Origin of the sequence: Paenibacillus sp. 1182 (assembly GCF_017833915.1) — a bacterium.
GTDB lineage: Bacteria > Bacillota > Bacilli > Paenibacillales > Paenibacillaceae > Paenibacillus > Paenibacillus polymyxa_D.
In genome coordinates this window covers 57,672-109,564 of record NZ_JAFICR010000019.1, presented here as the reverse complement: position 1 = coordinate 109,564, position 51,893 = coordinate 57,672, and the positions used below count along the sequence as shown (strand labels likewise).

Below are 51,893 nucleotides of genomic sequence, written 5' to 3'. Positions count from 1 at the left end.
GACGGCAACATTGAATATTTGGGCCGGATCGACCATCAGGTGAAAATCCGGGGTTACCGGATCGAGCTGGGCGAAGTCGAGGCACAAATTTTGAAAGTGGAGGATGTACAAGAGGTCATCGTACTGGCCCAGGCGGACGAACAGGGGCAAAACCAATTGGTGGCGTACTATGTTGCTGAAAGGGAAGTGAGCGCTGGTGAGCTGCGCAGCTTACTGGGCGAGGAGCTTCCAAACTACATGGTGCCTTCGTATTTGGTACAGCTGGAGCAGATGCCGTTGACACCGAACGGTAAAATCGACCGCAAGGCTCTACCAGCACCAGAAGACAGCCTGCAAAGCGTAGCCGACTATGTCGCACCGCGGACGTGGGTGGAAGTGAAGTTGGCGCAAATCTGGCAGGATGTGCTGGGCCTGGCGCAGGTCGGCGTGAAGGAAAACTTCTTCGAGATTGGTGGACATTCACTGCGGGCGACGACGCTCGCCTCGAGGATTCACAAGGAGCTGAACAAGCCGCTTCCATTGCGCAGTATTTTTGAAGCACCAACGATTGAGCAATTGGCAGTCGTACTGGAATATCTGGATCAAGTAACATATGCGTCCATTCCAGTAACGGAAGAACGCAACTTCTACCCGTTATCGTCGGCGCAAAAACGACTGTATGTGCTGCATCAGTTCGACCCGTATGATGTGAACTACAACATGCCGTCGGTGCTGCAAGTGAGCGGACCCCTGGATGTGAAGCGGGTAGAAAACGCGTTCCATCAATTAATCGCCCGTCATGCGACCTTGCGTACCCGCTTTGCACTAGTGGACAGTGAGCCAATGCAATGGATTGAGGACACTGTGCCGTTTGAATTGGAATATACAAAGGTACAGGCAGAAGCTGCGACTATGGGTACAGACCAGGACACAACCACGGATGCGGACACGATGGTCAGCCAGGAAGTACAAGAACGGGTGCGGCAGTTTGTACGACCGTTCGATCTGCAAGCTGCTCCGCTGCTGCGAGTAGGCTTGGTAGATTTGGGCGTACAAGGAACCGAGCAGGAACCGCAGCATTTACTCATGCTCGATATGCACCACATCGTTTCGGATGGCGTGTCCATGGGTGTACTGACCGATGAATTTGTCCGCTTGTACGACGGTGAAGAGCTATTACCATTGCGGATACAATACAAGGATTATGCGGTATGGCAGCAAAGCGAAGCCCATCAAGAGTGGATGCAACGTCAGGAAGCGTACTGGCTGGGCACCTTCCAGGGTGAGCTGCCAGTGCTGGATGTACCTACGGACTTTGCCCGTCCGGCGGTGCGAAGTACGGCAGGCGATACGGTGGTGTTCGGATTGGAACGTGAAGTCAGCGAACGGCTGAAAGAACTGGCGGCGTACACAGGCTCCACGCTGTATATGGTGCTGCTGGCAGCGTACACTGCACTCCTACACCAATACAGCGGGCAAGAAGATATCGTAGTCGGCACACCAATTGCCGGACGACCGCATGCCGATCTGGAGCCGATGATTGGGATGTTCGTCGGAACGCTGGCATTGCGGAACTATCCGACGTCAGAGCAAAGCTTCCGAAGCTATGTGGAGGATGTGAAGACGCGTGCCCTGCAAGCTTACGAGCACCAGGACTATCCGTTTGAGGAGCTAGTGGAAAAGCTGAACGTGAAGCGGGATATGAGCCGCCATCCGCTGTTCGATACGATGTTTACGCTGCAAACGACTGAGGAAGGCGAACTGCAACTGGCAAACCTGAGCTTCCGTCCATACGGCCTGGAACAAACGCCAGTCAAGTTTGATTTGATGATGGAAGCTAGAGAGGAAGAGGCAGGCATCCAGTTTGGATTGCAGTATGCAACTGCGTTGTACGAGCGCGAAACGGTAGAACGGATGACGCGTCACTTTGTTCGCTTGGTCGAAGCCGTGGCGGCGAATCCGGATGCGAAGCTGGGAGAGCTGGAGTTGATTACGGCGGAAGAAACCGAGCAGATTCTGAAGGTGTTCAATGATCCGAATGCACATAGCGTGCGTTGTGCTGAACACAGACAGGTGCAAGGCCATTCGCTCAGCGAACGCTTTGAAGAGCAAGCTGAGCGCAACCCTGAGCGGATAGCCGTTGTGTCTGGGGCCACCGCGCTGACCTACACTGAGCTAAATGAGCGTGCGAACCAATTGGCTCGTGTGTTACGAGCGGAAGGGGTCGAAGCAGATCAACCGGTGGGCGTATTGCTGGAACGTTCTGCGGATATTCTGGTGAGCATTCTGGGGGTACTGAAGGCCGGAGGCGCGTATGTGCCGATGGATACGATGTATCCACAGGAGCGCATCGACTACATGCTCCAAAACAGTGGGGCCAAGGTCGTGATTACAAGTAGAGTTGCCAACCTGTCGCTCAGCTTGCCATCCACAGTTCGAGCTGTAGTCTTGGATGACGAGGACGCTCAAGCTCAACTGGGAGCACAGGATGCGAGCAACCTGATCCCTATCGCCGGCCCGCATAACCTGGCCTATATGATTTATACGTCAGGCACCACCGGTCAGCCGAAAGGGGTCATGATTGAGCAGAGCAGTGTTAGCAATCTGGTAGATGCTTTATGGAAACGAGTATACAGTCGTTACGAACAGCCGCTTCATGTCGCATGGCTGTCAGCATTTGTATTTGACGCTTCGGTGAAGCAAATCTTTGCCAGCTTGCTGTTAGGCCACACCCTGCATGTGGTGTCCCGTGACGTCAGTCTGAGCGGAGAGCATTTGATCGCCTACTACCGCACACACCGGATTGATTTGTCGGACGGCACACCTGCGCATCTGCATATTTTGAATGAAAGTGTCAGTGTGACGGAAGCACCGGAAGTGAAGCATTACCTGATCGGTGGCGAAGCATTATCCGTGCAGCTGGTACATGTGTTCCTACACAAATGGGCCGGGTATCGTCCGGTGATTACGAACGTGTACGGTCCGACCGAAACGACGGTAGATGCGACCGCTTATACGATTGAAGATATGGAGTCCCTGAACGCACTGCTGGAAAAAGGGGAGCATACGGTATCTATCGGAACGCCGATCGCGAACCAGTCGGTGTACATCCTGAACAGCCAGCAACAGCTGGTACCGATCGGTATCGCAGGTGAACTCTATATCGGGGGTGCAGGTGTCGGACGAGGATACCTGAATCTGCCAGAGCTGACGGCAGAGAAGTTTGTCCTGAATCCGTTCGCTGTTGCGGCAGCAACCGATCAAGCGGACAGCACTTACGCACACCGAATGTACCGAACGGGCGACCTGGCCCGGTGGTTGCCAGACGGCAGCATTGAGTATTTGGGCCGGATTGACCACCAAGTGAAAATCCGGGGGTACCGGATCGAGCTGGGTGAGGTGGAAGCGCAGCTGCTGACCGTGGACGGCATTCAGAAAGCCATCGTCACAGCATGGGAAAACGAAGATGGACACAAGGATCTGTGTGCCTATATCATAGCTTCAGCGTCCCTGAGTTTGCCGGAGCTACGGAATGCGCTGCAGCCGAAGCTGCCCGATTACATGATCCCGACGTATGTGGTACAACTGGATCGTTTCCCGCTGACACCGAACGGGAAAATCGACCGCAAGGCGCTGCCGGCGCCGGAAGCACGCCTCGAAGGAGGCCTGGAGTACGTTGCACCGCGGACGCCGCTGGAAGCCAAGCTAGCCCAAATCTGGCAGGATGTCTTGAAGCTGTCCAGCGTAGGAGTCACCGACTCATTCTTTGACGTGGGTGGGCACTCCCTGCGGGCAACGACGCTGGTGGCCAAAATCCATCAGGAACTGGACAGCCGGATTACGCTGCGTGAGGTGTTCCAACACTTTACGATTGAGCAGCAAGCCCAGCTCATCGCAACGCACGGCACAGACACCTATACGGTGATTCCTGCGGCGGCGCAACAGGCGTACTACCCGGTTTCCTCGGCTCAAAAAAGACTGTACATTTTGAGCCATCTGGAAGGTGGGGATCTCAGCTACAATATGCCGGGTGTATTAACCGTGGAGGGGCCGCTTCAGGTCGATCGGCTGGAGGATGCGTTCCGTCAGTTAATAGCCCGCCATGAAACGCTGCGGACTTCTTTTGAAATGGTGGAAGGCGAGGTCGTTCAGCGGGTGTACGATCAAGTGGAGTTTGCAGTAGAGCACCTGCAGGCCAGGGAGTCCGAAGCCGATGCCTATATCGAGTCCTTTGTGCGCAGCTTTGACCTTCGTCAGGCACCACTGCTGCGTGTCCGTCTTCTTCAAACCGGACCAGAGCGCCATCTCCTGATGTACGATATGCACCATATTATTTCAGACGGTGTATCGTCGAACAATATCGTGCAGGAGCTGGTACAACTGTACGAAGGGCAGGAATTAGAGCCGCTGCAAATTCAGTACAAGGACTACGCCGTGTGGCAGCAGCAGGAGATGCAGCGTGAATCATACCAACGCCGGGAACACTTCTGGCTGGAGCATTTAGCCGGAGAATTGCCGGTACTGGATTTGCCAATTGCTTATCCTAGACCTGCTGTTCGCAGCTTCGAGGGTGCGATGTATGAATTTACAGTGGACGCGAATGTATCCGAGCAACTGCACCGAATTGCGGCACAGACCGGAAGTACACTGTACATGGTACTGTTGAGCGCCTACACCGTTCTGCTGTCCAAATACAGCGGTCAGGACGATTTGATCATCGGTACGCCGGTAGCAGGCCGCTTGTTGCCTGAGCTGGAGCCACTGATCGGAATGTTCGTCAATACGCTAGCCATCCGGCATCAGCCGAAGGGCAACCAAACGTTCCACAGCTACTTGCAGGAAGCCAGAGATCGTACGCTGCAAGCCTTCGAGCATCAGGATTATCCACTGGAAGAGTTGGTGGAAAAGCTGGATGTAACACGGGATGCAAGCCGTAACCCGTTATTCGACACCATGTTTGTACTGGAAAACACAGAGTCGCCGGAAGCGAAGCTTGAAACACTGTCCTTCAGCCCGTATGTTCGGGAGCATCGTATTTCCAAATTCGATTTGACTTTGTCTATGAGTGATGAAGATGGGGAGATGAAGGGTTCCTTTGAATATTGCACGAAGCTATTTGGGGCTGACGCTATTGAGAGATTAACCAGAGATTTGATAGCGATCCTGTCCCAGATTGGAATCGATCCAGATTTGCTGTTAAGCGATATTCAGGTGAACTCGGACGAGCAGCCGGAAGGCTTCTCACCGGATTCCATCGACTTTGTTTTCTAAATCCGTTTTCTAAAATGCAATGATTTCACTTTGCGTGTGCAGAGGGTGGCGGCTTGTCCGACTGCCTTGCCTGCAAAGTATTCTTTTTCCGACACAACGCTCATGTACTAACATTAAAAAAAATACAATTCCCTTTGAAAATTTAAGTATTATAAACAATTCGTCGAGTTTAGGTTGATTATGCACATTATATATTAGGGGAAGAGTATAAGATGGATTAGCTCCATTTTATATTCCGAATTGTTTAGATTATATAAAAGGTACCACTTTGAGTAAGCTCAATGAACTCTAACAAAAGAAGACCCGCGTTTCAATAACGCGGGTCTTCTTTTGTTAGAAATTGCTGGTTTGATTTATATGCAGTTTAAAGATCAATTTGATTAAACCATCATTTTAATTACGATAATTCCAATCAATGCAAGAATTAAGCCGAATATCTCTTGACGACTCATTTTTTCTTTTAGATAGAATTGAGACACGTTCTAAAAGTGTCCCTTTATTTTTTTGATTTTTTGTTTTGCTTCATTAAAAATTACATCTGTTGAAGAAGGAACTTGTCTAATCTTAATTACAAAGCCTATAAAACAAGATGGCCAGTATGCCCCATTGCCAGTCTTGATACTGTCCTACTTGCAGATCTCGCTTGTATCTAACAACGATAAGAGAGAGGATAATGATACAGAATCCGACTAGCTGCACTAAAACGGCGTCTCTTCCCAAAGCAAAGGAGCTAGCAGGATAACAAGCGCAGGCGTTAGTCCCGAAAAAAATGCTATGACTGAAGCTCGACCAAGACAAACTTAAGATCGAAACAAAGAGATATGAGCATCAAGCTTCAGTCTCTTTTATCTTTCTCATGATTTGGTGATGTAGCAGAGTGTGTTAATATGCGGTCAAGTATTTTTTTAGTAAATGGCATAAAGTAATTGAGTATTAGCCCCCCTAAACAAACGGTTAACAAGGTTCCAATGCCAATGGGTCCGTTTAAAAGGACTGCTATGATCAAGAATATAAGGTAGATGAATGTTCTCGAAAAAAATAGATTTGTTTTAGTTAATTCCTTTATGATTAATGTTAATCGATCAACTGGAATGGGTGCAAAATTTGTCTGTAAATATGTTGCAGTTCCTAATCCTACAACAACTAAACCAATTCCAAAACAAACAACTTTGCTGTACCATAGTTCAGGTGTTATCAAATTGTGCAGTAAAAAAAGCCACATATCAATACCAATACCCGTTATAAATGCTGTTAACAACCCCAAAACTTCTGGTGTTTGTCTTTTTAAAAGCGAATTACAACCTATCAATATTATAGCTATTATGATTTCCCAACTTCCCACAGTAAGCCCCACATTTATAGACAGTCCTACTAAAAGTGCATCAAAAGGTGAAGCCCCAAGGTCTGATTGTATAGTGAACGAAATTCCAAGGGATAATATAAAAATTCCTAATACGAAAAAAATATATTTCAATTTACTCGACCTCTTTAATATAATTTTTTGTTGCAAATGCAATAAAAATAAGGTAAATTCAATATATATCATTTTTATTGCATTTGCAACAAAACAGGGGTAAAGGAGTTCATTATGAAGGAAGTACTTCGTGAAATTGGAATGATCGCAAGAGCATTAGATTCTATAAGCAATATCGAATTTAAAGAATATGACCTTACAAAAGGACAATATTTATACCTTGTACGAATATGTGAAAACCCAGGAATCATTCAAGAAAAGTTAGCCGAGATGATAAAAGTAGATCGAACAACCGCATCTCGTGCTATAAAAAAACTTGTTATTAACGGATTTATTGAAAAGGAAGAGGATCAGCATAACAAAAAAATTAATAAACTCTTTCCAACAGAAAAAGGGAATAAAGTCTATCCTTTTATAAAAAGAGAACATGATTATTCGGATAATGTTGCATTAGCGGGATTTTCGGAAAGTGAAGTAAACACCATTTTTAATCTTCTTCAAAGAGTAAGAAAAAATATAGGTGATGAATGGGAATTTGTAAAAAAAGGGAACAAGAGAAATTATTGATTTACATGAAGGAGCGATAATTTAAAGTGACTGTAAAAATAATAAAGTGCAGCCGTGAAGATCTACAAATACTCCAAGAAATAAGTATTGAAACATTCAACGATACTTTTAAGGATCTGAATTCACCTGAAAATATGAAGGCCTATCTGGAAAGAGCATTTAACTTTAAACAGTTGGAGAAGGAATTGTCCAACGTCTCTTCAGAATTCTTTTTCATCTATTTCAATGAAGAACTTGCTGGATATTTAAAGGTAAATATAAATGAGGCCCAATCCGAAAAAATGGGTGGTGAGTCGCTCGAAATAGAGAGGATTTATATAAAAAACAAATCTCAAAAACAGGGGCTTGGTAAATATCTACTAAATAAATCTATGGAAATTGCGATGAAACATAATAAAAAGAAAATCTGGCTCGGTGTATGGGAAAAAAATGAAAACGCCATTGCTTTTTATAAGAAAATGGGGTTTGTTCAAACTGGCGCACACTCTTTTTATATGGGTGATGAAGAACAAATTGATTTCATAATGACCAAAACAATGATATAAGTTTAGGGAGATATACGAATTTTTATTGATTTTATATTGTGTTTTATTCACTAATATGTATAATGTTAACTATAAAATTGAATTCAAAAATGTTTTCTAGGGTTCCGCGATAATATCGGCTGGTCCGAGAGAAAACTCACAGTCGTCGTACTGTGCCACGGAGGGATAAAAGCCTGGGAGAAAAACTGCTGTATGCAGTATTCTCTCAGGCTTTTTTTTATTGCTGCTATAAATTCATACTACATTTGCAGCATTATCTAAAAGGAGGAAGCACAGAATGAACAAGACATGGTTATCTGTTGTAGTTGCGGCATTATTCGAAGTTGGATGGGTCATCGGCCTGAAACATGCCAGCGGCTGGTTAGAGTGGGGGGGCACTTTAGTTGCCATTTTAGTAAGTTTCATACTCATGATTATGACTTCCCGTACGCTTCCGGTAGGTACGGTGTATGCAGTATTTGTCGGATTGGGAACGGCCGGCACTGTATTAGCAGAAATTTTGTTGTTTGGTGCTGAGGTAAAGGGATCTAAATTGTTGCTAATCGGGGTGCTTCTGCTCGGAGTTGTAGGACTCAAAATACAGAGTAAAGAGAAGAAACAAGGAAAAGAGGTGCACTGACGTATGAACTGGGTATTTCTTATTTTGGCAGGCGTATTTGAGATGATGGGAGTTCTCATGATTAATAAGCTCCATAAAGACCGGAATTTCCTGTCTGCTTTTTACTTGCTTGCAGGCTTTGGATTGAGCTTTTTGTTTCTATCCCTGGCCATGGAAACACTACCAATGGGAACGGCCTACGCTGTCTGGACCGGTATTGGAGCTTCTGGCGGAGCCATATTGGGCATGATCTTCTACAGTGAACCGCGTAATACCGCGAGGATTCTGTTCATCGCGATGGTACTCGGTTCAGCAGTTGGCCTAAAGCTGGTAAGCTGAATAATGATGGAATTAGAAAAACTGCTGCTCATCTTAGAACAGCAGCGAACTATCTGAATGCTTATGGTAGCTAGAAAAGACCAGCGTGCAGACAAAGTATCGATAAGAAATTTTGTCTGCATGTTTTTTTGCATACTCTTAGCCTTCTATCTCTGATCTTCAGGATCGCCGCGTTGTGTTTTCAGTTTTAGAAAATGAAGAGTCATTTGAAGCTTCAGGCGAATATCACCATCGCTTAGATCAACCTCGAAAAGCTCACGTATCCTGTTGATTCGATAGAACAAAGTATTTCTATGAATAAAAAGTGTTTTAGCAGCAAGATTTGGAGTGTCCACATATTGAAGATAGGCTTCAAGGGTGGGCAGTAAACTTGTTTTGTGGCCATTGTCATAAGCAATTAACTTTTGGATAACTGGATGGCAGAAGTCAGCGAGATCGTTCTGTTCCGATATGATCTTTCCAATATGCTCGAAGAGATAGTCCTCATACATATACACTGACTTGTTTGAATTAAGTTGGAAACCAATCTCGACGGCGGTTAGGCATTGCTTATAATATTTTCGCAAAAAAGTTAAATGACTAAAGCAGTCACTCAGCGAAGCAGTTAGATCGTTTACTTGGAGAAATTCCAGAAATCGTTTGTCTTCAGCAATGATTTTACAGGATGAATCAACGAGGGAAATGAGAAATACAATGCGTCCCTGATATACGATCCAGCGGCTATCCGGTAGCAATTGGATCATATGCTGTGCAACTAACTGAACTTTCCCGTCAAAAAAGCTGTTCTTCAGGTCTGTCAAGGTCATCACTCTTAGGTAGGTGTAAGCGTCCAGTCCAGATGAGCCAGTCGCATTGCGATGACATTAGCATCATTGAGCTCGCCTGTGAGCAGTTCGGAAAGCAAAAAGCTATGCATCATTCCTTGACTACAATTATAAAAGTCGTTCTTTTGCAATTCTACCGAAACCAGCTCACAAAGAAATTGCACTCAGTTCAAAATCAATATCTGTAAATTTACGATCCAGTTCCATAACACTGACCTGCGCGAATTCTATACCATGTACGTACACCAAAGCTGTTATCCAACAGTCGTTGGTCTCGGGATCGCGTGAATAATAAACTGCATTTCACCGAAGGTCAGCGCGTTACTGTTCCAACAGGGGTTTCCTTATTTCCCAAGGAGCTGCCCACGCCTCCCCGAAGCTGGGTAGAACACGTCTATAATATTACGTACTGGGAGAAAGCGAATAAAGGCGGTCATTTCGCCGCTATGGAAAATCCTAAATTGTTTGCCGACCATCTAAATCATTTTTTTCATTCATTAAGCGTCTGATAGCCTCTATCCTTCGGGGAGCAATGCAGGGGGGATAAACAACAACGGAATGGACAAGAGAGCAGGGTACGTGCTCACGCTTTATCAGTTCTAGGGGCGGGATAACCGCTAATACTTGATGGTTGTTGGTCATTAAATATACGGAAGAATTTACGCACATAGAAGCTGTCGTTGGGGCATCTTGGTTCACTCCCATCCGTTAAAAATTTAGTTCAGAGCAATATCCTGACTCTCTCTCTTAGATATACTTTTTAATTGGAAGCAACCTTAGCACAGTGCAATACCGAACTGAGGTTGCTTCAGTTATCTAAGACATACTACCGTTTACTTCAGATAGGTTCCCGTTTCTCCAATTCCACCTCTACCATTCAATACATATACCCTTGCATTTCCTTTGCCGGAGCATGTCAGGGTAATCTTGCCATCAGTAACGGTTTTGGAATCACCGGTCACCGCATCCACATAGGTTCCGTTCGGAATTCCGGTAAACGTGGCGTTTCCTGAAATCGTGACCAATGCAAAGCTGTCAATGCCTTTGGCACTGTCGGTATATCTTCTCTTAAACGCCAGATTGCCCGACACATTCTCTGTGGAATACTGGCCTTTTTGCAAGGCGGGAACAGCTCTTCTGATTAAATTAAGCTGTCTGATATGTTTCGCCAGAGGATGGTTGAGCGATTCCGCAAGCGTGCCAGTAGCATTTGTGTATTTGCCGTAATCTTGTACCGTAACATTGCCTTCCACGTGATCGCCGAAATATGCTCGTCCCGTTTTGCTTAGCGGTGCGTTTGGACCTGTATCAATAGTTGCCCCTTTTTGAAACTCGATTTCGGAGCCGTAGAAGATAGCGGGTATTCCGCGGAAGGTGAACATCAGATCGAGATTCTCAGCCCAAGTGTCCTGTGTGCCCGCGAATCTTTGATTTTCCGGAGCCTGGTCAGGAGCATAGTCATGCGAGTCGACATAGGTTACATTCCACGTAGCATCATTATAGTATTGGTCGCCACTTCTCATATTGAATGCTTCATGCGCGGTCTTGAATGCCCAATGCATTGGAAAATCAATCACATCCATGCCCGATTTCATCGAATAGTCAGGCGTATGATAGGTATTTCCGTTTAAGAGAGCATTGTTCGAGGTTGGCTGTCCTGCTGTAGTAGAGTTGTCCGTCCACTCTTGTTCAACTGACGCTTTATTGGAGGCGTAGTCATTCTTTCCATCGCCTGGATACGATTTCGAGCTTTTCCAAGTATAGAATGGCGTCGAGATCGCCGGAATTCCACTGTTCCAAACATCTCTGTAACGTGTGGCTACTTCTCCAAAAATATAGAAATCCGAGCCGCCTCTTGTTTTCCAGGCAGGAATATAGTATTTATTGAAAATATACCGGCTCACATGCTTCACCGTATCGACACGGAAAGCGTCAACACCCATGTCAATATAGTGATTGTAGGTATCAATTAAATATTTGTTAACTGCAGGGTTTTCCGTGTTCAAATCCACGCAATCTCCCGCTATCTGACCAGTCTGAACCGTATAGGATTCCCAGGAAAGACTTTTCTCTGTATGGTAAATGTTATTGTTCGTTCCCTCGTTCTTCATTAAGGCGAGCCTTGCCTGATACTGCTGATCGGGTGTCATAGTATCATAGTTTGGTGGCAGCTTATCCGTAGTTTTCACCAAGTTGTTAGCAGTATCCGGTTTAGCCGGATCTTTCTTGAACATGGGGTACAGATTCTCTTCACCGAAATTACCCGTATGATTGACGACGATGTCCTGAATAACCTTCAGCCCTTTGGCATGGGCTGCATTGATCAAATCCTGATAAGAAGCTCCCGCCGATTCATACCGTGGGTCTACTTTGGCAAAATTTAAAGCATGGTAACCATGGTAATCATAACCGCTGGCATTTTGCACAACAGGTGTAATCCAGATGGCGCTGAATCCGAGGGCTTTGATATAATCGAGCTTTTGAATCAGCCCCTTAAAGTCTCCTCTCCAAGCCGGGTCCGAATCTGGATTGCGCGCCTTTCCATCATCCCATGCGTGCACGTTGTTGCTCGGATCACCGTCATAGAACCGAGAAGTAATCACGAAATAGATGGTGTCTTCCCGAAAATCCTTCTTATTTCCAATATTATAAACAAAGCTCTGCTTGGTTTGATTACCAGCGCCGTCTATAACGAGAAATTTTAATGTCGTAGTCTTGGAGATAAGAATAGACGGTCCAGTCAATCCGGTCAGCGCGTTGCCGAGAATATAGACTTTTGAGCTTGTGGTTGGTTCTGTACCATCCTCCGTATAGTATGCCTTGGTCGTTGCCGCCTTGTTATCTTTCAGGTTAAAGGATACAGTCACCGAGGAATCAGAATGCCCGGCAGGCAAATTCGCTGTGATTGTCGGAGCTTGCAGATCTGCATTCAGGTCAATTACATAATCAAAAGAGGATGCATTTCCAGTTTGCCCGATTGAGTTGATACCGAAGGCCTTAATGGTCAAAGAGGAAGCAACTTGGATTGGAGAGGTATACAAGGTCGAGGATGTCGTAGGTGTCGAACCATCTATCGTATAGTAAATCTTATCATCACTGTTGGTGCTGGAAAGCGTCACCGTTTGGGACGAATCATATGTTTTGGGTACAGGAGAGGCGGAAATCGCCGGAATTTTAGGCATTTCCGGGCTGACATCATACCATGTGTTATCTGTGTAATACCAGCCCTCTTTCACACTGCGGGACAAGTCGGCCGTTTGTTTGCCGCTACTGTCATTGAAAATGAGGCTTGAGCCTGTGGCATCGGCAATGGTGTAGCTGTACCAGTCATTTCCATCCGACTTCATCAGGATTCCTGGCCACGCCCCGCTTATCGGAACGCTTGCCGGATTCAGGTTCCAGTAATGGATTCGAATCGCTGAATTCCAGCTTGAAGGTTTCTTAAAGTGAACCGTTAACCCAGTTTGAGTTGATTTAGTTGTTGTGGTAGGTGTATACGTTGCGGTAACGGTAGACGTGATCGAAGCGGTTGTCGATGGAAGAGCAGTCGCTGTGGAATTCGTGTAGGTGGCTGTATAATCGTTGTTACTCGAAGCTACGCCGGGTAAGCCGAAGAAGTTGAAGCAAAGCGATAAAATAATCAACCAAGAAATAAAACTCCCAGTTTTTTTTCTTAGCAAGTTAACAACCTCCTGATAATATTTAGTGGAATGGATTTTGCAACCGGTTGCATTAAAAGTAAAAAAAAGAAAGGCATTTATTTGGATAAAATAGATTCATTGATCGCCTCCTCCATGGTATGTAGGGAAATAAATCATTGTACGCGCTTACAAAAGAAAATATGAAAAAAACATCCACAGGGCACTATGCCAATGATTTTTCCTTTTATGATTATATCAACCATACTTTTACTAGTCAATGCAATTGCAGGGACATTATTCAAATCTAAGAAAACCAGTTCGTAATTGAAGTCAACGTCCAAAAAGTCTTGAAGGCACAGTGAATAATAATGAGGGGGAAAAAAGGCCGTTGGAAATTTATCTTTAATATAAGCATTGACAAATTGTCAAATAAATGAAATCATGTCGTTGAGCTCAATTATGTGCAAACGATTGCCCTTTTTGGAAGCGTATACATGTTGTTTTGCCCTCTTTTATTTACTCCTAATCTCTCAAGAGAGGTTGGTTGTAAAATAAAATTTAAAAGGAGAGTTTAGTATGAGGAGGAAGACAAGCCCCATCTTGAGGCGTACCTGGAGTATCGTTCTCTTTGTCGTATTGTTGTTGCAAACGAATGGCTTTACTCCCGAAGCACAGGCGAATGCCGATGTTCGGCAGTTAGGAGGTTCGGATGCGAAGCTATCGGCTGTCGCAAACTACGAACTCCCGGAAAGAACGAAGGATGGTCTTATTTTTCATGCGTGGAACTGGTCTTTTGACAACATCACCAGGAACCTTCCGGAACTGGCTCAGGCGGGATTTAAAGCGGTGCAAACTTCGCCAATCCAAGCCAGCAAGGAAGGGTTGACAGAAGGCAGCAAGTGGTGGATTTTGTACCAGCCCATCAACTTTAAAATCGGCAACTCTCAATTGGGAAGCAGGGATGATTTCAGACAGCTTTGCCAGGAAGCGGATAAATACGGCATAAGTATCATTGTTGATGTTGTCGCCAATCATACGGGGAATGCGGGCGGTGGAAATCAGCAGTATCAGCCGGCGCATAATGTTGATTCGGCAATCAAGAATAACAGCTATTTCTGGCATGAGGCCAGAGGTGTGGAAAACTGGAATGACCGTTGGCAAGTCACACAGTGGGGAATTGGTCTGCCCGACCTCAACACGTCTAACCAGGAATTGCAAGATATCATTATCGGCTTCCTGAATGACGCCATTTCCTTGGGCGCCGACGGCTTCAGATTCGACGCCGCCAAGCATATTGAGTTGCCCAACGATCCGGGGGGCTCCAACTTCTGGCCCCGGGTACTGGGTTCGTTAAACAATAAAGATAGACTGTTTAATTACGGAGAAGTGCTTCAAGGTGGAGCTGACAACTTTGCCGGCTATGCCAATTACCTCAGCTTGGCCGCCTCCAGCTATGGGGACAGTGTCAGAAGCGCCGTTGGTTATCACGGTGGCATCAATGTTGATGCGGCCAAATCTTTTAACGCTAATAATGTAAGCCCCTCCAAATTAGTTACCTGGGTCGAATCGCATGACACTTATGCCAACGACAACAGCGAATCGACGGGGTTGAACGATTGGCAAATCAAAATGGGCTGGGCAATCATCGCCTCCCGGGCGGAGACGACCTCTCTGTTCTTCAACAGACCGACAGGAGGTGGGAAATTTGCGAATCGGCTCGGCGATGCGGGGAATACGCTCTGGAAGGACCCGGACGTCGTTGCCATTAACAAGTTCCACAATGCCATGGTAGGTCAAGACGAATACATTAGGACGCAAGGGAATCAAATTATGCAGGTTGAACGCGGTACCAAAGGCATGACGATTGTGAATCTTGGAGGCAATGCTCAAATCAACTCCCCTACCAGACTGGAGGACGGCGTTTACCAGAACAAGGCCAATGGCGGTGGATCGTTTACGGTGTCGAACGGCAGAATTACCGGCCATCTGGACGGAGGCAGGATCGCCGTACTGTATAGCGCAGCGCAACAAACTCCGTCAGTATCCGTCGATCCTGGGGAAGGAGCCTTTTTCACAGATTCTGTTAACGTGAGAATGAACTATTCCAATGCAGACTCGGCAACGTACACTTTGAACGGGGGGCCGGTGACTCCGTTCAGTTCGGGAGATATGGTCAGCATTGGCGCTGGAACTCCAATCGGATCGACGTTTGTTCTGAAAATAGTCGCCGCGAATTTGTCTGGTCAAACAGAGAAGATGTTCAGATATACGAAGGAGGAACCGAGCTCGGGCATGACCGTTCATTTCTACAAGCCTTCCGGCTGGGGAGTACCGAACATCTACTACTACGATGATTCCGTGACTCCGCTCAGGGAAGGCTCAGCTTGGCCGGGCGTGGCCATGCAGAATGAAGGCAACGGCTGGTATGTGTATAGAGCCCCGGACTGGACGCAGGCGAAGGTCATATTCAACTCAAATGGAAATCAGATACCCGGATCGCAAATGCCTGGATATGCCGTAAGTGGCGAGAGATGGATCAAGGAAGGACGGATTACTCCGCAAAATCCCGATGGGACAAAACCGACGGTTACGATCGATAAACCGGAAGGAACATTCCAAGGGGATAGTCAGGAAATCACGCTCAATTACACCGATGTCGACAGTGGTACTTAGAGACTGAACGGCGGTTTTTTACTACCGACCACAAACTAACGATAGGCACGGGTGATCTGCCCGGTGCCCGCTATACGCTGGAAGTGACAGCTAGCAACGCTATAGGGAAAACGAACAATAGCTATACTTTCGCCAAAGCACAAAGCCCAAGCGAGAAGATGTTGACTTCCAAGAAAGAAAATACAGCTGGGTCGGGAGGTCCAGGGGAGCGGCTTGTATGAATGGCTTTTGGGAAACCTATCTCATTGCATGAATTCTTTTACCCGCTAATGCAAGGTTGCGGCTCGGTCGTTTTGCAATGCAATATTGAGCTTGGCGGTTCAGATCAGCATTTGTCGAGGGACAAGAACATAGTCCTATTAAAAGTCGCTATTTTGGCGGCTTTTTTTGTTGTATAGGCTTTTCAAAAAAACTGAAACTTATTTAAGTTCGCACTTAGCCAGCTTTAGAAAGTTTTTTATATTATTTTGCTGCTATCCTTCCACTGAGAAAGCTAGTATAGAATCAGGATTTTGAGGCTTCTTTAAGGATGTTATTACATAAGAACGGATCTTAATACAATCTTAATGCTGTAGGCAAATTCGTAATACGGTACTGATTTTGCCCATGATATACTAAGGATTGAGAGATATATAATAGAGGGTGGGCACAGGATGGCAGCAAAACAGAACGATGCCGAGTCCATATTTGATCAAATTACTGACTTGCCGGTAAGGAAAAGAAGAGGAAGATTGAAGGTTTATGTTGGATATGCACCAGGTGTTGGGAAGACCTGTGCGATGCTTAGCGACGCCCACGAAGAGCAAAAAGAGGGTATAGATATCGTAGTTGGATATATTGAACATTATGCCCGGCCATACACTGCGGCGCTGTTGGAAGGACTTGAACTTCTTCCTTACATCAAAATTTCAAATAAAGAATCCTCAACTAAGGAATTTGATCTGGACCAAGCGCTCCAGAGAAGCCCTGACCTTATATTATTGGACGATTTGGCCCATACCAACGCGGCAGGATGCCGACATAAAAAAAGATATCAAGATGTGGAGGAGCTTCTTCGCGAAGGAATTCATGTATATACGACGATGAATGTTCAACAGCTCGAAAGCCTAACGGATATTGTTTACTCCATTACTGGCATTTCCGTTGACGAACGCATACCGGACAGTGTATTTGACAGTGCTGATCAGGTGGAATTAGTCGATATTGAACCGGATGATTTAATAGGACGTTTGAATAGGGGAAAGATTTATCCTGAGGAGGAGAATACACAGGCTCATTTATTTACCAAGGAGAAGCTGACGGCTCTACGTGAAATTGCTTTGCGTAATACAGCAAGTCAGTTAAACCGAATTGCGGAGCAAATCAGTGAGCAGGCGATAACAAATGAATCTGATACGAAAGAACATATTCTGGTCTGCCTGTCTTCGGCTGCTTCCAATAAGAAAGTGATCCGAACAGCAGCAAGAATGGCGGCAGCTTTTCATGGTCATTTCACCGCGTTGTTTGTGGAAACACCAGAAGCGAGAGAATTGACATCAAAAAATAAAGCGGAGTTAAGGGAAAACCTTAGGCTGGCTGAGCAAATGGGTGCACAAATCGCAACGATGTATGGAGACGATATTCCAGGACAGATTTCCGAATATGTCAAAACAAGCCATGTATCGAAAATTGTCCTAGGACGCTCCCCTTACAAGAGAAGAGGGCTTGCAAAATCCAATGTAATGGATAAACTAACGGCCTTGCTTCCTAATATTGAAATCTATATTATCCCCTATACTCAGTCCTCCTTATATAAAAGATTGCCTTTTTACGAAAAATACCCAATGCTGTCGTTGGCAGATACTATCAAGACCATTGTTATCTTGACTGTGTGCACAATTATTGGCTTGTGGTTTAAGTATTTGGAATTCCGAGAAGCTAACATTATCACCGTGTACATTCTAGGGGTTTTGTTAAATGCAATTGTGACCAAGGGCAGAATGTATAGCGCCATTTCTTCGGTTATGAGTGTACTTGTGTTTAATTATTTCTTTACCGAGCCTTATTATTCTTTACAGGCTTATGATTCAGGCTATCCGGTCACCTTTCTGGTCATGCTGGCTGCTTCTTTCATGACGAGTACACTAACTATGCGAGTTAGAGAGCAGGCTCGGCAGTCCGCGCAAAAAGCTTACCGTACCGAGGTGCTTCTGGAAACAAGCCGGAAATTGCAACAGGCCAAAGACTCTCCGGCTATTATTAATGAAATGGCGCATCAAATGGTGAAGTTGTTGGACAGAATGGTCATTTTCTATTCAGTTGACCAAGGGGAACTGTCGGCGCCGCAGTTTTTTCCAAAGAAAGAATCTGCAGTTGATCCAGGGGTCTACACAGGAGGCAACGAACGTGCAGTTGCAGAGTGGGTATATAAAAACAACAAGCGTGCAGGAGCTACGACGGATACTTTTTTTGGCGCTAAGTGTCTATATCATGCGGTGCGTGGAGGAGATCAGGTTCTTGCGGTGGCAGCTATTGTAATGGATGAGGAAGAACCTTTAGAAGTTTTTGAAAATAGCCTAATGCTTGCCATGCTGGGAGAATGCGCGCTGGCGCTGGAGAAAGAAAAACTGAACGAAAGACAACAAGAGATCTCCATGCAAATCCAGCAGGAGCAACTCCGTGCCAGTCTGCTTCGGTCCATTTCTCATGATTTACGCACTCCTCTTACCAGCATCTCAGGCAATGCGGGGATTCTTCTTGGAAACTCAGAGGTACTAAACGAGGAACAAAAAAAAGGTCTATATACGGATATATATGACGATTCCATGTGGCTGATCAATTTAGTAGAAAATTTGCTGTCCATTAGTCGAATCGAAGGTGGTACTCTAAATCTTAATTTTCAGGCAGAATTAATGGAGGAAGTCATTTCGGAGGCTCTGCTTCATGTGAATCGCAACAGTGTGAAGCATGTCATTCAGACGGAATTGGATGATGAATTGATGATGGCTCGAATGGACTCCCGACTTATTGTTCAGGTATTGATCAATATGATTGATAATGCAATCAAGTATACCCAAGATGGCTCTCACATCACGATTTCCGCAAGACACGAAAGACATATAGTCGTTGTAGAAATCTCAGATGATGGCCCCGGTATTTCTTCAGAAGAAGTCAAGGTCAGACTGTTTGAGATGTTTTATACGGCAGACAACATTCATGGGGACGGACGCCGTGGATTAGGGCTGGGGCTTTCTCTGTGCAAATCAATTGTGAATGCTCATGGAGGTACTATTGGTGTTAAGGACAATGTCCCTAAAGGGACGATTTTTTATTTTACCCTGCAAGCTGAGGAAGTGAATGTTCATGAATAAACCTTTTATCCTTGTTGTGGAGGACGATAAACCCATCCGCAAGCTGATTACGACAACCCTGGAGACACAGGGTTATAAATACCATACGGCTGAAACAGGGGAAGCATCGATTTTAGAAGCAGTATCCAAGCAGCCGGACCTAATGATTCTGGATTTGGGGCTGCCGGATATGGACGGTGTAGATATCATAAAAAAGCTTCGTGCATGGTCGAATATGCCTATTATCGTGGTCAGCGCACGCAGCGAAGATCGGGATAAAATAGATGCGCTGGATGCTGGAGCGGACGATTATCTAACAAAGCCCTTCAGTGTAGAAGAACTGCTGGCCAGACTTCGAGTCAGTTTACGAAGAATTCGAAATGACAGTGATAAGCTCCTGAAGGATGCTTCCAGCTTTATTAATGGAAATTTGAGAATTGATTATGCAGCAGGATGCGTATGGATTGGTGAAGAAGAAATTCACCTGACCCCAAGCGAATATAAACTGCTTTGCCTGCTGGCAAAACATGTAGGCAAAGTACTGACCCATAATTTTATTCTGCATGAAATCTGGGGCAGCCACAGCTATGACATTCCTGCCCTGCGTGTGTTTATGGCAACGCTGAGAAAAAAAATAGAAAAAACATCATCACAAACTAAGTTTATTCAAACACATATCGGAGTTGGTTATCGTATGCTTCAGGTTGGAGATGATGGCTAGGTAATCATATTATAATGATGTAATTAGAGATCATGCTCTTTTGGAGCATGGTCTCTTTATTTTTCATCTGTCATCTAAATCTTAAGGTGATCTTTATACCTATATGAAAACCCTAATCCTAAACTAATGGTGAAAATGTTACGCTGAATTCGGAAGTAGAGAGGATAAGGAGGTTTGGCATGTGAGATGGGCACTCCCATGTTCGTCTGTTTCATCGGCTAAGCTGTCAACTGAGTGGAAAGGGAAAGAGGTATGGGGAATGAATGAAATTTTAACAATTGCGGGTCTGATCTCAATTGTGCTGGCGGTGCTGTATTTCGTTAAAAAAATATATGATTTTATCGATTTGCAGAAGTTGACACGGAAGGATATCTATGAGAACTATGATATCTATAAAGCAGCTCAGAAGTTTGCTCTCGGTACACCCGTCGATGAGATCAGAGAAATCCTGACAAACAGCTATGAGTTAGACGATAACCAGGTTGAAGAGACAATGCTTTTGGCTCTTCCTCATCGGCACGATACCGATGGTGGTTATCTTGCCTTTATCAAGGCTGTAAATCGGGTGCTGGAACAAGAGGTTTACAGTTAAACGTTAGTAAGGAGGAAAAATATGAATTGTTAGGCCGAGTTACTGGTGTTTGCTCCCAATTTGGCCAGAGAACAATTTCTACAAGTGCTGAGTGAAGGAGAGAAATTATTTGTTGCTTTGGCATCCAATCCTGATCAACAACAACATTTGTAAGAATTAGGAGTAGAAAATGTTATTGAAAGCTTAGAAGGCTTATTCCACTTGTTGAAGACGGAGTGAGTCTTTTTTACATGCTAAAAATTCAACTACAATAAGCAATTAAAAACGGCAAGTCGATGTATGCAAAGAGGAAGAGAGAATAAGTTCTATGAATTCCATGAAAGCGTTTGACATATTTGAATATCAATCTATAATTATGAACAGAATTGGACCTCACCGAGATGGAGGTATCCTGATTTTTTCAATCTGAATCGGATTAAGATGTCGCCAATTTTCAAATAGGTCGCTGCCTATGAGGAAGACGATAATTGATAGAGCTGTTATTCATAAACAGCAAGCTCATAACCTGGGGCTTGCTCTTTCATTTACCTAAGGAGAATGGGTCGGAATGACACTTAAAAAAAGAATCTTTTTATTGTTTTTTCTCAGCGCATTTATTCCCTTTATCAGTATATTTGCAATTTCTTACTATACCATTGATTCCATTTTTGCGAATAAAATCAATGATGGAATTAGGAGCAATCTACAGCAGGTAACTTCATCACTGGAAAATTCAATTACCAACCTGAATCATGTTACTCAGCAATTATCCTATAGTGGTACATTAGGCAAAAAACTGGATGAAGTCTTGAAGCCTTCCTCCAATATATTTGAATTGATTGAGGCTAGAGATGAATTAAAGAATGAGTTAAATGTCGTAACGTTTACTAATCCGAATATAGGTCTGACCTTATACTATTTCCAGAAAGAAGGCACTACACAGTTCGCTAACTTTCCCATCAAAGATCGTTTTTCTCCCGAGTCTTTGCCTGTGCTTTCCAAATCATATGGCATTGCGTACTATGGTCCCCATATGAGTATGAACCGATTTGATGATCAGCTTGTTTTATCTGCTATGCGAAAGGTACAGCTGCCTCAAAGGGACGATGTATATATTTACATCGAATCCGGCTTTCGTCTTACACAGGATATACTGGGTTACAATCAATACAAAGGAGCTTTATCGCATTTAATCCTGAATGGTGAGGGCAACATTGTTTACAGTGAAATTCCAGAAGCGATGAAGGTCGGAGAGAATTTTTCCAGCATATCGAAAGGTACTGCAAAAGATGGAATATCCCGTGATTACCATTGGTTTAAGGAGGACTCCACTCAGAACTGGAGCGTCATATCGGTAATTTCGCAGGCTAAGTATCAACAGGAGAAAAACCAGTGGTTGCTTCAAATATTACTGGTCGCTTTATTCTTTCTCGGCTTTACCGTATTTCTGGCTTGGCTTCTGTGGAAGATGGTTTACAAACCATTAGGTCTGTTCCATTCGGAAATTAACGGAATGTCTCAGAATCCACAAAAGGCAGGCAGCCAGACCCGCACTCAAATTCCCGAGTTTGATTTTCTATTGGGGGAATTCTCAAATATGCAGCATCAAATCGGCGACCTGTTCAAGGAAGTGCAGCAGAAAGAGAAGATTCGTGCAGATTTGGAAGTGGAAAAATTGTTATATCAGATCAATCCTCACTTTCTGATGAATACGCTGGATACTGTGCACTGGCTGGCCGTCATGAACGGACAAGGGGAGATTGACAAGTTGGTGCAATCCTTAAACAAGCTGTTGTATTACAATTTGGGTAAATTAGGGCAAGTATCCACGATGGAAGAGGAAATTGATGCGCTAAGACAGTACCTAATCCTGCAGCAAATTCGATATGACTTTGAATTTGACGTACGTATTTCAGCGGATGATCAAGTGCTTCAAATACCTGTGCCTCGTTTTATTTTGCAACCGTTGGTTGAAAATTCACTTTATCATGGACTGAGTGACGAAGGTTTTATTCAAATTGAAGTTACACTTGCTAAAACGCTGAATATTTTAATACAGGATAATGGAGCAGGCATGACCGAGGAAGCGATTCAAAGACTTCTGAATAATCGTATAACTGAACATAAAAAAGTAGGGATGGGCATTGGACTCAATTATGTCCACCGCATGTTGAGGGCACAGTACGGAGATCAAGCACAACTGGTGATCGAAAGTGAATTGGGTACAGGGACAAGTATACTGCTCATACTTCCTATCAAAGGAGAAGATGTCTGAGGATGATTAAGGTATTGATAGTGGATGACGATAAATTAGTACGAAAAGGAATAAGCTCTGCGATGCCGTGGAACGAGTTCAATATGGAGGTTGTAGGAGAAGCAAGTAACGGGTTGAAAGCACTGGATTTTCTGAAAGCCCAACCGGTCGATCTGATGTTGACCGATCTCGCGATGCCGGTGATGTCAGGTATTGAACTGATGCGAGCTGCAAGGCAGCTCTATCCAGAACTACATATTGTCGTATTAACACTGCATCAAGATTTCGATTATATCCAAGAAGCGCTCAGACTTGGAGCCATCGACTATATAGCCAAAGTTCAGCTCGAGAAGGAGCAATTCGAACACGTGCTGCATCGAATACATGCTCGGATTGACGAACTGGCGAATACAAGACGAAAGCTGCCTCTGCTAAGTGAGACCAATGTCCATTATCGCCATGTGTATGCACTTGTTTCACTGGATCGCAAGTCAGGACAGAGCTGGCCGATTGAACTGACATCCAATGTAGACGAGATCCGATGGGAGGTTGAACGGAACTGTTGGATGTGGACGGCACCCATGGACGTAGAGGATCAGCTGTTCCATAAACTGAAGGAATCCCTGAATCAAGTTCCCCAAGGCGCCTTGCTGGTTATATCCGATGTACAAGACCGAACATGGTCGCAAATCCAAAACTGGATTATGAATTATACAGAAACGTCCTTATTCTATGCATACAACCCTTATGATCCTGTCATTGCCGTTTCGATGGATGTGGAGGACTCTTTTCCAATAGAACCGAAGGATGAAGACATGGATCGTATTAAGCAAAGTTGGTTCCTATCACCATGGACCCACAACGATAGTTACTACAACCAACTGATTGAACAGCTCAAATCACTAAGACTGCATAAAGGCCAGCTGATGGGATTGCTATACTCTATAGTTATGGAATGGAATCACCTTTTTGCCCAGACTACGCTGGGTAGAATCTCAATGATCCATTCTTTTCAATCCTGGTACGAGGTAGAAGAGTGGATCAAGCAGACCTCTGAGGGCATTCGTAAGTCAGATGAACAGACTTCGTATTCACAGGAAATTGTAGACGCCGTGAAAAAAGCGATTATGATCATGCACAATGATTTGGACCAAGCTTTTACAGCTTCAGGTCTGTCCCAGCAACTGAACATCAGCCGAAGCTATTTCAGTCAATGCTTCAAGGATCTGATGGGGAAAACCTTTAATGAGTACTCCCGATTTATACGAATAGAGAAGTCTAAAGAGTATTTATTGAATACAAACAACACGATTTTCTGGATTGCGGAGCGAGTGGGTTATACGGATGAAAAATATTTCAGCCGAATTTTTCGCGAATTGACAGGTCTGCTACCAAGCGAATATCGACACCTCGGCAGAGGGGATAAATAGCGTACTCTCCCAGATGACCAATAAACCGGGCGAAAGAGGGGAAAGCGATGATTAAGAAGATGGCTGCATGTGTTCTTGTCGTCAGCTTAATTGCAGTGACCGTATATTTCAGCAAACCATACTTCCGGGAATCGCCAATGGGACCAACGAAAACAATCTCGGACACTGCCGCTGCCGATCCATTTGGGAAATATGAACATCCCGTTTCCATCCGACTGGGATATGCGGTAGACCCAACAGGCGCGGATCTCTCTGGAGGAGAAACACTTGAGAAGAATATATGGAAAACGGTGATTAAACAAAACCTTAACATTGATGTCCAGGTATTATGGCAGGTATCGAAGGAAAATCTGAGTCAGAAAATCGACCTGGCTATCGCCAGCAATGATCTGCCGGATGCCATGATTGTAAATCAGCTGCAGCTGAACGAGATGATCAAGGCTGGTGAAATTGAAGATCTAACCGAGGCATACAATAGCAGCGCATCACCGGAAATAAAAAAAATTATTGATAGCACAAACGGATTGGCTATGGAACAAGTGACCTTCGCTGGCAAGATAATGGCTGTTCCTTCTGTGACAGCGGAAGACTTCAGCATGCTCTGGATTCGACAGGATTGGCTGGACCGTCTTGGACTGAAGCCGCCGAAAACGGTAGATGATCTGGAAGCTATCGCCAAGGCCTTTGTGGAGAATGACCCAGATGGAGACAGTAAGCGGGATACGATTGGCCTTGCTTCAAGCACTGGACTGTATAACGATTTCAACAACAGTGCTTTTTCTTTTGATCTAACGCCAATCTTCGCAGCATATGGATCTTTTCCGGGATATTGGCTGAGCAAAGATGGAAAACCTGTATACGGTTCGGTTCTACCGGAAACGAAGGACGCCTTGGTCAAACTGCGTGAAATGTACGCCAAAGGCCTTCTCGATCCAGAACTGGGTCTCCGCAAAGAAGCGGAAGAAACAGTTATTAACGGTCAGGCGGGGATGTTCTTTCAAGGTTTCTATGCTGGGTACTGGCCCCTTCCGAGCGCTTGGCAGAACGAGCCGGAGGCGAACTGGCAAGCATACGCACTCCCACTGGATGCAAACGGTGCATACCATGTAAAGGTGGATAATCCGTCAAGTTCATTCTTGGTGGTACGAAAAGGATATGCTCATCCCGAAGCGATCATAAAAATTAACAATCTGTACCTTCGTGATGAGTTCAAGTACGGTACGCGTTTTATGCTGGGCCGCAATTTCTTAGCTCCGGCAGATGAAGCACGATTTGAATCAAAGGCTGCGCAGGATATTCTGATGGGAACCAAAACACCCGCCGATTTCAAGGACAAGTCTGAATACAAATTGCTGGAAAATTTGGTTTCGACAATAAAACAAACCAAATTGAAGCCTTATGATCAATATGGTATTTCCTATTGGAATGAACACAGCAACAGCTTTATGCGGGGTTATTCGCTTCTAGTAGGCGGAAGAAATTTTTTCGATCCAAACATCCATAAAGTTCGAAGCCTTACCTATATACGAACTCCAACGATGGAGAAGACTTGGGGTGAACTATCAAAACTGGAACATGATACATTTTTAAAAATTATTTTAGGCGCTGAACCGACCGATTCATTTGATCAATTTGTCGAGGAATGGAAGGAACAAGGGGGCGATCAAGTGACTGTGGAGGTGACTGCACTCCATAACCATCGCTGAAGACCATCATGAATGTGATACGATAAATTCTATAAGACACTTTTATAATTCCATTAATCAAGCCGACGATTCCTATTTCAGGAGCTGCCGGTTTTTTTTGTTCTTCACTTTGATTAGTAAGTAAGGATAGACAAATGTATGTCGGTAGGTAGGATAAATGCTTACAAGCCAACTTTGGCTTTTTGATCCCGAATGAAACCGCATACATTTCTCTATCCAAACAGACGTTCAATCCCTATCTCGATTTGTCTTCTCCGAGCTTTATAATGAAAGCGCAAACAACAATGATAGAGAAATATTCAGAACGAAGGGGAATCGAATGTGATGAGAACTAAATGGTTCATAAAAAGCAAATTGTTGACGAGACGTCTGGCTGCGCTGTCGATGTCTGCCCTGGTGATTTCAACCCTTGCAGCCTGTGGGGGCTCTTCCAACCCTCCCACTGCGGAGGAAGCGGGCAAGTATGAGGCAACACCGGGAGACCCATTCAGTGCCTATAAAGACGAAATAACCGTAACGATGGGGCGTGTGACTACAGCCAACCCGAAACTGCCGGCTGGAGATACGTATGAGAACAACGCGTATACTCGGCTGGTCAAAGAAACGTTTAACGCTAAGATTAAAGACCAATTTGAAGCCAACGGAGAAGATTACAGCCGTCAGGTTTCTCTCGCCATCGCCTCTGGAGAACTGCCTGACATGATGCGTGTTGATTCCAAGGATGAACTCAAAGAACTGGTTGATAATGATCTGATTGAAGATATGACGGAAATTTACAAGCAGTATGCCACAGATAACATCAAGAACATATACGACTCTTATGAGGGCCGTGCATTGGACAGTGCGACGATAGATGGACGTTTAATGGGACTTCCGGCTACTTCCCTAGATTCCGCGCCAACCATGGTCTGGGTTCGTCAGGATTGGCTGGATCTACTGGGAATCCAACTTGACGCAGACGGAGACGGGGCCATCAAACTGGATGATGTGGAGAAAACGGCCGAGGAATTCTTGAAAAGAGATCCTGGCCAATCCGGGAAACCGGTAGGTATTCCCTTTGTGAACACCCTGAATACAAGTGACTATAATGGTTCTGCCTATACCATGCTCGGAGTTGCCTCCACCAAGGGTGCATTCCCTCAATACTGGTTGAAGGGGAAGGACGGCAGCATTGTTTATGGCTCGACAACTAAGGAAACCAAGCAGATGTTAGGCGTCATGGCAGATTGGTTCAAGAGAGGCCTCATCGACCCGCAATTTGGAACACGCACATTTGATGATATTACGGCACTGTACACCAACGGTCAAAGCGGCATTGCTTTTGGACCATGGCATATTCCTGACTGGGGTCTCAGCAGCGTGAAGCAGATGGATAAGAATGCGAAATTCACGGCTTACACTTTGGAGGATGCAGACGGAAAGGTAAACGTGGCACACGCCAATCCAGCCAATCAGTTTATCGTTGTGAGAAAAGGATATGAACACCCGGAACTCGCCGTTAAAATAGTAAACCTTTTCTACGATAAATTGGCAAATGATAAAAATGTGGAAACATCTATGCCAGAAGCCGCCAAGTATCAAGAGAACGGCGTAGACGGTTCTACCAGACCTTTTAATATTGAAGTCAACTCGGCTACCTCGCTGCTGGATGATTACTCTGACATTGTTCGCGGGATTAAAGGGGAGATTAGTTTGGATCAGGTCCGGACGACAGAATCAAAGAACAATATTAAAAGTATTCAAACCTACTTGAGCGATATGGATACGGATAACGTAACAGCCTGGGCGAAATATCACTCGCGTATCAACGGAGTGGGACTCATCGACAAACTGACACGGGAAAACAAATTCGTTTGGATGACACCCGCCTTCTCTGGCACTACACCAAGCATGAAACAGACATGGGCTAATCTGACCAAGATGGAGCAAGAATCTTTCATCAAAATCGTGACTGGTGCAGAATCTCTGGATTACTTCGATACTTTCGTTAGCAATTGGAAGAAACAAGGTGGTGACCAGGTAATTCAGGAAATTGAAGACGAAGCTGCATCCGAAAAATAAACAATCATGAACTGCTAGAAGGGCTGCGATAAGCAGCCTTTCTTCAGGAAAGGGGTCCATCCATGAAACAGGGAAATGATAGAGCAAAAGGTCGGTTGGGCACGGGTGCCATGTATCATTTGATGATGCTTCCGGGGATTTTATTTTTACTGGTATTCAGCTATGTTCCGATGGTCGGTGTCATTACGGCGTTTCAGGATTATATACCAGCCAAGGGGATGTTTGGCTCCAAATTTGTAGGGCTGAAGCATTTTATTTATATGTTTAAGCTGCCGGACATCGCACAGGTTTTTAGTAATACGTTGGTGATTGCCATTGCCAAGATTCTATTGGGAACAATGATGGCTATCATTTTTTCCATCTTGTTAAATGAGATCCGCATCAAATTCGTTAAAAAATCCGTACAGACAATTGTTTATTTGCCACACTTTTTATCCTGGGTAGTTCTAGCATCCGTGGTTGTTAACATGTTCAGTTTGGATGGAATTGTGAATCAAATTTTGGCTTTTTTCGGTCTGGAGAATATTAATTTTCTCGGCAGCAACACCTGGTTCCAGCCGCTGATTATTGGGACAGACGTGTGGAAGGAGTTCGGTTACAGTTCCATCGTCTATTTGGCTGCAATTACTTCGATTGATCCGGGTCTGTATGAAGCGGCAGGAATGGATGGAGCCAGCTGGTGGAGAAAAGTATGGCATATTACATTGCCAGGTATGCTGCCTATTATCCTGCTCATGGGAGTGATGAGTCTGACCAATATTTTGAGTGCCGGCTTCGATCAAATTTATAATCTGTATAATCCGGTTGTCTATGAGTCGGGAGATATTCTGGATACTTATGTATATCGGATTGGACTCGTTGGGCGACAGTATAGCTTCGGTACGGCTGTTGGCCTGTTCAAGTCAGTGATCGGTATTGTTTTGCTATTGTCCGCCAACCATTTGGCCAAGAAATACACCGACCGGAAAATATTCTAAGGAGGCAAAGCCTATGTCATATTCTGTAAGCCTAAAAGATCGAATTGGCCGGTTTGTCATCAATGCCATCGTCATATTTCTGGCATTGATCTGCCTTCTTCCGTTATGGAATATCGTTGCGATTTCATTCAGCAGCAGCGAGGCCGTGTCAGCTAATGCTGTAGGTCTCGTACCGGTCAATTTTACAACAGCAGCGTATACGAAAATTATCGATGATGCTCAGTTCTGGCGTTCCTTTGGCATATCTGTTCTACGTGTTGTGCTTACACTTATTCTCAACATGATTCTTATTATTTTAATGGCATACCCGCTCTCCAAGTCGAAAAGGGAATTTAGTGGCAGAAACATTTATATGAATGTCATGATTTTTGCCATGCTGTTCAGCGGCGGGATGATCCCGAGTTATCTACTGATCAAAAACCTCGATATGCTTAATACAATTTGGTCGCTTGTTCTACCGGGAGCTGTCCCTATATTCAGTGTCATCCTTGTCATGAACTTCTTCTCTGCTGTACCTAAGGCGCTAGAAGAAGCAGCATTCATCGATGGGGCGAATCCGCTCCAGGTCCTGTTCAAAGTGTATGTTCCCGTGTCCATCCCTGCGCTGGCGACGGTAGCACTATTCAGTATCGTGGGAACGTGGAATGATTTCTTTAGCGGTTTGATCTATATGACCCAAGTCAGCAATTATCCGCTAATGACTTATATTCAGTCCCTTAACGTGAATATTGCCGAACTTCTTCAATCCGGCACCAACTCAGCACAACTCAGCAACCTGACTGAAATTTCAAACAAAAATCTAAATGCGGCAAAAATCGTAGTCGCTGTCATCCCGCTACTGCTCATTTATCCGCTGCTTCAAAAATATTTTGTGACTGGAATTGTTGTAGGATCGGTAAAAGAGTAATTGTATGATGTGACTTGATTAAGATAAAAATACTATTTGTGATTGGAAGGGTTGTAATGAACAATGGAAAATAAAAATTGGTGGAAAGAAATCGTTGTATACCAGATATATCCACGGAGTTTTCAAGATAGTAATGGTGATGGAATCGGCGATTTGAAAGGAATTGTTTCCCGTCTAGACTATTTGCAGCAACTCGGTGTCGGTGCAATTTGGCTATCACCAGTTTGTAAATCCCCTCAGGATGATTTTGGTTATGATATTTCGGACTATCGGGATATTGATCCGATGTTCGGGTCTTTGGATGATATGGGGATGTTAATTCATGAGGCTGGGAAACGTGACATTCGAATCATAATGGATTTGGTGTTAAACCATACTTCCGATGAGCATCCATGGTTTCAAGAAGCAAAAAAAAGTAAAGAAAATCCGTACCATGACTACTATGTCTGGAGAGATGGCGTTGAAGGAATGCCACCAAACGATTTGGGTTCCATCTTTGGTGGTTCAGCATGGGAATGGGTACCCGAGATAGGACAATATTATTTACATCTTTTTTCTGTAAAACAGCCGGATCTCAACTGGGAAAACCCAAAAGTCCGACAAGAGATTTACGAAATGATCAATTGGTGGATAAGCAAGGGTGTAGGCGGTTTTCGACTTGACGTAATTGACTTAATCGGAAAAGAGCCAGATTTGAAAATTACCAGCAACGGGCCGAATCTGCATAAGTATATCAGGGAACTCAGCAAGGAGACGTTTCAAAAAGCTGGAGACCTGCTGACGGTTGGAGAAACATGGGGCGCTACGCCAGAGATCGCCAAATTGTATAGCAACCCGGACGGCAGTGAGTTCTCAATGGTATTTCAATTTGAACATATTAGTTTGGACGAACAAGCGGGGAAAGGGAAGTGGGATCTTAAGCCTCTAGATTTTCTAGAATTAAAAAAAGTGTTGTCTAAATGGCAGACAGAGCTGAAGGGGGATGCCTGGAACAGTTTGTTTTGGAATAATCACGACTTACCCCGAATCGTTTCTCGTTGGGGAGATGACGGAGAATACAGGATAGAATCGGCTAAAATGTTGGCAACCCTTCTTCATGGCATGCGAGGCACACCATACATTTATCAGGGGGAAGAATTAGGAATGACGAATGTTCAATATCCAATTGAAGACTATCGGGATATTGAGTTACTAAATTTCTACAAAGATAGAATTGAGAAAGGATACCCTGAAGACAAAGTTATGGAGTCAGTCTTTGCAAAGGGTCGTGATAACGCTCGAACACCAATGCAGTGGGACGCTTCCAACAACGCTGGTTTTACATTAGGGAATCCTTGGATTAAAGTAAACCCGAATTATAAGGACATCCATGCACAAGAAAGTTTAAATAACCCTGAATCCATATTCCATTATTATCGGAAACTAATCCGATTAAGGAAAGATCATGAAGTGATCATATATGGGGATTATGAGCTGATATATCCCAAGAATAAAGATTTGTTCGCGTACACTCGAACGCTGAAAGGAGCCAAACTACTTGTAGTATGTAATTTTCAAAAATACACAACCCATCTCCCACTTCAGAAAGAGCTGGCAGAGACTAAGCAGCTGCTAATATCCAATTATCCAAGTAACATGTCTGAAATAGAAATGCGCCCTTATGAAGCGAGAATGTACCTTATCGATACACTCCATAAATGAAAAGGTCTCAGCTTTTTAGATTTCTTTTTTTGATGACAATAACCACAAATAGTAACAAAGGGAGAAGAATTTGAAAAATAGGAAACCAGGAATTAAGAACAAATTTTCGACCGATTACCATGTGATGAGTATAGTTAGGCGACAGAAAAGAAAGCCCGTAAATAAGTGCAGCAAGGGGAAGAATCCATTTTTTAAATCCGACTCCGGTTATTTTTTCAAGTCCTATCACTGCACCGTTAAAAAATAAAGACATTTTGATGATCAAGCCAAGAAAAAGAAGCAAGGTGAAAAGGGCATCCATTCGTTCGAACAGATCTGCTAATTCAATCAACTGAACGGTTTCCAAAAGAGGAAGTGTGCTATTGGCGGCGATCTTGGGTCCGAGAACAAAAATATCCAATTGATTAACAAATGTTAGAGCAAGTGCGGTCATTATATAGGCAAAGAAAACGGGTTTTGTGAGATTCCGGCCTTTATGTACAAGCGGATAAAATACAAGAAATAACACAGTTTGTCCGAATGGAAAGGAGATAAGCTCAGGAATAGCGGCTTTAAATATGGGTTTCCATCCTTCCTCTAAAACTGGAAGGGAATTTTCCAAGTGAAAGAGACCAGTTGCCGGAATTAATATACTAATTATGGCGTATCCAAGTACAAAAAAAGGGAAAAGGAACAAGCAAAATAAGAAAAATGCTTTGTAGCCGTAACGAACCGTGTTGGATACAACCACGATTGTGATCAAGATGATGATCCACAAAGGGGTTTGGCGGAGCAAAGTCATTACTGTCACCTCGCCTAAATCGCGTATGTTCCGAGAAGCTTCATATGTAAAATACATCACAAAAAGTAAATTGATGAGTGTACCCACATATTTCCCAGTGTAACGGCGAAACAACATGAACAAATCTAATTCAGGATCTTGATAGTGAATAACAAGATGGAGCTTTAGCAGAAGTAGTCCTGCTAAAGCTCCTATCAACATGACTAACCAAGCATCTTGATTTGCTTCAGCCCCCATTAAAAACAAAGTTGTACTTCCAACTTCAAATAAAGACATACAAATGATCAACTCGGATACTCGGATTTTATTTTGACGCATGGCTTCAATTCACCTCTCCCTGTTTATCTCATTTCACAGTTCGTTAAAAGATTTTTCGAATAATCCTGGACGTGCAAGCTTCATTTTTACATCTATTTTTATATCCATGTTTGCTAACTCTCCAGGCCACGTCTCTTTTATTTTTTTCCAGTCTTTTGGATACTTGTGATGAATTTTATTTCCAATACCGATAAGGTCGATATTCTTTTGCTGTAAGGCTTTCCAGCCTTCCTGAATTTGCGATTTGATCGTTTCTGCTGCTTGCATCTGCAATTGATGTGTACTTTGCATATTTTTCATTTCTCTTTGGGAAGAGGCTGACAGAAGATCACCGGTAGCTTTAACGTCAACGTTTAGGTAATAATGATTTAAATTCTTGATTGGCGTAGCCTTAATCTTGGCTTTCCGGATGAGGAAAGCGGACGTAACATTTCCATCCACATAGTTTACAGTAGTGTTTTTAATCTGGTTGTTTAACCATGAAACCCCCATACTTTCCTTTTCATTTAGGAAGCCGACTCTCTTGTCTTTCTGAAAAATGCTTAAACCCGATAACTTGAGTTTACTTTTGGCGGAGGTTTCCTTGAAAACATCAACAGAGTTTAGTTTCTCCGGCTCTGAACCCTCAAGAGATATTTCTGGAACTCCGGCTGCGCCACTATCGGAGCTAATTTTCGAAATAAATTCATACATGGATATTGCGGGGTAGATTGATCCTAATTTGCTATCTCTTTCTATAATCTTTTCTAAAGCTTGACCAGGAATTTTCTCTGGTGGTACAAGCTTTTTTAAAAAATCACGAGCCTCTCCGTTGGCAATGAATACTTTTACAGTTTCTCGTGAATCAAGGTTGCGGAGGTAAATATCAATAATCTCTTCAATGCCTTGTTCTGCTGCTTTTTTTCCAATAACGAGTATATTATTTTGGGCAAAATATAGTTTACGCGGGTATTCCAGGCTACTCTTCGTAACGGTTTCTCTCAATGTTTTTCCATGTGTAGAAAAGGTATGTACAGCGCTTTGCGATGCCCCGGTGGAAGAACCACCTGATCCAGTCGTCATAGCTGATGGAATTATGATTTGATAGGTATTGATCCAGTCGCCCTTATGGCCATCAATTCCAGTTGCTGTTGTGATGGCTAATTCGTTCAATTCTGTACGATCTACGCACCCTGTAAGTAATAACCCTGCAATAAACAGAACATAACTAACTCTTAATTGCCGCACCATTGATCTCTCCTATTTTTGGGTATCAGACTTGTCATTATTTTTGATTTCATCCGAACTAACAGGGTATTGGTGAGCTGCCTGTCTTGTCTGGTTATGGCCTGATTTTTCGCTAGGTCTGGTTTTCATAGCCCACCACGGAGCTCTGATGATAAGGTCCTTCATATTAGATTTAAAGGTGGGGCTGTAGGGCACAAAATAATCAACTCCGAATGATTTGAGAGATACAAGATGAACAAGAAGGGGGATAATTCCTATCAGAATACCGAATAAGCCCAGAGCCCCCGCCAGTAGCATAAGTGCAAAACGCAACAACCTGACTGCTGAAGCCATACCAAAATACGGGATGACAAAGTTCGATATAGCAGTGAAGGCAACAACGATAACCATTGCACCTGAGACCAGTCCGGCTTGCACCGCTGCCTGCCCGATAACCAGAGCTCCTACAATGGAAACGGCTGGTCCGATGACCCGTGGCATTCGCACACCTGCTTCACGAATCACTTCAAACATCAATTCCATCATTAATGCTTCAATTAATGCAGGAAAAGGAGTTCCTTCCCGTTGAGCCATCAGCGTAATTAACAGCGTGGTGGGGATCATTTCCTGTTGGAAAGTCGTCAAGGCTATAAATAGAGAGGGAAGCAACAATGAGACTAGAAAAGATACCACACGAAGAGCCCTTAAAAAAGTTGAAATGTCATATCTCTGGTAGTAGTCTTCGGCCGTTTGAAAGAAATTGAAGAAAGTTACAGGTGCAATCAGAGCGAATGGCGTCCCATCAACCAGAACAGCTACTTGTCCGTCTAAAAGGCTACCTGCGACAGTATCCGGACGCTCTGAGTTTAGCATGGTGGGAAAGAGACTAAGTGGTTCATCCTGTATGAATTCTTCGATATAGCCACTTTCAAGTATGCTGTCTGTATCAATGGATTGAAGCCGTTTTGTAATTTCCCGTATTACTTCTGGATTAGCGACATTTTCAATGTAAGCTAATATGACTTTAGTTTGTGTATATCGTCCAATAACGTGACTTTCAAATTTAAGGTCAGGTGTCCGCAATTTTCTTCTGATCAGTGTAATGTTAGTTGAGACATCCTCTGTAAATCCTTCTTTAGGACCCCGTACTACGGTCTGAGTACTGGGTTCCTGAATAGCCCGTCTTACTCCGCCTGCGATGGAAACTGCCAAAGCATAGTTGTTTCCGTTGATGACAATGACAGCATTCCCGGAGAGAATGGCTTGATATACCTCATTTTGCGAATGTATCATTTGAATATTTCCTGCTGGAATTGTCTTCTTTAATAGAGAGACCGTGCTATTTTCACCAAGCTTAGAGGAAGATTCAGAGAGTTTTTCTGTAATTAAACCTTCCATTAAATCGGAAAGTAAGTTTTGATCAATTAATCCCTCGATATAACATACTGCGAGATGACCGGCATGGGCAGGATTTTCGGAAAAATTACGAATGATAAAATCAGGACCTTGTCCGAGTTTCGATTTGAGTAAAGACAGAGTTTGGGGCAATGACGGATTAATGGGGTCAGTTGTTTGCTGATTGGACTTTTCACTATCTTGTCTACGCCTTCTTTCAGGTCTCAGAACGTTTCTAAACCAACCTAACAACACAAGTTAACCCCCTTGCTTTATTGATAAAGCATATTTTATCCTCTAAGACCTAAAATATACTTCTTAAGAGCAGTTGATTCCAAAGTTAACCATTAAAATCTAAAAAATCAAAAGCGGGCGCCGTCCAACAGACGAGAGCGCCCGCTTTTGATTTTTTGGAAATAACTAAATTCAACTAGCAGGTCAGGGAATCAACTCGAGCCCTTCTCCCGGTTCCAACACTTTCCCTACCCCTTCCTTTAGAAGCGAGGCGAAGTAGTGAGGGTCTTGTTTGATATGAGGGAACGTATTGAAATGGATCGGCACAACTTGTTTCGCTTGAAGCCATTCAGTTGCCAGCGCAGCATCTTCTGGACCCATAGTATGGTTGTCTCCGATCGGCAGAAATGCCAAATCGATATTGCTGAGTTCTCCAATCACCTTCATATCGTAGAACAAACCTGTGTCTCCTGCGTGGTAAATCGTTCTGCCCTCTGCTGTGAACAGAATCCCTGTAGGCATTCCCGTATAGATGATTGTTTTAGTCTCCAGATTAACGAGGCTTGAGCTATGAAAAGCCTGGGTTAATTTCACTTTTCCAAATTCGAATTGATAAGCTCCCCCAATGCTCATGGCGTGGGTTCGTACACCTTGCCAACTGAGAACATCCGCTAGCTCTGCCGATGCGATTACCAGCGCGTCATTTCGTTTTGCAATTTCCACAGTATCTCCAACATGATCCCCGTGGCCATGGGTCAGAAGGATTACATCAGCCTGCACGTCGGCTGCTTCCAGATCGGTGTTGGAGTTGCCTGTAATAAAAGGATCAATAAGAATAATTGTGCCATGGGTTTCGATTTTTACAACGGAATGTCCATGATAAGATACTTTCATTTTTCTTCCCCCTTGGTCAAATCGGCGGTGCCGGGTTTATTAATGTGATGTAACAAACCATTGCCACGATATTGACTAATCTCCAATCGCTATCGAAACATACTCTTAGAAATTCTTCGCAGCATTGCGCGCTTTTTCAATTGCTTCGGCTTTGATTTGGGGAGCGCGGTCTCCCGCCGTGGACAGACCTTCCACAAATAGGCTATCAAAGTCTGTTACGCCGACAAAATTCAAAACCGTCTTCAAATGACGGCTTCCATTCTCGCGTTCCGCCACAGGACCTTCCGAATAGATGCCGCCGCTAGCTTGAATGTGGAATGCTTTTTTGTTATGCAGCAGTCCAACGGGGCCATTCTCCGTGTATTTGAATGTTTTGGCTCTGACGCAAAAGGAATCAATGTATGCCTTCAATACCGGAGGGTAAGAAAAGTTCCACATGGGTGTAACGAACACGTACTTGTCCGCAGTGACAAACTCTTCGAGCAAATGATTCAGTTGGGTTATTTTTTCTTGATGCGCGGCAGTCAATTGATCAAACGATGCTCCCGTTTGAAGCTTGCCCCATGCCTCCAATACATCTGCATCGATATGCGGAATGTCTCGTTGATACAGATCTACGTGCACAATCTTATCTTCTGGGTGACTTTCTTGATAGGCTTGTACAAATTGCTCGCCAACGGAAAGGCTGTAAGATGCTTCAGGATTACCAGGATGCGCAGTGATATAAAGAATAGTCGACATAATTATATTTTCTCTCCTTCTTATATAAAATTACGATTTAAACAATAAAAGGGGCGATGCCGTTGCCATAAGACCAGTTGTCTTTCGTGACTTCAATTAAATTGATAAAAACATCCTCGGTTCTAATGTTGCACTGCTCATGCAGTTGTTCAGCTAATGCCGCATAGAACTCTTTTTTTACTTCAGACGATCTGCCGACATTCAAAATGATTTGAACGATGAGAAATCCATCGCTTCTTTCAATGTCCAGACAGTTTGGATCAAAGTTGAAGTTCTCTCGGTTGTGTTCCTCGATAATCAAAAAACGATCATTTTCAGGCACTTGCAGCTTGTCCACGATCGTTTGCGAGACGGCCTCTTTAATACGGGCTTTAGCTTCGCTCGAACGTCCTTCCAACGTGACGATACGCGTTAAAGGCATGTAGATTACCTCCTCTTTTTGTTGATATGCTTTATTCTATCTGTTAAAATCCAGAACACGAATGTACATGAGTTCGTGTTAGTTCGTGTCAGAGATGCTCAAACTATTGAAGCCAGGTGATAAGATGGAAGACGAAAAATCTTTGAAAGATTGGCCCCATGATTGGATTAAAAAAATTCGTTCCAGGCCCGCTAGACATAACCTTTCCAAACGAACACGGCAAGTTGACTTGGCAAGGCAAGTTGGCGTCGATCCACGAACCGTTCAACAGTGGGAGAACGGAGATCGTCTTCCCAGCGTTGGCAGCCTCAAACGTTTGATTCAAGTCTTTTTGGAGGAAGGACTCTTCCTGGAGGGAGCCCAGCGGAAAGAGGCTGAGGAGCTTTGGCTTGCAGTAAAACGCTTTTCGGAAGTGCGCTCTGCAACAAAACGGGAGTTTCCGGATTTTGATGTCACTTGGTTTGAAACCGTTGCTTCGTTCGAAGGTTCCGCGCAGGAAGGTCGGGTTGCCACGCAAGCCGTTTCACTTGCAAGGCAAAGTCAGTTACCGAAGCCTCCTTCTCTCTTTATAGGAAGAAACCAATCCATGGCTGACCTGAAAGAACAGCTGAAGTTCCATTCCCTTGTGTCAATCGTAGGACCCGGAGGGATAGGGAAAACATCACTTGCTGTTCGAGTCGCTTCAACGCTTGCTGAAACGTATCCGGACGGTATTTGGATGTTCGAATTCGGCGCCGTAAAGGATCATCATTTTTTGGGCCAGTATCTGTTATCCACTATGGGACTGCAAAATCAAGGGAATCGAACTGATCTCCAAACCATATTAGATGTAATCTCCGAGAAAAGAATGATGTTTATTTTCGACAACTGCGAACACATCATTGATGCATGCGCGGCTTTAGCTGAATCACTCCTGATGGCTGCGCCAACACTAAGCATCATGGTCACGAGCCGAGAAGCCTTGAACATTTCGGGGGAATACGTCTATCGGATTCCCCCGTTATCCTTTCCAGGTGAGGAGTATTCGCTGGAGGTGCTTTCCGAAGAAGAAATCAAGGAATTTGAAGCCGTGCAACTGTTTATGGAACGTGCGCTTTTGGTTGCTCCTAAGCTTCAACCCACGCTGGCAAACTTGCAGCTTGTAGGTGCCATATGCAAAAAATTAGAAGGGATTCCGTTAGCCATTGAGCTTGCGGCTTCCAGAATGAGTATGTTGACATTAGAACAGATGGAAGAACGTCTGGCGAGTCTGCTGACATTATTGACTGCTGGAAAACGAAATGCTGTGCCTCGGCAAAAAACGCTGAAATCTACAATCGATTGGAGCTACGATCTACTAACCGGCAAGGAGCAACTGCTTCTGAGAAGGCTCAGTGTATTTTCGGGAGGGTTTACGTTGGAGGCAGTGGAGCGGATCTGTAGCTGCGAACCCGCATTGCCCACCCGTGATGATAAACTTGCTCGGGAAGATATGCTTGATCTGTTATCCGGACTGGTCAACAAGTCACTCGTCTCAATTGAAACCAGTGATGACTACCGCTATATCCGTTATTTCATGCTGGAAGCCATTAAGGAATATGCTGGCGAGAAGATGCGGGAAGAAACTGACGGCCGTAACAGACATGTTCTTCTTGAACGTCATGCTCAATATTACAGCCAAATTTTGAATCGTGCCGAGGCCAAGTTCAGGACTCGCGAGCGTGATGCCTGCCTTGATGAAGTGAGACGAGAATATGCAAACCTGCGCTCAGCCATGCAATGGTGTTATCAGAATGATGCACATACCAACTCAATTGGATTTCATATGGTTTCAAACCTTTACTGGTTCTGGCTTCATGAAGGCAGATTAAAGGAGGGGATTTTTTGGCTTAATCGTTTTCTGGAAAGTACCGTTCATAAAGAACTGCCTGGTGGAGATTTTGCCAAAGCATTGCATGGGCGGGGCGTCATTCAATTGGTTCAAGGAAACGTTGAAGAAGCCATGGTTTCAGCTGCACGCAGCGCTGAGCTCGCCCGTGATCTGAACCATTCTGCACAATTAGCCTCTTCTCTTCGTCTCATGGCATTTATTTATATCAACCAGCTACTTTTGAAAGATGTCGAGCCTCTCGTTAAGGAGAGCGTTGATATTGCCAGGAAAACGAAGGACATGTGGAATTTGGCGGCTTCGTTGCATGCTTACGGAAAGCTAAAGCTGGAACAAAAGGAGTATCATGAAGCATCCATGCTTCTAAAAGAGAGCGTGTACTTCTTCGAATCGGTTCAGGATAAATGGGAAGTACCCGGTCCGTACGAAAGCCTCGGTTATGCTGCCTTGAAACTTGGGCAGACCGATCAATCCATTGAATGCTTCAAAAAAAGCATTGCGATCAGCCAAATTTACAAAGGGACATGGATTCTCTCTCGCGGAATAGAAGGGTTGGCTATAGCTTTATGGGCAAAGAAGGCTTATCCAGAAGCGGTCATCCTTCTGAGTGCTGCTGAGAAATGTCGCGAAAGCTTCGGAGCTGCTGCCGTTCCGAATTTTCCCGTGGAGCATAATGCAGTGCTTCTTGATCTTCAACATGTTTTAATTGAACAGGAAATACGCGATATTTGGAACAAAGGAAAGAGTCTAACGAAAGACCAGATTCTCGCATATTCTTTAGAAACTTAGGTGTGATAGCCTCCCTGAAAATCTGATCGTCCAAACGATGGACAGCCTCATTGACAACACGAACAAGGTGATAGTACAAAGAAACCGTTCCTTTCGTAAATGGTGGGTCGCACTTCCATTTACCAAGACGGTTTCTTTTTGTTTTACATCTTTGAGAAAAGCGGTCTTCCTGTGGGGTATGCAGTTTATGAACGACCAATAAAAGTCAAAAAATTGGTGTCTGCATTTCAAGATCCCTCTTGACACTCATTTTTTTCTGTAACTATAATGATTACATTAAAAAGGGAGTTAGTAATGATAATATTCAGCGGATTTTCAATAGGACTCGAAAAAGTTCCACTGCTGAATGTTTACCAGACAGTGGAAGTCATGGAGTAGGGGAAGCTCTTTCATATCCACGAACAGCATAGCTAGAATTGCTATTAATAGCATTGTATCCTCAATTATTTTAATCATAACATAGGAGTGGATTTATCATGGCAACTGTATTGTACGTAACCGCGCATCCTTTAAAAGACGGTACATACAGCTTATCAGTCGGCAAACAGTTTATCGAAACCTATCAGGAGGCCAATCCAGGAGATGAGGTCATTCATTTGGACCTGTATCGCATGGATCTTCCGCAAATCGACGCCGATCTTCTAAGACGCTGGGGGCAGCCACCAAGTGGTCTTTCTTTCGATGAACTGAGCGAGGGATCGAAGGTCAAAGCGGTGCGAATGCGCGAGATTGCGGACCAATTCATGACTGCGGATAAAATCGTCATTGTCAATCCGGTATGGAATTATTCTTTCCCGTCGGTTCTGAAAGCGTACATTGACGCGGTTATAGTTCCGGGAAAAACTATTAAGCGAGCCGATAATGGGCTGCGGGGTTTGTCCGGTTTGATTGGGACGCAGCAGGACAAAAAAGTGATGCACATTCAGGCTTCCGGCACGGTTCTCTCCCATGGGAAGTTCAAAGATGTAGAGTACAGCCATAGTTATGTAAAAGCTATCATGAATTTACTGGGCATTGACGATGTGCAGGCTATCTTTGTTGAAGGTATCAGTGAGCAGCCGGACCAAGCGCAGAGCATAAAGGAATCAGCAATCCGGCAAGCCATATTGGCAGCCAAAGCGTTTTGATGTGACAGCCTAAAGAAAAAGCGGAAAAATTCCAGGATTTTTTTTCTGGTTTTTCTTTCTCTTTTTTGACCATGATGGGGGATTGTATTGTTGTTACACCTGATGTACGTTACCCAAATAAGTTGCATTATTACAATCCTTGATACTTAAGGCAATTCCTTTGTTTTGGCGGCCACAATGCGGTCATCATTATGGAGCGCTATGAGCCATAAGTGGAAATATAATGGTTAAACCCCAGGGACCTTATCCATCTGGAAGAAGCTCTGAGGTTTTTTGTTATTGAGCAGGGAGGCCTTGCCTGTAGTAATACGAAGCGGTCTCAAAATCTTTTTGGTGATAATAAGCTTCAGCTATAAGGATATACAATTCACTCATTTTTTTGTGCGCTTGCTTTTGTTATTGAGTTGGGCTTTTAAATCAGCTTCTTCCTCTGTGATTTCTATACTCTTTATTATGTTTAGAAACTCATTTAACAAATTGCTTTCAAGATATTGTTCCGCCCTTACCAATTGAGTAGGAATGGAGGGAGGAGGAGAAACGGTTTCCGAAGCCACTTCTTCTAAGAGAAAAGTAATAGAGCAATTTAATCGCTCCGCAAGCTTGCTAATGATCTCAAAAGAGGGCATCGCATTTCCTTTCTCAATTTGACTAATCAATATCAGATGATGAATTCACCCGCAGCTGGTTAGCAGCAGGGATAAGCAAGGATTATGCTGAGATCATGACCGGACTCGACCGTAAAATTCGCGAGGAAGGAGCGGAAGATCTAAGTACTGATACTGTAATGAGGGTGACTGGGAAGGCGCCTGTCTCCTTCCAACAATTTGCACAGAGACACGCAGGAATCTGGATGCGGGAATTAGACAGTACTATGACATTTTAGCCAAACTCAAACAGCGTGCACCAAGCTTGGAAAATTCCCTTGGAATCCTCGGCACTTCGCGTAGATATTTGTGTGTCCCAGCTTCCAACTGACAAAACCGAAAATATCTAGTTACGAACACAAGCTGAGAATTGCGCTAACAGAGATGCTCGTTGAATAAATTAGTCTAAATCTTCTATTAGAAACAGACTAGAATTATTGCTTTAATAGGGGGGATTATGATTAAGCGAAAGGTGGCATCTTATAAAGCGGAAAAGCGAATCCAAGGGTCAATTCAAGTAAAGAAAGGACAGGGTTCACTTTAAACCGCTCTGCCCTTTCTTTATAGATGAGGATAAACGAGTGATAAGTTTATGGTTCGATCAAGGTTTACAGATCGATTCTCCAGTTGCCCATCATCTTGGCGACTTCCGGGTCGCGATACGATAAGAAAAGACTTTCCCGCGTATCGAGGGCCGAGATTTGTTCGATATCATCCGCGCTCAACTCAAAATCGAAAATGTCAAAGTTTTCGACGATCCGCTCTTTTCTCACCGATTTTGGAATTACAACGACTTCACGCTGAACAAGCCAGCGCAATACGACCTGAGCGACGGACTTGTTGTATTTTTCTGCGATCGAGAGCAACACTTCGTTTTTGAACATGTTGTTAAGTCCCTCAGCGAATGGGGCCCACGACTGGTGTTGAACTCCGTGCTCTTTCATAAAAGCTGCGCTCTCTGTTTGCTGGTAGAACGGGTGCGTTTCGATCTGGTTGACGGCGGGTACGATTTCGTTATGAACGATGAGGTCCATCAGGCGGTCGGGTAGGAAGTTGCTGACACCGATCGCCCTAATCTTGCCTTCGCGGTACAGGTCTTCCATCGCACGCCATGCACCGTAGTAATCGCCAAATGGCTGGTGAATAAGGTACAGATCGAGATAGTCGAGTTGAAGCTTCTTCAAGGATTTGGCAAATGCGTGCTTGGTACTCTCGTAGCCGGCATCCTGAACCCAGAGCTTGGTCGTGATGAACAGCTGCTCACGCGGTACGCCGCTGCGGTTAATCGCACGACCGACCGCTTCCTCATTCAAATAACCGGAGGCGGTGTCGATCAGGCGGTAACCAGCCATCAGCGCTTCATATACAGCGTTCTCGCATTCTTCAGCATCTGGAACTTGGTAGACACCAAAGCCGATGATCGGCATTTTCACACCATTGTTTAATGTTACGGTTTGCATTGTATTTCCTCCCATTGTCCAAATGTAAAACGCAAACGGCCGCAAAACTCGGAAATCGGGCACCTCAGTGGGCTTCCGCTTACGGTCGACTTGCATTACAATAAGCCTAACGCCTTCGTGTTACACGAAGTCAAGCCATCTTCAAAAATTTTTATTTTTCCAAGGAGGATTCCACATGCATACAGTCAAAGAAGCTGCCCAGATAACGGGACTCACCGAGCACGCTGTACGCTTTTACACGGATAAAGGCCTGGTACCAAGCGTACAGCGCAATCAAAACAACATTCGGATGTTCGACGAAGAATCGATCAACTGGTTGCATGGCGTCAAATGTCTCAAGCAATCCGGGATGCCGATTGAAGTCATTAAAATGTACGTCGATTTCTGTCTCGAAGGGGATTCGACCATTCCGCAACGCTACACACTCATGATGGAGCATAAGGAAGCGGCGCTCATTAAGCTCGAAGAAGCCAAACAGCACGTTGCCCATTTGGAACAAAAAACGGCTCTATATCAGGCCATTCTGGAGCACCGCTCTCCAGACACGACCAATCCTGGCAACTGGGATAAAATTCAGCATATGCATAGTGACGTTTTTTACTCGCCCTCTGTTCGGAAGGCTAGAGATCTACGTGAGACACAACCACTCGAAGAAAATCCTCTGTTTTAAATTCCTGGTTGGCTTAGGATGAACAAGATTCAGAACAGTCTAGATTGGACTAACGAGAGACGATAACTTAATCATAACGAGAAGGCAGCAGGCCAAATGGACCCATTGCCTTCGTTCAAATCCTCTGTTTTTACACTAAATAACAGCACTGAACGCATCGTAAAAGATCATAAAATGGTAGCGTTGTTTCAAACATGAGTCGAACCGTCTGGGTAACTTAGTTCTCGGACTGATCTTCCCAATGTATGTATTTACCTTTTTGCGGGATCAGTCGATCAGCTAACGCACTTTCGGGAAAGCTTTCTATGCATCGTATGTACACATGATTAAAAGGAGGGCAGCACCCCACGCCAGCGGTAGAATTGACTACTACAGAGATTAGAATGTAAAGAAACGTAAGTCTGAAATAACAAGGGGCAGACTGAAAGATTTAATGGAACTGCGTCCAAGACTTAAACAGGCACAGTATGCAAAAATACTTGGGCTAAGCCGATTCAGTGTCTCACATCATATGAGAAAATTCAGAGAAGATTCAACTTGTGAATAGCTCACTTAACTACGTAATTGACCATTGCCCAATTATAATATACTATTGGTTAAAAATGTAATCAGGAGGCAGCTATATGTTTAACTCGGCAGTTTTAGAATCAATAAGTGACATAAACCTTTTGTATGAAATGCTGCAAGCAGAGTTTTCACTAGATGGTTGGGATGCTATGGTACATATTGCGGATAAACTCCACCACTCAATCAACGCATTCTATGAGGAAGACCAACTTAGACAAGCAAAAGGGCAGCCGAGAATTGATACTAAAAGACTTAAACGAAGTGTTGCTTTTTATTTTGGATATTCTATGGTGGCGAAAGGTATCGCATTGCAAAAGATGGGCGATTACTCAGCAGCAAGGGATTGTATTGAAAAGTACTCTGAATTGGGATGGATATCTGGATTGGACGATGAGGGGAAGGAGGATGTAACACATTTCAGGATGATTGCAAATGCCAATACATATGTTTTGAATTTGCTGGAAGGTAATATGGAGACGCTTCCTGAATATGTGCAATTTATACACAATGCCGAGGAAGAAGAGTTGTTGCCGGGGATTATTACGATACTGGAGTCAGCTTTAAAACATAACTGTAACGTTGATTGGGCATTAAAAGAATTTGAACCTAATTTGGACGCTCTGGATGGAGAGTACGAAACGGAAGCCAATATTCGTTATTATATAGATCATTTATATCTTATGTCCCTTTACCACTTTACTAATGGTAATATTTACAATGCATTAAATATATCCCTCAAGGGATTGCGAATGTCTGATAAACTTAAGGATGATACTGGATATAAAAAAATCAATGCATTATTTGTTTCATTTAGTGTTCATGCAACTAAAGAACAGCTGAATGAATATAATGTATTGAACAAAACTATCCTAGAAAGGGTGTTAAAAGATGAAAAAGGCATTAGGTATGATGGCAGTAGTATTGTTTCTGTTAGGTAACGTAATCATCCCTACTGGTGCAGCAACGATCCAACCTAACAATCACGGCATGAATAGCTTCCAACAACTTAACAATCATGGCATGAATAGCTTCCAACAACTTAACAATCATGGCATGAATAGCTAGGTTCGTATATTTGAAACCCCTTCTACAAAGAAGGGGTTTTAATTTGGCAGAATAGTTCCAAAGAATCATAACAATCTTCTAGAAATCTACTGATTTTTCTGAAGGATTTCCCCTCAATTCACAGAACACTATCATTGAGGAGAGACGTGTCGAGGCAGGGGGTGCTTCGTGCCCTCATAAAGCCATTTCAGCAGCACAAAGACTTAATGTCTCGGCCGTCAATTCAAATATATCGGTTACATTGGGCGTTTTACATTGCAATAAAAACGATGGAGGGCGCTCAACGTGATAACACTGACTAGTAATCGTTACTGATAATATTCCCTCCATTCCTATTCCAGTCATAGGTTCAATATCAATTAACCCCATGCATACTAAATAATGAAAAGTTAAGTGTCGTTCAGTATTTAGTTCTAGCGGACCTGACAAAAGGCATTGTCAAACAGTTTCCTGGGAAATTTTAAGCGATCGTTATAGACGCTCCAAAGCAGATTAGCTTTTTATAATCACCCGAAAAGGTGGCTATGGAAAGCTTTTTTACCGGTTTAATGAATCATTAATACAATGATGGATGTAGTCGGTACGACGTACATACACAAATTTCGTTAGAGCGATTAGCATAGGTTTTGCTGAAATACAATAGTTCTTTGTACAATAAAGTTGTTTTCTAATGTCTAACAATTTCTTAATCCTGATGTCATCGGACTGTCCAATTAAGTGCAGCCTAAAAAAATTCGAAGAAAATCTCCCGAGCATGATACAAAAAAGGAAGAAGGTTCGTCTTCCTAATAGCTGCAGCTTAAAAGGAGGCAATTACAAAATGAGTATTCCGGAATCCTCACCATTCCGCAACATATTTTATGAGCATTATCCAACCGTACGCAGAAAACTGGCTGCGCTTGTGCGAGATGAAGCAGCAGCCGACGATCTGGCGCAAGAAGTATTTCTGCGGCTGTACAGAAATCCGCCGGACAACCCGGCAACCCTGGGGGCATGGCTACACCGGGTACTGACAAGAATCGGATACGATTATTTAGAGAAGAGAGCAAGAGAGAGAAAGCTGCAGAATAAGCAGGAGATAATGTATGAAGGGGAAGTCGCTTCTGAATCCGGCGAAGAGGCGCTGATGCGTCGATTGGATCAGGAAGAGGTTCAGGCTTGGCTGGACAGACTGCCCGAACGAGACCGCCAAGCGCTGCTTCTGCGCTACTCCGGCTACAGCTATGCGGAGATCGCGGAAGAGCTTAATGTCAGGTCGCCGCTAATAGGCAGTCTGCTCCAAAGAGCGACACGCAAGCTGCAGGCCACATCCAGCAAGGCTATAGCAAGGCAGGACTAATCAAATATTCGGAAAGGATTGAAATGATATGACAACTAAATTGCAGCATTCAGAAGCTGACAAAAGTACACATGAAGCCTGGGAGAGGTTGCTACAGAAGCTGGCCATGGAGCCGGTAAACGCCAAGTGGGAGACCAGGGACGCAAATAACAAAGAGGAAGTTCTGAGGCTTGCCGATGCCCTTAGGCCGCCAGCGGACTCAGCTGCAATTCAGGATTCGGAATCCAGTTTGAAAGTTGATGCTCCGGCTCCGGTTGCTTCTTTCCGCCGGCGAGCAGGCAAGGGCCGAAAGTGGGCCGCAGCGGTGGCGGCAGCCGTTATCTTTGGCGTCGTACTTACAACCCCTGTGGGAAATAACGCGCTGGCGGCATTTTTAAATCAATTCCGGGTGCAGGATATCGCTACAGTTGACGAAAGCACGCTCGAAGGTATGTTTAATCAGCTGGTTCCGGGAAAATCGGCCGACATAGAAAACACCTTTGGCCAGTTTACATCGGAAAGCGGAAACGTACAGGGGGATTTTACGCGTGAACAAGCCGTCTCTAAGCTCGGATATCAGCTTCTTCCAGTAAATGTGGCCGGAACGAAGGAAAGTGTGTACGTTACTCCTTCGCAAAAAATTACAATGATGCTGAATGTGGATGAGCTCAATAAAGCTATGCAGCGTGTAGGGGCAACGAAGCTGCTGCCGGAGTCGATGGACGGTAAAGAAATAGCGTTTAGTACACATGAAAGCGTAAATTACGATTTGGGTACCGATCAGGACCACTGGGCAACTCTGACACAGATGCAGGCTCCAGAAATTACGGTAGATCCGTCCGTTGATACAGAAAAAGCGGTGGATGCCGTTCTTCAGCTTCCGATTCTGCCTTCCGATCTGAAAGAGAAGGTAAAGCGCAGCCGCATTCTGGCAGGTTCCATTCCTATGCCATATGTGGTTAATAAAAGTGCTGAAACTTCTGAGATTACCGTTGGAGGAACCAAGGTTCTGGTTACAAACATGAAGTACAGCTCAATGACGAATCGTACCGCTATCTGGATCAAAGACGGACAGTTCTTTTCCTTTGAAGGTGGGAGCGCCTATGAGTCAGAGTTTGATTTTATGAACAAGCTTAAGGAGCTGGTTGAGGCATGAGTAAGCCGACAATCGACACTAAAGGATTAACCAAGGAATACAGCAACGGGCGCGGCTGCCGCAACGTGACCATCACCGTAGGGAAAGGGGAAGCCTTTGGCTTCCTCGGCCCCAATGGAGCCGGGAAAAGCACATTTGTGAAAATGCTGGTCGGGCTCATCCATCCGACGGCCGGAGGAGCAACCCTGATGGGTGCACCCATCGGAACGCTCGAAGCGAAACGGCAAATCGGGTATCTTCCCGAGCTGTACCGGTATCAGGAATGGCTTACCGGTGATGAGGTCGTCCGGTTGCATGGGCGATTATGCGGTTTGGACAAGCAGGTGATCGACAAGAGAGTTCCTGAGCTATTGCACATGGTAGGTGTGGGTCAGCGGGGGAAGGACCGTGTTAAGCATTATTCCAAAGGCATGCAGCAGCGGCTTGGACTGGCTTGCGCGCTGGTGAATGATCCGGCCGTGATTTTTCTTGACGAGCCTTCTTCCGCCATGGACCCGGTTGGACGAATGCATGTACGTAATATACTTGAGGAACTGAAGCAGCAGGGGAAAACGATTTTCTTAAACTCCCATCTGCTTGAGGATGTGGAAGTATTATGCGACAGAATGGCACTCTTGAATAACGGACAGGTTCTCCGCCATGGGCGGGTAGCCGAAATGCTCCAGAAGCGAGTCTGCTGGCGTTTTAAAGTCGGCGGATTTTCGCCTTTTTTGCTGTCCTGGCTTATGGATACGACAGAGCTCAGCTTTCGAGTAATAACAGATGGAAAAGCCGAAGGCGGATTTACAGGAGAGAGGGGCATAGATGATACCGTCTGGCTTGAAGCGGAACTGGAGAGCGAAGAACAGGCAGGCTGGATCAATACGTTGCTGATCGGACAGGGGATGACGTTATATGAAGTCACCAAAGTTCGAGAACGGCTTGAAGAGTGGTTCATGAAGGCTGTTGCAGGGCTGAATCATAGGGGGGAACAGGAATGAGGATTATTTGGACCATGACCTGGAAGGAGCTACTGCGCAAACGGGTCCTCCTGCTGACACTTTTATTAACTGTTGTATTCCTGCTGGGATTTTGGTTTATTGCCGGCGCCATCGCAGGAGATTCTACCTCTAGGGTGATCACAGGCGGTACGAATAATGAAACTATGATCCAGGAATTTACGCTCGGGATGTTCATTTTGATGCTCGGTTTTTTCTTCGCAAGTTTTGTACTCGCCTTTTTAGCGATTTTCAGCTCATTTTCCACGATTGCGGGTGAGGCGGAGCAGGGGGTCATGCAGGCGATGCTGCCACGGCCGATTCCGAGGTGGAAATGGTATACGGGCCGCTGGCTGGGCTATGTTTCGCTTGGTGTAATCTATGCCTTGGTATTGTACAGCCTGATTTTGTGGATCACCGATGTGCATGCTTCGATCCCGCGTGATCCGGTAGTGCTGGTGCAGTCTTTTTTGCTATTTGCTTCAGTCGTTCCCTTGCTTGTAACCGTGTCCATGTTCGGATCCGGCTATTTGTCATCGGTTGCGAATGGTGTCGTCATGACGATGCTTTATGGGGCTGGTTGGCTCGGTGGCATGGTTGGAAAAATCATCGGCTCTGTGGGTCTGGAGCCAGGTCCCATGCAGACCCTGAACAATATAACGGGTGTCCTGTCCCTGATCATGCCTGCCGATGGACTGCAGCGTAAAATGCAGGCAGTGTTGTTCAGCTTTGAGAATATTAATGGACTCATCCCGGTAAGCACAAGTGGACCGTTTGGTATCGGCGAGATTCCTTCAACAGCCTTTTTGATATACGCGGCATTTTACACGGCTGTGCTCTTTGGACTCGGGTTGCGCAGCTTTGTGCGCAAGGATTTATAGGTTCTACTTTGAAGTTTCAGACTTCAGCAGCCATTCAAAAAAATTGTTTTAAAAGACCTTCTGAGAATAAAAAAGGTGGTCTAAAAAGACCGCCAAATTGCTTGCTTTATTCCAATAAATGAATCTATGAGTCTGTTTATCTATTTCGATCGTTCATTAGTTTCAGCCTCGTCTTTACGCCATAATCACGCTTAAAGCGATCAAAAAGGGCGCTAAGGTCTTCAAGTCTATAGAAGGTGATAACGACATTATTGCAACCATATCTACACAGCGATAATAATATTTTAATTGGGGCAGAACAAGATGGACTGCTGCTAGTTACTATCCTGACAATATGCATCTTAATTACAGTTTGATGTTACCCGTTAGAGAGCATCGGGTACAAGCTCAAACTTTAATCATTTGATGTTGACCTCTATGGATAATATTTCTATTTTCAAAAGACGTTTTAGGATAACCTAGAGCGTTTTTTTATTTTGAAAATCACCTGGGTATATGCCCATTTCTGCAAACGATGCTTATCTTTCCAGCGTAACAATCAATAGAAACCTACTATTTTGATTAACCATGTCAAGTTGGAGTTTTTCATCCTGTACAATAGAAAAAGACAGTGGTTTAGAATTTCTATTTGGCCAAAAGTATTCAAATATGACAGGCGAAGAACTGGTCATGGACGTGGAAAAACTATTAATCGCTTGAGCTTCATAAAATACAAATGCAATTGCTCTACATAAAAAGTTGACCTGATTTTTGCCCGCCAGCTACAGCATCTTCCGAAAATATTTTTCCACATCGTAGCCGATCATGGCAAGCATCCTTCCATCACAGGTTGCAAGTGAGCCGTCATTTGTTATCTCCCCAAATCAAATGTTTGAAAGGCCAGAAGTTTGTCAAAAATGGATATTATATCCTATAGTTGCAATTCGAATAATCTCCAAAGGGGAGCTATACATGGTAAAAAAAATTCAGTTGCCATTGCAAACCCTTAGTCTGGTTGTCTCCTTTATGGCCTGGGTCTTGATCTCTTCCCTGATTTCTTACATAAGTCAGGATATTCCGCTGACGCCTGGACAAAGAGCGTGGTCTACCGCGATCCCGGTAATCTTGGGCTCTTTGCTGCGAATTCCGGCGGGGATTCTGACCAACCGCTTCGGGGCAAGGCTGATGAATACAGTCAGTTTCTTGATTTTGCTTGTTCCTGTCTACTATTTGAGCCAGGCCAATACTTTTCTGGATTTGGCGGTTGGGGGCTTCTTTCTTGGGATAGGCGGGGCTACGTTCTCGATCGGTGTGACTTCACTGCCTCAATATTATCCCAAAGAAAAGCAGGGCACCATCAATGGGATATACGGGATCGGGAACCTGGGTACGGCCATCTCTACCTTTGGCGCACCGTGGGTGGCTGATGCGATCGGCTGGTCAAGAGCCCTTCAGCTTTTTTTGATTTTGCTTGCCCTTTTCGCTCTGCTGAATCTGTTTTTAGGGGATAAGCGCGAAGAGCGTGTACGAAGCTCCTGGAAGAATCAACTCAAGCAGGTTTATCGCAACGAAAAGCTGTGGTTTTTCAGCATATTTTACTTCATTACCTTCGGCTCCTTCGTAGCTTTTACAATCTATCTCCCCAGTTTTCTGGTCAGCTATTTTGAATTAAGCAAGGTGGATGCCGGACTCAGGACGGCGGGTTTTATCGCCTTGGCTACCTTTCTCCGTCCAGTAGGCGGGATACTGTCCGACAAGTCCAATCCTTTTGTAGTTCTTATGTTCGTGTTTGCCGGCCTAACCTTGTCAGGAGTTTTACTCTCTTTCGGATTGAC

Annotated in this window: 36 protein-coding genes, 1 pseudogene and 1 riboswitch (1 of these 38 only partly in view); of the genes and pseudogenes, 26 read left to right on the top strand and 11 right to left on the bottom strand. The window is 44.4% G+C overall.

Going from position 1 to position 51,893, the window contains the following annotated elements; genetic code table 11:
- Window positions 1–5,250 (top strand): non-ribosomal peptide synthetase (locus tag JOD82_RS27035; protein WP_209950306.1); only part of this gene is annotated, 5,250 nt, incomplete at its 5' end.
- Window positions 5,251–6,085: 835 nt separating this feature from the next.
- Here JOD82_RS27035 and JOD82_RS27030 read toward each other — a convergent pair.
- Window positions 6,086–6,724: a YczE/YyaS/YitT family protein gene (locus JOD82_RS27030; protein WP_069011474.1), complete on the bottom strand. Its 639-nt coding sequence runs from the start codon at window positions 6,722–6,724 to the stop codon at window positions 6,086–6,088.
- Window positions 6,725–6,838: 114 nt separating this feature from the next.
- Between JOD82_RS27030 and JOD82_RS27025 the strand changes: the two genes are divergently transcribed.
- From JOD82_RS27025 to JOD82_RS27010, 4 genes are all read left to right on the top strand, one after another.
- Complete coding sequence (locus JOD82_RS27025) at window positions 6,839–7,291, top strand: MarR family winged helix-turn-helix transcriptional regulator (RefSeq protein WP_029515334.1); 453 nt, start codon at window positions 6,839–6,841, stop codon at window positions 7,289–7,291.
- A 26-nt stretch (window positions 7,292–7,317) separates the two neighbouring features.
- On the top strand, window positions 7,318–7,836 hold the full coding sequence (gene paiA / locus JOD82_RS27020; protein WP_069011473.1) for a spermidine/spermine N(1)-acetyltransferase: 519 nt from the start codon (window positions 7,318–7,320) through the stop codon (window positions 7,834–7,836).
- Window positions 7,837–7,921: 85 nt separating this feature from the next.
- A riboswitch (guanidine-I (ykkC/yxkD leader) is annotated at window positions 7,922–8,018 on the top strand.
- A gap of 95 nt (window positions 8,019–8,113) precedes the next feature.
- The gene (locus tag JOD82_RS27015; RefSeq protein ID WP_069011472.1) at window positions 8,114–8,455 is read left to right on the top strand and encodes a DMT family transporter; all 342 of its coding nucleotides are present in this window, start codon (window positions 8,114–8,116) and stop codon (window positions 8,453–8,455) included.
- 3 nt (window positions 8,456–8,458) lie between these two features.
- The gene (locus JOD82_RS27010) at window positions 8,459–8,773 is read left to right on the top strand and encodes a DMT family transporter (RefSeq protein WP_023988641.1); all 315 of its coding nucleotides are present in this window, start codon (window positions 8,459–8,461) and stop codon (window positions 8,771–8,773) included.
- Between the two features lie 146 nt (window positions 8,774–8,919).
- On the opposite strand, the gene JOD82_RS27005 is transcribed toward JOD82_RS27010, so the two are convergent.
- Window positions 8,920–9,573, bottom strand: a complete 654-nt coding sequence (locus JOD82_RS27005; protein ID WP_069011471.1) for a helix-turn-helix domain-containing protein — start codon at window positions 9,571–9,573, stop codon at window positions 8,920–8,922.
- A gap of 857 nt (window positions 9,574–10,430) precedes the next feature.
- Window positions 10,431–13,277, bottom strand: coding sequence for an alpha-amylase family glycosyl hydrolase (locus tag JOD82_RS27000; protein ID WP_069011470.1), 2,847 nt, complete (start codon window positions 13,275–13,277; stop codon window positions 10,431–10,433).
- Window positions 13,278–13,814: 537 nt separating this feature from the next.
- On the opposite strand from JOD82_RS27000, the gene JOD82_RS26995 reads away from it, so the two are divergent.
- From JOD82_RS26995 to JOD82_RS26940, 12 genes and pseudogenes are all read left to right on the top strand, one after another.
- Complete coding sequence (locus JOD82_RS26995) at window positions 13,815–15,911, top strand: starch-binding protein (RefSeq protein WP_081317572.1); 2,097 nt, start codon at window positions 13,815–13,817, stop codon at window positions 15,909–15,911.
- Between the two features lie 221 nt (window positions 15,912–16,132).
- Window positions 16,133–16,249, top strand: a pseudogene (locus tag JOD82_RS26990) (hypothetical protein); the annotation flags it as partial.
- A gap of 315 nt (window positions 16,250–16,564) precedes the next feature.
- Window positions 16,565–19,261 (top strand): sensor histidine kinase, encoded by a 2,697-nt coding sequence (locus JOD82_RS26985; protein ID WP_209950305.1) that lies wholly within the window; start codon window positions 16,565–16,567, stop codon window positions 19,259–19,261.
- A complete protein-coding gene (locus JOD82_RS26980; RefSeq protein WP_029515325.1) occupies window positions 19,254–19,961 on the top strand; it encodes a response regulator in 708 nt (235 codons plus the stop codon). Before JOD82_RS26985 ends, JOD82_RS26980 begins: the two co-directional genes overlap by 8 nt.
- Before the next feature lie 181 nt (window positions 19,962–20,142).
- A complete protein-coding gene (locus JOD82_RS26975) occupies window positions 20,143–20,553 on the top strand; it encodes a hypothetical protein (RefSeq protein ID WP_256026067.1) in 411 nt (136 codons plus the stop codon).
- A gap of 547 nt (window positions 20,554–21,100) precedes the next feature.
- Entirely contained in the window at window positions 21,101–22,807 is a 1,707-nt protein-coding gene (locus JOD82_RS26970; protein WP_069011467.1) for a sensor histidine kinase, read from the top strand.
- Window positions 22,808–22,809: 2 nt separating this feature from the next.
- Window positions 22,810–24,216 carry a response regulator transcription factor gene (locus tag JOD82_RS26965; RefSeq protein WP_069011466.1) on the top strand — a complete coding sequence of 469 codons (1,407 nt, stop codon included), beginning with the start codon at window positions 22,810–22,812 and terminating at the stop codon, window positions 24,214–24,216.
- Window positions 24,217–24,263: 47 nt separating this feature from the next.
- Complete coding sequence (locus JOD82_RS26960) at window positions 24,264–25,922, top strand: extracellular solute-binding protein (RefSeq protein WP_245231644.1); 1,659 nt, start codon at window positions 24,264–24,266, stop codon at window positions 25,920–25,922.
- A gap of 324 nt (window positions 25,923–26,246) precedes the next feature.
- Entirely contained in the window at window positions 26,247–27,983 is a 1,737-nt protein-coding gene (locus JOD82_RS26955) for a type 2 periplasmic-binding domain-containing protein (protein WP_069011465.1), read from the top strand.
- 62 nt (window positions 27,984–28,045) lie between these two features.
- Window positions 28,046–28,960, top strand: coding sequence for an ABC transporter permease (locus JOD82_RS26950; RefSeq protein ID WP_029515318.1), 915 nt, complete (start codon window positions 28,046–28,048; stop codon window positions 28,958–28,960).
- A 13-nt stretch (window positions 28,961–28,973) separates the two neighbouring features.
- Window positions 28,974–29,867, top strand: a complete 894-nt coding sequence (locus tag JOD82_RS26945) for a carbohydrate ABC transporter permease (protein ID WP_069011464.1) — start codon at window positions 28,974–28,976, stop codon at window positions 29,865–29,867.
- Between the two features lie 63 nt (window positions 29,868–29,930).
- Window positions 29,931–31,568, top strand: coding sequence for a glycoside hydrolase family 13 protein (locus JOD82_RS26940; protein ID WP_069011463.1), 1,638 nt, complete (start codon window positions 29,931–29,933; stop codon window positions 31,566–31,568).
- 7 nt (window positions 31,569–31,575) lie between these two features.
- On the opposite strand, the gene JOD82_RS26935 is transcribed toward JOD82_RS26940, so the two are convergent.
- From JOD82_RS26935 to JOD82_RS26910, 6 genes are all read right to left on the bottom strand, one after another.
- On the bottom strand, window positions 31,576–32,667 hold the full coding sequence (locus JOD82_RS26935; protein WP_069011462.1) for a GerAB/ArcD/ProY family transporter: 1,092 nt from the start codon (window positions 32,665–32,667) through the stop codon (window positions 31,576–31,578).
- Between the two features lie 33 nt (window positions 32,668–32,700).
- Window positions 32,701–33,897 carry a Ger(x)C family spore germination protein gene (locus tag JOD82_RS26930; protein ID WP_069011461.1) on the bottom strand — a complete coding sequence of 399 codons (1,197 nt, stop codon included), beginning with the start codon at window positions 33,895–33,897 and terminating at the stop codon, window positions 32,701–32,703.
- Window positions 33,898–33,906: 9 nt separating this feature from the next.
- Window positions 33,907–35,523, bottom strand: a complete 1,617-nt coding sequence (locus tag JOD82_RS26925) for a spore germination protein (RefSeq protein WP_069011460.1) — start codon at window positions 35,521–35,523, stop codon at window positions 33,907–33,909.
- 183 nt (window positions 35,524–35,706) lie between these two features.
- The gene (locus JOD82_RS26920; RefSeq protein WP_069011459.1) at window positions 35,707–36,396 is read right to left on the bottom strand and encodes a metal-dependent hydrolase; all 690 of its coding nucleotides are present in this window, start codon (window positions 36,394–36,396) and stop codon (window positions 35,707–35,709) included.
- Window positions 36,397–36,501: 105 nt separating this feature from the next.
- Window positions 36,502–37,137 carry an FMN-dependent NADH-azoreductase gene (locus tag JOD82_RS26915; protein WP_029515311.1) on the bottom strand — a complete coding sequence of 212 codons (636 nt, stop codon included), beginning with the start codon at window positions 37,135–37,137 and terminating at the stop codon, window positions 36,502–36,504.
- Window positions 37,138–37,174: 37 nt separating this feature from the next.
- Window positions 37,175–37,558, bottom strand: coding sequence for a tautomerase family protein (locus JOD82_RS26910; protein ID WP_029515310.1), 384 nt, complete (start codon window positions 37,556–37,558; stop codon window positions 37,175–37,177).
- Between the two features lie 124 nt (window positions 37,559–37,682).
- On the opposite strand from JOD82_RS26910, the gene JOD82_RS26905 reads away from it, so the two are divergent.
- Window positions 37,683–40,214, top strand: a complete 2,532-nt coding sequence (locus JOD82_RS26905) for a helix-turn-helix domain-containing protein (RefSeq protein ID WP_069011458.1) — start codon at window positions 37,683–37,685, stop codon at window positions 40,212–40,214.
- A gap of 476 nt (window positions 40,215–40,690) precedes the next feature.
- Window positions 40,691–41,341 carry an FMN-dependent NADH-azoreductase gene (locus tag JOD82_RS26900; RefSeq protein ID WP_039274885.1) on the top strand — a complete coding sequence of 217 codons (651 nt, stop codon included), beginning with the start codon at window positions 40,691–40,693 and terminating at the stop codon, window positions 41,339–41,341.
- 371 nt (window positions 41,342–41,712) lie between these two features.
- On the opposite strand, the gene JOD82_RS26895 is transcribed toward JOD82_RS26900, so the two are convergent.
- The gene (locus JOD82_RS26895; protein ID WP_141695491.1) at window positions 41,713–41,997 is read right to left on the bottom strand and encodes a helix-turn-helix domain-containing protein; all 285 of its coding nucleotides are present in this window, start codon (window positions 41,995–41,997) and stop codon (window positions 41,713–41,715) included.
- A 596-nt stretch (window positions 41,998–42,593) separates the two neighbouring features.
- On the bottom strand, window positions 42,594–43,445 hold the full coding sequence (locus JOD82_RS26890; RefSeq protein ID WP_029515308.1) for an aldo/keto reductase: 852 nt from the start codon (window positions 43,443–43,445) through the stop codon (window positions 42,594–42,596).
- Window positions 43,446–43,620: 175 nt separating this feature from the next.
- Between JOD82_RS26890 and JOD82_RS26885 the strand changes: the two genes are divergently transcribed.
- The 7 genes from JOD82_RS26885 to JOD82_RS26855 form a co-directional block, all read left to right on the top strand.
- Window positions 43,621–44,115, top strand: a complete 495-nt coding sequence (locus JOD82_RS26885) for a MerR family transcriptional regulator (protein WP_029515307.1) — start codon at window positions 43,621–43,623, stop codon at window positions 44,113–44,115.
- Window positions 44,116–44,738: 623 nt separating this feature from the next.
- On the top strand, window positions 44,739–45,620 hold the full coding sequence (locus JOD82_RS26880; protein ID WP_209950304.1) for a DNA-binding protein: 882 nt from the start codon (window positions 44,739–44,741) through the stop codon (window positions 45,618–45,620).
- A gap of 947 nt (window positions 45,621–46,567) precedes the next feature.
- Complete coding sequence (locus JOD82_RS26875; RefSeq protein WP_029515305.1) at window positions 46,568–47,086, top strand: sigma-70 family RNA polymerase sigma factor; 519 nt, start codon at window positions 46,568–46,570, stop codon at window positions 47,084–47,086.
- Between the two features lie 28 nt (window positions 47,087–47,114).
- The gene (locus tag JOD82_RS26870) at window positions 47,115–48,221 is read left to right on the top strand and encodes a hypothetical protein (protein WP_039274883.1); all 1,107 of its coding nucleotides are present in this window, start codon (window positions 47,115–47,117) and stop codon (window positions 48,219–48,221) included.
- Window positions 48,218–49,201 (top strand): ABC transporter ATP-binding protein, encoded by a 984-nt coding sequence (locus JOD82_RS26865; RefSeq protein ID WP_209950303.1) that lies wholly within the window; start codon window positions 48,218–48,220, stop codon window positions 49,199–49,201. Before JOD82_RS26870 ends, JOD82_RS26865 begins: the two co-directional genes overlap by 4 nt.
- Window positions 49,198–50,079 (top strand): ABC transporter permease subunit, encoded by an 882-nt coding sequence (locus JOD82_RS26860; RefSeq protein WP_209950302.1) that lies wholly within the window; start codon window positions 49,198–49,200, stop codon window positions 50,077–50,079. Before JOD82_RS26865 ends, JOD82_RS26860 begins: the two co-directional genes overlap by 4 nt.
- A 951-nt stretch (window positions 50,080–51,030) precedes the next feature.
- A protein-coding gene (locus JOD82_RS26855; protein WP_209950307.1) for a nitrate/nitrite transporter crosses the window boundary here: on the top strand, window positions 51,031–51,893 show its 5' portion. The gene runs 727 nt beyond the window's last position; 863 of the gene's 1,590 nt are visible here — the first part of the coding sequence; the start codon lies at window positions 51,031–51,033; the stop codon falls past the right edge of the window.

Excerpts from the sequence above, each read along its gene's own strand:
- JOD82_RS27025 (WP_029515334.1), top strand. The coding sequence starts at position 6,839 with ATGAAGGAAGTACTTCGTGAAATTGGAATGATCGCAAGAGCATTAGAT.
- JOD82_RS27015 (WP_069011472.1), top strand. The coding sequence starts at position 8,114 with ATGAACAAGACATGGTTATCTGTTGTAGTTGCGGCATTATTCGAAGTT.
- JOD82_RS27010 (WP_023988641.1), top strand. The coding sequence starts at position 8,459 with ATGAACTGGGTATTTCTTATTTTGGCAGGCGTATTTGAGATGATGGGA.
- JOD82_RS26995 (WP_081317572.1), top strand. The coding sequence starts at position 13,815 with ATGAGGAGGAAGACAAGCCCCATCTTGAGGCGTACCTGGAGTATCGTT.
- JOD82_RS26985 (WP_209950305.1), top strand. The coding sequence starts at position 16,565 with ATGGCAGCAAAACAGAACGATGCCGAGTCCATATTTGATCAAATTACT.
- JOD82_RS26980 (WP_029515325.1), top strand. The coding sequence starts at position 19,254 with ATGAATAAACCTTTTATCCTTGTTGTGGAGGACGATAAACCCATCCGC.
- JOD82_RS26970 (WP_069011467.1), top strand. The coding sequence starts at position 21,101 with ATGACACTTAAAAAAAGAATCTTTTTATTGTTTTTTCTCAGCGCATTT.
- JOD82_RS26965 (WP_069011466.1), top strand. The coding sequence starts at position 22,810 with ATGATTAAGGTATTGATAGTGGATGACGATAAATTAGTACGAAAAGGA.
- JOD82_RS26960 (WP_245231644.1), top strand. The coding sequence starts at position 24,264 with ATGATTAAGAAGATGGCTGCATGTGTTCTTGTCGTCAGCTTAATTGCA.
- JOD82_RS26955 (WP_069011465.1), top strand. The coding sequence starts at position 26,247 with ATGAGAACTAAATGGTTCATAAAAAGCAAATTGTTGACGAGACGTCTG.
- JOD82_RS26950 (WP_029515318.1), top strand. The coding sequence starts at position 28,046 with ATGAAACAGGGAAATGATAGAGCAAAAGGTCGGTTGGGCACGGGTGCC.
- JOD82_RS26945 (WP_069011464.1), top strand. The coding sequence starts at position 28,974 with ATGTCATATTCTGTAAGCCTAAAAGATCGAATTGGCCGGTTTGTCATC.
- JOD82_RS26940 (WP_069011463.1), top strand. The coding sequence starts at position 29,931 with ATGGAAAATAAAAATTGGTGGAAAGAAATCGTTGTATACCAGATATAT.
- JOD82_RS26935 (WP_069011462.1), bottom strand. The coding sequence starts at position 32,667 with ATGCGTCAAAATAAAATCCGAGTATCCGAGTTGATCATTTGTATGTCT.
- JOD82_RS26930 (WP_069011461.1), bottom strand. The coding sequence starts at position 33,897 with ATGGTGCGGCAATTAAGAGTTAGTTATGTTCTGTTTATTGCAGGGTTA.
- JOD82_RS26920 (WP_069011459.1), bottom strand. The coding sequence starts at position 36,396 with ATGAAAGTATCTTATCATGGACATTCCGTTGTAAAAATCGAAACCCAT.
- JOD82_RS26915 (WP_029515311.1), bottom strand. The coding sequence starts at position 37,137 with ATGTCGACTATTCTTTATATCACTGCGCATCCTGGTAATCCTGAAGCA.
- JOD82_RS26910 (WP_029515310.1), bottom strand. The coding sequence starts at position 37,558 with ATGCCTTTAACGCGTATCGTCACGTTGGAAGGACGTTCGAGCGAAGCT.
- JOD82_RS26905 (WP_069011458.1), top strand. The coding sequence starts at position 37,683 with ATGGAAGACGAAAAATCTTTGAAAGATTGGCCCCATGATTGGATTAAA.
- JOD82_RS26900 (WP_039274885.1), top strand. The coding sequence starts at position 40,691 with ATGGCAACTGTATTGTACGTAACCGCGCATCCTTTAAAAGACGGTACA.
- JOD82_RS26890 (WP_029515308.1), bottom strand. The coding sequence starts at position 43,445 with ATGCAAACCGTAACATTAAACAATGGTGTGAAAATGCCGATCATCGGC.
- JOD82_RS26885 (WP_029515307.1), top strand. The coding sequence starts at position 43,621 with ATGCATACAGTCAAAGAAGCTGCCCAGATAACGGGACTCACCGAGCAC.
- JOD82_RS26880 (WP_209950304.1), top strand. The coding sequence starts at position 44,739 with ATGTTTAACTCGGCAGTTTTAGAATCAATAAGTGACATAAACCTTTTG.
- JOD82_RS26875 (WP_029515305.1), top strand. The coding sequence starts at position 46,568 with ATGAGTATTCCGGAATCCTCACCATTCCGCAACATATTTTATGAGCAT.
- JOD82_RS26870 (WP_039274883.1), top strand. The coding sequence starts at position 47,115 with ATGACAACTAAATTGCAGCATTCAGAAGCTGACAAAAGTACACATGAA.
- JOD82_RS26865 (WP_209950303.1), top strand. The coding sequence starts at position 48,218 with ATGAGTAAGCCGACAATCGACACTAAAGGATTAACCAAGGAATACAGC.
- JOD82_RS26860 (WP_209950302.1), top strand. The coding sequence starts at position 49,198 with ATGAGGATTATTTGGACCATGACCTGGAAGGAGCTACTGCGCAAACGG.